Annotated in this window: 55 protein-coding genes and 1 riboswitch (2 of these 56 only partly in view); of the genes, 38 read left to right on the forward strand and 17 right to left on the reverse strand. The window is 42.4% G+C overall.

The genetic code is table 11. The features are described 5' to 3' along the window. Positions 1 to 456: the 5' end (the start) of a MocR-like transcriptional regulator GabR gene (gabR, locus tag ACN6NB_RS02045; RefSeq protein WP_126682209.1), read on the reverse strand. It extends 969 nt beyond the left edge of the window; the window shows 456 of its 1425 coding nt (coding positions 1-456); its start codon is at positions 454 to 456; its stop codon lies beyond the left edge, outside the window. 109 nt (positions 457 to 565) lie between these two features. Here gabR and gabT point away from each other — a divergent pair, with 109 nt between their 5' ends. Genes gabT through ACN6NB_RS02060 form a run of 3 tightly spaced genes read left to right on the forward strand, consistent with a single transcriptional unit; the run spans position 566 to position 4661 of the window. Beyond that, entirely contained in the window at positions 566 to 1882 is a 1317-nt protein-coding gene (gene gabT, locus ACN6NB_RS02050; protein WP_144490731.1) for a 4-aminobutyrate--2-oxoglutarate transaminase, read from the forward strand. A 21-nt stretch (positions 1883 to 1903) separates the two neighbouring features. Then, on the forward strand, positions 1904 to 3292 hold the full coding sequence (locus ACN6NB_RS02055) for an APC family permease (RefSeq protein WP_144490732.1): 1389 nt from the start codon (positions 1904 to 1906) through the stop codon (positions 3290 to 3292). Beyond that, the gene (locus ACN6NB_RS02060; protein ID WP_106025693.1) at positions 3267 to 4661 is read left to right on the forward strand and encodes an NAD-dependent succinate-semialdehyde dehydrogenase; all 1395 of its coding nucleotides are present in this window, start codon (positions 3267 to 3269) and stop codon (positions 4659 to 4661) included. The genes ACN6NB_RS02055 and ACN6NB_RS02060 overlap by 26 nt, the downstream gene beginning before the upstream one ends. Before the next feature lie 44 nt (positions 4662 to 4705). Here ACN6NB_RS02060 and ACN6NB_RS02065 read toward each other — a convergent pair whose 3' ends face one another. From ACN6NB_RS02065 to ACN6NB_RS02075, 3 genes are all read right to left on the reverse strand, one after another. Further along, positions 4706 to 5302, reverse strand: coding sequence for an NAD(P)H-dependent oxidoreductase (locus ACN6NB_RS02065; protein WP_058837334.1), 597 nt, complete (start codon positions 5300 to 5302; stop codon positions 4706 to 4708). A gap of 166 nt (positions 5303 to 5468) precedes the next feature. Beyond that, positions 5469 to 6083, reverse strand: a complete 615-nt coding sequence (locus tag ACN6NB_RS02070; RefSeq protein ID WP_041089100.1) for a YcnI family copper-binding membrane protein — start codon at positions 6081 to 6083, stop codon at positions 5469 to 5471. A 16-nt stretch (positions 6084 to 6099) separates the two neighbouring features. After that, positions 6100 to 7734 (reverse strand): copper resistance CopC/CopD family protein, encoded by a 1635-nt coding sequence (locus ACN6NB_RS02075; protein WP_341083194.1) that lies wholly within the window; start codon positions 7732 to 7734, stop codon positions 6100 to 6102. A gap of 507 nt (positions 7735 to 8241) precedes the next feature. On the opposite strand from ACN6NB_RS02075, the gene ACN6NB_RS02080 reads away from it, so the two are divergent. From ACN6NB_RS02080 to ACN6NB_RS02100, 5 genes are all read left to right on the forward strand, one after another. Further along, complete coding sequence (locus tag ACN6NB_RS02080) at positions 8242 to 9684, forward strand: PTS mannitol transporter subunit IIBC (RefSeq protein WP_039176553.1); 1443 nt, start codon at positions 8242 to 8244, stop codon at positions 9682 to 9684. A gap of 94 nt (positions 9685 to 9778) precedes the next feature. Next, entirely contained in the window at positions 9779 to 10213 is a 435-nt protein-coding gene (locus tag ACN6NB_RS02085; RefSeq protein WP_012008933.1) for a PTS mannitol transporter subunit IIA, read from the forward strand. 1 nt (position 10214) lies between these two features. Then, positions 10215 to 11336, forward strand: a complete 1122-nt coding sequence (locus ACN6NB_RS02090; RefSeq protein ID WP_474253210.1) for a mannitol-1-phosphate 5-dehydrogenase — start codon at positions 10215 to 10217, stop codon at positions 11334 to 11336. Between the two features lie 101 nt (positions 11337 to 11437). After that, positions 11438 to 13186: a methyl-accepting chemotaxis protein gene (locus ACN6NB_RS02095; protein ID WP_047203813.1), complete on the forward strand. Its 1749-nt coding sequence runs from the start codon at positions 11438 to 11440 to the stop codon at positions 13184 to 13186. 215 nt (positions 13187 to 13401) lie between these two features. Next, the gene (locus tag ACN6NB_RS02100) at positions 13402 to 13794 is read left to right on the forward strand and encodes a RidA family protein (RefSeq protein ID WP_039176565.1); all 393 of its coding nucleotides are present in this window, start codon (positions 13402 to 13404) and stop codon (positions 13792 to 13794) included. 31 nt (positions 13795 to 13825) lie between these two features. Here the strand turns inward: ACN6NB_RS02100 and ACN6NB_RS02105 are convergent, their stop codons facing one another. Genes ACN6NB_RS02105 through ACN6NB_RS02115 form a run of 3 tightly spaced genes read right to left on the reverse strand, consistent with a single transcriptional unit; the run spans position 13826 to position 14781 of the window. Further along, complete coding sequence (locus ACN6NB_RS02105; protein ID WP_039176568.1) at positions 13826 to 14059, reverse strand: DUF2651 family protein; 234 nt, start codon at positions 14057 to 14059, stop codon at positions 13826 to 13828. Between the two features lie 25 nt (positions 14060 to 14084). Continuing rightward, on the reverse strand, positions 14085 to 14378 hold the full coding sequence (locus ACN6NB_RS02110) for a DUF5316 family protein (RefSeq protein ID WP_474253211.1): 294 nt from the start codon (positions 14376 to 14378) through the stop codon (positions 14085 to 14087). Between the two features lie 25 nt (positions 14379 to 14403). Continuing rightward, a complete protein-coding gene (locus ACN6NB_RS02115) occupies positions 14404 to 14781 on the reverse strand; it encodes a VOC family protein (RefSeq protein WP_041089114.1) in 378 nt (125 codons plus the stop codon). Between the two features lie 184 nt (positions 14782 to 14965). Here ACN6NB_RS02115 and ACN6NB_RS02120 point away from each other — a divergent pair, with 184 nt between their 5' ends. The 8 genes from ACN6NB_RS02120 to ACN6NB_RS02155 all read left to right on the forward strand — a co-directional run bounded on the left by ACN6NB_RS02120 (position 14966) and on the right by ACN6NB_RS02155 (position 21661). Next, complete coding sequence (locus ACN6NB_RS02120) at positions 14966 to 15232, forward strand: excalibur calcium-binding domain-containing protein (protein ID WP_144490736.1); 267 nt, start codon at positions 14966 to 14968, stop codon at positions 15230 to 15232. Between the two features lie 127 nt (positions 15233 to 15359). Beyond that, positions 15360 to 16115, forward strand: coding sequence for a Cof-type HAD-IIB family hydrolase (locus ACN6NB_RS02125; protein WP_024425552.1), 756 nt, complete (start codon positions 15360 to 15362; stop codon positions 16113 to 16115). A gap of 181 nt (positions 16116 to 16296) precedes the next feature. Continuing rightward, entirely contained in the window at positions 16297 to 17055 is a 759-nt protein-coding gene (locus tag ACN6NB_RS02130; protein WP_106025685.1) for a LamB/YcsF family protein, read from the forward strand. Positions 17056 to 17081: 26 nt separating this feature from the next. After that, entirely contained in the window at positions 17082 to 18299 is a 1218-nt protein-coding gene (locus ACN6NB_RS02135; RefSeq protein WP_341039922.1) for an NRAMP family divalent metal transporter, read from the forward strand. Between the two features lie 5 nt (positions 18300 to 18304). Continuing rightward, positions 18305 to 19096, forward strand: coding sequence for a putative hydro-lyase (locus tag ACN6NB_RS02140; protein ID WP_039176581.1), 792 nt, complete (start codon positions 18305 to 18307; stop codon positions 19094 to 19096). Positions 19097 to 19114: 18 nt separating this feature from the next. Beyond that, on the forward strand, positions 19115 to 19861 hold the full coding sequence (gene pxpB, locus ACN6NB_RS02145) for a 5-oxoprolinase subunit PxpB (protein ID WP_474253212.1): 747 nt from the start codon (positions 19115 to 19117) through the stop codon (positions 19859 to 19861). Continuing rightward, on the forward strand, positions 19858 to 20904 hold the full coding sequence (locus ACN6NB_RS02150) for a 5-oxoprolinase subunit C family protein (protein ID WP_144490738.1): 1047 nt from the start codon (positions 19858 to 19860) through the stop codon (positions 20902 to 20904). Before pxpB ends, ACN6NB_RS02150 begins: the two co-directional genes overlap by 4 nt. Then, positions 20888 to 21661, forward strand: coding sequence for an IclR family transcriptional regulator (locus ACN6NB_RS02155; protein WP_144490739.1), 774 nt, complete (start codon positions 20888 to 20890; stop codon positions 21659 to 21661). Before ACN6NB_RS02150 ends, ACN6NB_RS02155 begins: the two co-directional genes overlap by 17 nt. 34 nt (positions 21662 to 21695) lie before the next feature. Here the strand turns inward: ACN6NB_RS02155 and ACN6NB_RS02160 are convergent, their stop codons facing one another. After that, positions 21696 to 22331, reverse strand: a complete 636-nt coding sequence (locus ACN6NB_RS02160; protein WP_024720223.1) for an FMN-dependent NADH-azoreductase — start codon at positions 22329 to 22331, stop codon at positions 21696 to 21698. Positions 22332 to 22737: 406 nt separating this feature from the next. Between ACN6NB_RS02160 and ACN6NB_RS02165 the strand changes: the two genes are divergently transcribed. From ACN6NB_RS02165 to ACN6NB_RS02175, 3 genes are all read left to right on the forward strand, one after another. Continuing rightward, the gene (locus ACN6NB_RS02165; protein WP_474253213.1) at positions 22738 to 23370 is read left to right on the forward strand and encodes a GDSL-type esterase/lipase family protein; all 633 of its coding nucleotides are present in this window, start codon (positions 22738 to 22740) and stop codon (positions 23368 to 23370) included. A gap of 89 nt (positions 23371 to 23459) precedes the next feature. Continuing rightward, on the forward strand, positions 23460 to 24542 hold the full coding sequence (locus ACN6NB_RS02170; RefSeq protein WP_064498689.1) for a C45 family autoproteolytic acyltransferase/hydolase: 1083 nt from the start codon (positions 23460 to 23462) through the stop codon (positions 24540 to 24542). A 129-nt stretch (positions 24543 to 24671) separates the two neighbouring features. After that, a complete protein-coding gene (locus ACN6NB_RS02175) occupies positions 24672 to 26759 on the forward strand; it encodes a BglG family transcription antiterminator (protein WP_064498690.1) in 2088 nt (695 codons plus the stop codon). A 16-nt stretch (positions 26760 to 26775) separates the two neighbouring features. Here the strand turns inward: ACN6NB_RS02175 and ACN6NB_RS02180 are convergent, their stop codons facing one another. After that, a complete protein-coding gene (locus ACN6NB_RS02180; RefSeq protein ID WP_039182983.1) occupies positions 26776 to 27387 on the reverse strand; it encodes a class I SAM-dependent methyltransferase in 612 nt (203 codons plus the stop codon). Positions 27388 to 27543: 156 nt separating this feature from the next. Between ACN6NB_RS02180 and ACN6NB_RS02185 the strand changes: the two genes are divergently transcribed. Next, complete coding sequence (locus ACN6NB_RS02185) at positions 27544 to 28413, forward strand: SDR family oxidoreductase (RefSeq protein WP_024425561.1); 870 nt, start codon at positions 27544 to 27546, stop codon at positions 28411 to 28413. Positions 28414 to 28706: 293 nt separating this feature from the next. Next, complete coding sequence (locus ACN6NB_RS02190; RefSeq protein WP_039176603.1) at positions 28707 to 29129, forward strand: pyridoxamine 5'-phosphate oxidase family protein; 423 nt, start codon at positions 28707 to 28709, stop codon at positions 29127 to 29129. 620 nt (positions 29130 to 29749) lie between these two features. Here the strand turns inward: ACN6NB_RS02190 and ACN6NB_RS02195 are convergent. Next, positions 29750 to 29932 (reverse strand): hypothetical protein, encoded by a 183-nt coding sequence (locus ACN6NB_RS02195; protein ID WP_041089145.1) that lies wholly within the window; start codon positions 29930 to 29932, stop codon positions 29750 to 29752. Positions 29933 to 30322: 390 nt separating this feature from the next. On the opposite strand from ACN6NB_RS02195, the gene ACN6NB_RS02200 reads away from it, so the two are divergent. Further along, complete coding sequence (locus ACN6NB_RS02200) at positions 30323 to 32572, forward strand: hypothetical protein (RefSeq protein ID WP_260984036.1); 2250 nt, start codon at positions 30323 to 30325, stop codon at positions 32570 to 32572. Positions 32573 to 32603: 31 nt separating this feature from the next. On the opposite strand, the gene ACN6NB_RS02205 is transcribed toward ACN6NB_RS02200, so the two are convergent. Continuing rightward, on the reverse strand, positions 32604 to 32900 hold the full coding sequence (locus ACN6NB_RS02205) for a DUF3817 domain-containing protein (RefSeq protein WP_008347156.1): 297 nt from the start codon (positions 32898 to 32900) through the stop codon (positions 32604 to 32606). A gap of 129 nt (positions 32901 to 33029) precedes the next feature. Further along, complete coding sequence (locus tag ACN6NB_RS02210; RefSeq protein ID WP_474253214.1) at positions 33030 to 33704, reverse strand: GntR family transcriptional regulator; 675 nt, start codon at positions 33702 to 33704, stop codon at positions 33030 to 33032. Between the two features lie 154 nt (positions 33705 to 33858). Here ACN6NB_RS02210 and ACN6NB_RS02215 point away from each other — a divergent pair, with 154 nt between their 5' ends. From ACN6NB_RS02215 to ACN6NB_RS02285, 15 genes are all read left to right on the forward strand, one after another. Beyond that, on the forward strand, positions 33859 to 34686 hold the full coding sequence (locus ACN6NB_RS02215) for an AraC family ligand binding domain-containing protein (protein WP_041089152.1): 828 nt from the start codon (positions 33859 to 33861) through the stop codon (positions 34684 to 34686). Continuing rightward, positions 34683 to 35615, forward strand: coding sequence for a DMT family transporter (locus ACN6NB_RS02220; protein WP_341083206.1), 933 nt, complete (start codon positions 34683 to 34685; stop codon positions 35613 to 35615). The genes ACN6NB_RS02215 and ACN6NB_RS02220 overlap by 4 nt, the downstream gene beginning before the upstream one ends. A gap of 97 nt (positions 35616 to 35712) precedes the next feature. After that, positions 35713 to 36768 carry a tartrate dehydrogenase gene (locus tag ACN6NB_RS02225; RefSeq protein WP_058837357.1) on the forward strand — a complete coding sequence of 352 codons (1056 nt, stop codon included), beginning with the start codon at positions 35713 to 35715 and terminating at the stop codon, positions 36766 to 36768. A gap of 72 nt (positions 36769 to 36840) precedes the next feature. Beyond that, positions 36841 to 39027: a DNA topoisomerase III gene (locus ACN6NB_RS02230; protein ID WP_039176652.1), complete on the forward strand. Its 2187-nt coding sequence runs from the start codon at positions 36841 to 36843 to the stop codon at positions 39025 to 39027. A gap of 196 nt (positions 39028 to 39223) precedes the next feature. Then, positions 39224 to 40306, forward strand: a complete 1083-nt coding sequence (locus ACN6NB_RS02235; RefSeq protein WP_058837358.1) for a glycosyl hydrolase family 8 — start codon at positions 39224 to 39226, stop codon at positions 40304 to 40306. After that, the gene (locus ACN6NB_RS02240) at positions 40287 to 41138 is read left to right on the forward strand and encodes a GGDEF domain-containing protein (RefSeq protein ID WP_126682227.1); all 852 of its coding nucleotides are present in this window, start codon (positions 40287 to 40289) and stop codon (positions 41136 to 41138) included. The genes ACN6NB_RS02235 and ACN6NB_RS02240 overlap by 20 nt, the downstream gene beginning before the upstream one ends. After that, on the forward strand, positions 41128 to 42840 hold the full coding sequence (locus ACN6NB_RS02245) for a DUF2334 domain-containing protein (protein ID WP_474253215.1): 1713 nt from the start codon (positions 41128 to 41130) through the stop codon (positions 42838 to 42840). The genes ACN6NB_RS02240 and ACN6NB_RS02245 overlap by 11 nt, the downstream gene beginning before the upstream one ends. Before the next feature lie 37 nt (positions 42841 to 42877). Then, positions 42878 to 44101 carry a glycosyltransferase family 2 protein gene (locus ACN6NB_RS02250; RefSeq protein ID WP_253293333.1) on the forward strand — a complete coding sequence of 408 codons (1224 nt, stop codon included), beginning with the start codon at positions 42878 to 42880 and terminating at the stop codon, positions 44099 to 44101. A 4-nt stretch (positions 44102 to 44105) separates the two neighbouring features. Further along, positions 44106 to 46196 carry a cellulose biosynthesis cyclic di-GMP-binding regulatory protein BcsB gene (locus tag ACN6NB_RS02255; RefSeq protein WP_411210574.1) on the forward strand — a complete coding sequence of 697 codons (2091 nt, stop codon included), beginning with the start codon at positions 44106 to 44108 and terminating at the stop codon, positions 46194 to 46196. 66 nt (positions 46197 to 46262) lie between these two features. Next, a riboswitch (cyclic di-AMP (ydaO/yuaA leader) is annotated at positions 46263 to 46407 on the forward strand. Positions 46408 to 46519: 112 nt separating this feature from the next. Then, positions 46520 to 48346 (forward strand): APC family permease, encoded by a 1827-nt coding sequence (locus ACN6NB_RS02260; protein WP_039176669.1) that lies wholly within the window; start codon positions 46520 to 46522, stop codon positions 48344 to 48346. Positions 48347 to 48413: 67 nt separating this feature from the next. Continuing rightward, positions 48414 to 50135: a pyruvate oxidase gene (locus ACN6NB_RS02265; RefSeq protein WP_144491742.1), complete on the forward strand. Its 1722-nt coding sequence runs from the start codon at positions 48414 to 48416 to the stop codon at positions 50133 to 50135. Positions 50136 to 50351: 216 nt separating this feature from the next. Continuing rightward, positions 50352 to 52058, forward strand: a complete 1707-nt coding sequence (locus tag ACN6NB_RS02270) for a T7SS effector LXG polymorphic toxin (protein WP_247544591.1) — start codon at positions 50352 to 50354, stop codon at positions 52056 to 52058. Further along, entirely contained in the window at positions 52048 to 52494 is a 447-nt protein-coding gene (locus tag ACN6NB_RS02275) for a toxin-antitoxin system YwqK family antitoxin (protein ID WP_041089172.1), read from the forward strand. Before ACN6NB_RS02270 ends, ACN6NB_RS02275 begins: the two co-directional genes overlap by 11 nt. Positions 52495 to 52507: 13 nt before the next feature. Continuing rightward, positions 52508 to 53209 (forward strand): endonuclease V, encoded by a 702-nt coding sequence (locus ACN6NB_RS02280; protein WP_144490931.1) that lies wholly within the window; start codon positions 52508 to 52510, stop codon positions 53207 to 53209. A gap of 82 nt (positions 53210 to 53291) precedes the next feature. Next, complete coding sequence (locus ACN6NB_RS02285) at positions 53292 to 53516, forward strand: hypothetical protein (protein ID WP_059376056.1); 225 nt, start codon at positions 53292 to 53294, stop codon at positions 53514 to 53516. Between the two features lie 40 nt (positions 53517 to 53556). Here ACN6NB_RS02285 and ACN6NB_RS02290 read toward each other — a convergent pair whose 3' ends face one another. From ACN6NB_RS02290 to ACN6NB_RS02305, 4 genes are all read right to left on the reverse strand, one after another. Next, a complete protein-coding gene (locus ACN6NB_RS02290; protein ID WP_058837367.1) occupies positions 53557 to 53820 on the reverse strand; it encodes a hypothetical protein in 264 nt (87 codons plus the stop codon). A 98-nt stretch (positions 53821 to 53918) separates the two neighbouring features. After that, on the reverse strand, positions 53919 to 54488 hold the full coding sequence (locus ACN6NB_RS02295) for a GNAT family N-acetyltransferase (RefSeq protein WP_064498177.1): 570 nt from the start codon (positions 54486 to 54488) through the stop codon (positions 53919 to 53921). 71 nt (positions 54489 to 54559) lie between these two features. Then, positions 54560 to 55837, reverse strand: a complete 1278-nt coding sequence (locus tag ACN6NB_RS02300) for an Nramp family divalent metal transporter (RefSeq protein ID WP_144516568.1) — start codon at positions 55835 to 55837, stop codon at positions 54560 to 54562. A gap of 222 nt (positions 55838 to 56059) precedes the next feature. Further along, positions 56060 to 56320, reverse strand: a complete 261-nt coding sequence (locus ACN6NB_RS02305) for a GlsB/YeaQ/YmgE family stress response membrane protein (protein ID WP_039176683.1) — start codon at positions 56318 to 56320, stop codon at positions 56060 to 56062. Between the two features lie 156 nt (positions 56321 to 56476). Here ACN6NB_RS02305 and ACN6NB_RS02310 point away from each other — a divergent pair, with 156 nt between their 5' ends. Further along, a complete protein-coding gene (locus tag ACN6NB_RS02310) occupies positions 56477 to 57307 on the forward strand; it encodes an EcsC family protein (RefSeq protein WP_041089179.1) in 831 nt (276 codons plus the stop codon). A 26-nt stretch (positions 57308 to 57333) separates the two neighbouring features. Here ACN6NB_RS02310 and ACN6NB_RS02315 read toward each other — a convergent pair whose 3' ends face one another. Beyond that, positions 57334 to 57671, reverse strand: partial view of a TRAP transporter substrate-binding protein gene (locus tag ACN6NB_RS02315; RefSeq protein WP_260775319.1) — the end only. 760 nt of this gene lie beyond the right edge of the window; the window shows 338 of its 1098 coding nt (coding positions 761-1098); the start codon falls outside the window, past its right edge; the stop codon is at positions 57334 to 57336.

Here is a 57671-nt window from a genome sequence, read left to right on the forward strand (position 1 = left end):
ATACACACCTTGTGGATGCGGAAGCTCACCGAAGGCATCTTGGTGGAGATGGATCGCCTTTTGTTCGCTTTTCAGCCAGCTTTTAAATGGGAAGTTCGCTGTATCGACGGAGATATGTGAAAAGGAATACCAGTCGTCTCGTGCAATCGGTTCTTCCTTTAAATCTACAGGAAGAGAAGAGGGTTTTAGCTGACCAGATTCATGAAACGTTTCTAGTGACTCCACGAAAAAACCTTTGCGCTCAACCGAGTATAAATACCCCTCGGCAAGCAGCTGCTGATAGGCGCCATTCACTGAATTAACGCTGACGTTTAATGTATCGGCTAACTCTCGTTTGGACGGTAATTGATCGTGTGGCTGCAAGTTGCGATTTAAGATTTCTTCTTTGATTTTCATATAAATTTGATGATAAATATATCCGTTTTGCCCTGTTTGATCTAGTTGAATTGTCAGCATCTCACCATTCCATCCTCTCTGGTACCATGAAAAAAATGATATTGGTACTTTCTATCATACCAAAAAATATTCAGAATAATAAAAAAGGATATAAAGGGGATGGATGACAATGAGTCAAACGACAACAAACCGTTTTTCAACTGAAGAATGGCAGGGGAAAAGAGATCAATACGTCGCAAGAGGCGTGAGTAATGGCAACCGTCATCTTGCAGCGAAGGGGAAAGGAGCCGAGCTGTTCGATATTGATGGGAAGCGATTTATCGATTTTGCAGGCGCCATTGGCACATTAAACGTAGGACATTCACATCCAAAGGTGGTGGAAGCGGTCAAAGCACAGGCAGAGAGCCTGATTCATCCAGGTTTTAACGTGATGATGTACGAATCGTATATCGAATTGGCAGAGAAGCTGTGCCGCCTCACACCAGGAGACCATGATAAGAAAGCCATTTTCCTTAATTCAGGTGCAGAAGCTGTTGAAAATGCCGTGAAAATTGCCCGTAAATATACGAAAAGACAGGGCGTTGTGTCGTTTACAAGAGGTTTTCACGGCAGAACGAATATGACAATGAGCATGACGAGCAAGGTCAAGCCATATAAATTTGGCTTCGGACCATTCGCATCTGAGGTGTACCAAGCACCGTACCCTTATTACTATCAAAAGCCTGAAGGATTAAGTGATGCCGCATACGACGAGTACATCATTGATCAATTCAATCAATTCTTCGTCGCAGCCGTTGCACCAGAAACCGTTGCTTGTGTGGTCATGGAACCAGTCCAAGGGGAGGGCGGATTCATTGTACCATCGAAGCGTTTCGTTCAGCATGTTGCATCATTCTGTCAGCAGCACGGGATTGTCTTTGTTGCAGATGAAATCCAAACCGGTTTTGCGAGAACAGGGAAATACTTTGCGATTGAGCACTTTGATGTGGTGCCGGACTTAATTACTGTGTCAAAATCTCTTGCAGCTGGCTTACCGCTGAGTGGTGTCGTTGGCAGAAAAGAACTGCTTGATGCGGCAGATCCAGGGGAGCTCGGGGGAACATATGCAGGAAGTCCGTTAGGCTGTGTAGCAGCAATGGCTGTTCTTGATATCATTGAAACTGAACAATTGAATCAACGATCTGAACACATTGGACAAGTCATTGAGGACAAAGCCAATGAATGGAGAACAGCGTATCCATTCATTGGGGAAGTACGTCGATTAGGGGCAATGGCGGCGATTGAAATTGTGGAAGATCAAACAACACGTACACCGGATAAGAAAACAGCCGCAGCGATTGCAGCATATGCAAACGATCACGGGCTGCTTCTATTAACGGCAGGGATTAATGGGAATATTATTCGCTTTTTAACACCACTTGTCATCACAGATGAGCTGCTTCACGAGGGACTAGGGATCATTGAGGACGCCTTCAAAGCACGCTAAACAACAAAGGGGGATGGTTGTATGCAAAAACAACAAATGGCAAAAACGATGTCGCAGTCAGACGTGCTGTTTTTATCCATTGGTGCAATGCTTGGCTGGGGCTGGGTTGTACTTTCGGGAGATTGGATTTTAACAGCTGGCTTTTTAGGCAGTGTGATTGCCTTTGTGATAGGAGGCATTCTCGTGATCTTTATTGGACTCACGTATGCCGAGCTTTCATCTGCAATTCCAGAGACAGGAGGAGGGCTCGTTTTTGTCCATCGGGCATTTGGGATGAAAGCAGCGTTCGTCTCAGCATGGGGCGTATTGTTTGGTTATGTGTCCGTGATTACGTTTGAAGCTGTTGCCTTGCCGACCGTCATTGATTATGTGATTCCAACAAAGCATGCTGGCTTTCTATGGAATATTGGTGGATGGGACGTGTATTTCACGTGGGTATTGATTGGATCTGGCGGTGCATTGTTTTTAACAGCACTGAATTACATTGGGGCTAAGCCTGCCGCCATTTTCCAGTCCGTGTTCACTGTGGCAATTATTCTGACAGGTTTTCTCCTTTTAGGCGGCGCAACATTTAATGGAGATTTTGCAAACCTTGAGCCGATGTTTCAAGGCGGGGTTGGCGGTCTCATGGCGGTATTAGTCATGATTCCCTTTTTATTCGTTGGGTTTGATGTCATTCCACAAGTAGCAGCGGAAATTCATGCACCAAAGAAAATCATTGGGAGAATCTTGATTATTTCTATCGTAAGCGCGGTCGTTTTTTATCTGCTTATTGTCTTTGGGGTAGCTGCTGGAATGTCAAAAGGACAGCTTGAAGCCTCTTCCTTAGCGACAGCAGATGCCATGGTTCAGCTTCTCGGTCATCAAGCATTTGGAACAGTGCTGGTTATTGGCGGTGTAGCAGGGATTGTGACAAGCTGGAACGCTTTTATCATCGGGGCAAGCCGTATCCTATATGCCATGGCGGAAAGAGGCATGATTTCCAAATGGTTTGCGTATATTCATCCAAAGTATAAAACACCGACAAATGCGATTTTGTTTCTTGGGGCATTGGCCTTTTTTGCTCCATTATTAGGCCGTCCTGCCCTCCTGTGGATTGTCAATGCGGGCGGTGTCGGAATTATCGTCGGGTACTTAATTGTGTCCATCGCCTTTATGAGACTTCGCAAAATAGAACCCGAGCTTGAGCGTCCATACCGCATTAAATATTGGCGGACGACAGGCGTTCTAGCCATCGGATTGAGTCTTCTTTTCCTTTCATTTTACTTTCCAGGAATGCCGGCCTCCTTATCTTGGCCAGCTGAATGGATATTGCTTTTAGGTTGGGTACTCATTGGGTATATACTATATGTAATGAATCCAAGAACGAAGGAGACGGTAGAGCATGACAAACGAACTCAAAGTGTATAATCCTGCAACAGGAGAAGAAATTGCTTCAGTTGCTCAGCATACAAAAGAACAGATCGAAGACGCAATTTCCCGCTCACACAAAGCATTTAAATCATGGGCGAAAACGTCAGCGCATGAGCGTGCCAATATCATTCGCAAGTGGTTTGATCTGATGATTGAACATAAAGAAAGGCTTGCGAAAATCATTACAGAAGAAAACGGGAAGCCGTATCAAGAAGCATTAGGGGAAATCGTCTATGCGGCTGGTTATATTGAATGGTACGCGGAGGAAGCAAAGCGAATCTACGGAAGAACCATCCCATCACATACGACAAGCAAACGCCTTTTCGTCACAAAACAGCCAGTTGGTCCTGTTGCTGCCATTACTCCGTGGAATTTCCCTGCGGCGATGATTACGAGAAAGGCAGCCCCAGCGCTTGCAGCAGGCTGTACGTTTATTGTAAAACCTGCCGAAGATACGCCTTTGACAGCTATTGAACTAGTAAAATTGGGTCATGAAGCTGGCATTCCAGAGGATGCACTGCAATGGGTTGTCGGAGATGGCAAAGAAGTGGGTGAAATCTTCACAGATAGTCCATTGATTCGAAAAATCACGTTTACAGGCTCAACGCCCGTCGGAAAGCATTTGATCAAAAACAGTGCCAGCACAGTCAAACATGTATCAATGGAGCTTGGCGGTCATGCCCCGCTCATCGTAGACAAGGACGCAAATCTTGAACTAGCTGTCAAACAAGCAGTGGCGTCTAAGTTCCGGAATGCAGGACAAACCTGTGTCTGTGCCAACCGCTTAATTGTGCATGAAGACATTCATGAAGCATTTGCGCAAAGGTTCAGCAAAGAAGTAGAAAAGCTGAAAGTGGGAAATGGCTTTGAAGAAGGCACATCTATCGGTCCAATTATCAACAAGCGCGGCTTTGATAAAATTGTCGGCCAAATTCAAGATGCAGTGGATAAAGGGGCGAAAGTTCTTGTTGGCGGCGATACGCATTTCGACGATGACAAATCATATTATTTTGTCCAGCCAACGGTTCTTACACATGTGGACACTTCAATGAACATTATGCATGAAGAGACCTTTGGTCCAGTGGCGCCGATTACAACATTCAAAACGTTAGACGAGGCAATTGAATTAGCCAACGATACACCTTTTGGCCTTGCAGCTTATTTCTTTACAGAAAATTATCGGAACGGGCTCTACATTTCCGAACATCTCGATTATGGAATTATTGGCTGGAATGATGGCGGTCCATCAGCTGTCCAAGCACCGTTCGGCGGTATGAAAGAGAGCGGGATAGGGCGAGAAGGCGGAATCGAAGGAATCGAACCATATTTAGAAACAAAATATGTATCTATTGGTTTAGACGAATAAACGTGAAAAAGACTGTCTGAGGAATCTCAGCAGTCTTTTTTATGTTATACAGCCGGCGGGAAAAGCTGGTCCACCGTTTCTTTCGTTTCTTTCAGAATTTCATGTATGTAATCTGCAGATGCCTGTTCCATACTGCTGAACAAAAGCCGTTCGACAGGCTGAACCCCAATAAGATTAAAGACTTCTGTATCCGTTGTCATGTGATGAGAGGAGGAGAAGCTCATATTGGAATCAAGAAAATTCCTCGGGGCATCGTGCGTGTTGATAATGACCCCTTTTTTGTGCCGAAGTAAATTTTCAATTACTCCATGCTCATTCTTCTGATAAGCAAAGCCCTCAGAAAAGACGCGCTCTACATAGCCCTTTAGCATAGCCGGCAAGCCTGTCCACCATATTGGAAAAATAAACGTCAGCACATCGGCTTGCTGAATCAGCTTCTGCTCTCTTTGAATGTCGATCGGAACATCACCGCATTTGATCGCAGCCTTTTCTGCAATGGTGAGCTCTGGCGGAAAACCTAGCGCATAGACATCACGAACAGTCACTTTATGACCATTGTTCAATAGAGTGCTCACAACAAGATCTAATAAGGTTTGATTTAAGCTTTGCTGGGGATGAGCAAAAATGATTACATGGTTCATCTCATAGCCTCCTATGTGGTCATCTGTCTCATTATGGCATGTGGATTTATCCTATTCAATCCTATATTGGTAATAACAAGTTGGGAAAATGGAAAATAATTGATTTTTAAATGTGTAAAGGAAGAAAAAGCGATCGTTTCTAAGAAAACGATCGCTCATACAGCTTTTATTTTTTTCTAAAAGCAAGTCCCAGTGCAATCAGTGCCACGACTAGAGCAGCAATGGACAGACCAAGGACAAGTGGTGAGGAAGAAGCAGAGGCTGTTTCAGAGGCCTTCTCTTCTTTGGGTTTTTCTTGACCATGTGAATCCGTTACGGTATTAGATGCCACAATGTTTGTGATGGAATGAGGTTTATCAGCATCTTTATCGCCAGTCCATTCAACGACTGTTCCATCCTTATAATATTGATACGCATCCCATGCAGCTTCACCAGCTTTTTCAGGGTTTTTCGCTACAAAAACGAATTGCTGAAATTGTCCAGCAAGCACACCTTTACCAGTTGCCTCCCAAGTCACTCTTGTCACCTTGCCATCTTTCTCTTCAGTTGACGTTTTCCAGCCAGGTACAGGCTCATATTGCTGGAATTCTACGCCTTTAGGAATTGTCACGACAACCTTAGTCGTTGGACTGTCACTTTCAGAAGGAACCTTTAATGTATAGGTCTCCCAAGCATTTGTCGCAGACGTATCAGGCTTGACTGTTACGTGCGCACTCACAGGAATCGCCAATAAAAATGAAGCGAGAAGCATTGGTAATAAAGCTTTAACGTATTTTTTCATATGTGATGAACTCCTTTTAGTTTCTTCTAATAAAGGTGGTATCGATATTCTCAAAAGAACCAGTTAACGCATGGATTTCAATTTTCCATGTGCCTTTTTCATTTAATAAGAGATTTTCAGCAGAGAAATGACCATTTTTTAATCGTTTCAGCTGAAATTCACTTGGTGTCTCATCACCGAATAAAGCCACCTTATGAATCTTGGCTGTCACAGATTGAATATCAGTCATCGTTTCACCATTCTTCTTTGTAAATGCCACTTCGAATGAGTTTTTCCCCGGGGCATTCGGGGTAATGCTCAAGGACACAATGTCACGATGCTCGACCTGATTTGCGCCAAAGAAAGGCTCAGGTGCAGGCGGAGGAGGGCTCGGAATATTAGTAAAGACAGCCGTTAATAACAAAATGGCGATCCCGATCATCCATTCAGCTCGTAACGAAACGCTGCGTTTCTGCTTTTTTTCCCATCTCAGCATCAAGTAATGCATAAGTCCAAGCAGGCCCATGATGATAAATAAACCAAGCTTGATTAAAAAGGTGCGTCCGTATGCTGATTGGAAAAGAGCATCAAACGATTGCAAAATAAAGATGGCATTCACAAATCCTGAAAACACAATAAGTCCAACAGAGAGCAGTGCCCAAGGATGAAATGCTGCTAGCGTATTCCGTATGAGCGGCTCATCTTCATTTGGCAGTTTCTTCATCAAAAGAAGGACAATGGCTGTTAAACCACCGACCCAAATCGAAGCAGAGACGAGATGGATGAAATCAAGTGATGTTGTGAGTATTTTATTGTCTGTTGCGGCTGGATGTCCGATTTGTGCTTTCAGCCAAAGCAGCACTGTGAAGAGAAGCAGTGGAAACAGCCAAACACGAAAAGAAGAGAAGTCCCCTTTTCTCATCGCCACAATTGTCCAGATGGTGAGAAGTACAAATGACGCCATAAGCATCATCCACAGACTACCGCCAGAAGTGGACGCAATCGTTTCTTGTAAAAGCGAAGGCTGAAATGCCCCAAAAAAGGACACGTCTGCCGCTGATTTTGTCTGAATCGGCAGCTGGAACACAAGTGCTCCGCCCATCATGATCAATGACAATGTCAAAAGCCGCTTCATTCGTTTCGCCAATACAGGTGAAATCGCTGCCCTGAACCAAAGCAGTCCAAACAAAATGGTGCCAAGGAATAAGCTGAATGACGTATAAAGAAAGGCTTTATCAATAGTTGAAGCCACATCAATGGATTCATCCGTCTGACCTTGCTCTAATTGGTCAAAACCGCCAGCCGCTTTTCCAATACTAAACGGAATCATGCCAGAGACAGAGTGTCCATCCGCTGATACCGCATTCCACTGAATGGTGTAAATCCCTTTAGGTAAATTCTTTTTTAAAGCCGCTCCCATGATCTTTTGATCTTTAATGACCGTATCTCCTTTATCCACACGATCACCTTTTGCATTTAGCACCTTAATGGCATGAAACCCGCTTTCAATACCTTCACTAAATGTGATCGAGACTGAAGGAGGCTGCTGATCCAGCTCTTCATTTGCCGCTGGGTTCGAGCTCACGACGTATGCGTGAGCAAATGCTTCCTTTGGAATGAAAAAAGCGAACATGACCATAAGAAGCAGAAGCCACTGACTATTTTTAAACAAGGTGAATAACCGCCTTTCTACCTATGAAAATGTCTCATGTATCAGAAAGAAAGCGGCAGTAAACTGTGAGTCACAGAAAAAACCGCTCCTTCTATTGTACCGCCCTCTCTAAAAGGTAAACGAAACAAATAGCAAGATGGTTCACTTTTTCTGTGTCATGTCTGCGCAGACATTTCTTAATTGAATAGGTTTGATCAATTATAAGCCTATTCGATTTAAGAAGAGGAAACAAGAAGTGACCATTTGAAAGTTGTGAAATTCCCATGAATTTTGCGTGAAAACAACGGCATATCAAGCTTTCCACCCATTATATGTTGAGATCTGACAGAGGATTCACATCATTTTTCAATTTTGTCACACACGATGTGACAAAGTGACATTTAGTTTCAATTGATGAGAAAGTGAAAGCGTTTTACGATAGGCATAAGGGCTTCACTGAATCTTGTTCTTATATCTTTTGACCTATAAAGCCCTAAATAAAGGGAGAGAAGAAAGGAGTTTTCATAGATGCAGGAAAAAAGCGGATTTCGCGTAAAAGTACAGCGCTTTGGAAGCTATTTAAGCGGTATGATCATGCCGAATATTGGAGCGTTTATCGCTTGGGGACTCATCACTGCATTGTTCATTCCAAGTGGTTATTTTCCAAATGAACAATTAAATACACTTGTTGGTCCAATGATCAACTACTTGCTGCCGCTCTTAATCGGTTACACAGGCGGGAAGCTCGTATATGACCATCGAGGCGGGGTACTCGGTGCAACCGCTACGATCGGGGTTATTGTCGGTTCGGACATCCCAATGTTTTTAGGTGCGATGATCATGGGACCGCTTGGCGGGTATCTCATTAAGAAAATCGACCAGCTGTTTAAAGACCGAATCAGATCAGGTTTTGAAATGCTGATTAATAATTTTAGTGCAGGTATTCTAGGTGCCATTTTAGTCGCCATTGCTTTCTACGCCATTGGCCCAGTGGTTCTAGGTTTAAATAAAGCCCTTGCGGCAGGTGTAGATATCATTGTCAATGCACATTTACTTCCGCTGGCAAGTATCTTCATTGAACCAGCAAAAGTATTGTTCTTAAACAATGCGATTAACCAAGGGATTTTAGGTCCATTAGGGGTGGAGCAAGCGGCGAAGACAGGGCAATCCGTTCTGTTCTTGCTTGAAACAAACCCAGGACCAGGTCTCGGTGTTCTTCTGGCCTACATGTTCTTTGGAAGAGGGACAGCAAAGCAGTCTGCACCGGGTGCGATTGTCATTCAATTCTTAGGGGGAATCCATGAGATTTACTTCCCATACATCTTAATGAAGCCAAAGCTCATTTTAGCGGTAATTGCTGGGGGAGCAAGCGGCGTTCTAACTTTTACACTGTTAAATGCAGGCTTAAAGGCTGTGCCGTCACCAGGAAGCATCATCGCTCTTATGCTCATGTCACCAAAAGGCGGCCACCTTGCCGTTCTAGCAGGTGTTGTCGTGGCAGCGGTCGTATCATTCCTTGTCGCTTCTGTCATTTTGAAAGCGTCTAAAGCAGTGGATGAAGACTTAACAGCAGCAACAGAAAAAATGCAAGACATGAAAGGCAAGAAAAGTGCAGCAGCAGCTGCTCTTACAGCACAAAAAGAAGGTGCTGAAGCAAGCGAGCAAGCAGCATCTCCAGATGAGATCAATCCAGATGACGTGAACAAAATCATCTTTGCCTGTGATGCAGGAATGGGATCAAGTGCGATGGGCGCATCCGTTTTAAAGAATAAAGTCAAAAAGGCAGAGCTTGATATTGATGTGACAAATACATCCATCAGCAACATTCCAGATGATGCCGATGTAGTCTTTACTCATAAAGATTTAACAGATAGAGCGAAGGCAAAACTGCCAGGAGCTGTGCATATTTCAGTTGATAATTTCTTAAACAGTCCGAAATACGATGAGCTGATTGAGAAATTGAAAAAATAACATGACGAAACGGGTTGAGTCCAATTTTTCTAATTGAACTCCCCGTTTTGGTTGTTTTCTGATTTTCTATTCTAAAAAAGGTGTGTGATCTTTCATGAAACAAGTACTTTCAAAAGACAATATTTTTCTAAACGAACAAGCGGGCTCTAAAGAAGAAGCCATTAAAAAAGCAGGCGAAGTCTTAGTGGCGAACGGTTATGTCACAAGTGATTATGTTGACAAAATGTTTGAAAGAGAAAATATTTCTTCTACATTTATGGGCAACGGAATTGCCATTCCTCATGGAACAGAGGATGCGAAAGCGGCTGTCCTTCATTCAGGGATTTCCATTATCCAAATTCCAGACGGCGTTGAATACGGCGAGGGGAATATTGCTAAAGTTGTATTTGGCATCGCTGGTAAAAACAATGAGCATCTCGATATTCTTTCTCAAATTGCGATTGTCTGTTCAGAAGAAGAAAACGTAGAGCGTATCATTCATGCAAAGGATCAGGATGAACTGATCGCCATCTTTAACGAGGTGAACTAACATGAAGGCACTTCATTTTGGAGCAGGAAATATTGGCAGAGGGTTTATCGGGTCTTTGTTAAAAGCATCAGGATTTGAGCTCGTTTTTACCGATGTAAATGAAGCGGTCATCAACGAGCTGAATGAAAAAGGAGAATACACGGTTGAACTCGCAGCACCAGGGCAGCAGCAAGAAGTAGTCGGTCCTGTGTCAGCCATCAATTCCGCAAAAGATCCAGCTGCTTTAATAGAGGCGATTGCAACAGCTGATCTCATTACAACAGCTGTTGGACCAGCCATTTTGAACATCATTGCTTCGTCGATTGCTGAAGGTTTAAAACAGAAAAAGCCTGATCATATCATCAACATTGTGGCATGTGAAAATATGATTGGCGGCAGCTCTCATTTAAAGAAAGCCGTTGTCTCTCATTTAACAGCTGATGAACAAGAAGCGCTGTCACAAACAGTAGGTTTTCCAAACGCTGCGGTTGATCGCATTGTCCCAATTCAGCACCATGAGGACATATTGAAAGTATCAGTCGAGCCATTTTTCGAGTGGGTGATTGATGAGACAGGCTTTATTGGAGACGTTCCTCAAATTGACGGAGCGACCTTTGTACAAGATTTGACGCCATTTATTGAACGTAAACTCTTTACTGTCAACACAGGACATGCACTAGCTGCTTATGTCGGGTACGAGAAAGGTGTGCAAACGATTAAAGAAGCTGTCGATACACAAGAGATTCGTCAAGTGGTCGAAGGTGCACTTCACGAAACAGGCAGTTATTTAATCGACACATATGGCTTTCAAAAAGAAGAACATGATGCGTATATTCAAAAAATCATTAAACGATTTGAAAATGCCTTTATCTCTGATGAAGTCACGCGTGTCGCACGCTCTCCACTCAGAAAGCTCGGAGCAGATGACCGTTTAATCGGTCCAGCGAAAAAGATCAAACAGCCACAGTATTTAGTTAAAGGCATCGTGGCAGCTTTGGCTTACGACTTTACTGAAGATGAAGAAGCTGTTCGTCTGCAGGCATTACGAAAAGAAAAAGGCATTGAAGTTGTGCTGGAAGAGGTATGTGGACTCTCGCCAACAGACGATCTTTATCAAGCCATTATTAAAGAAGCAACTCGATAATTTGAACATCCCTTTCCAACGTGCGAAAGGGATTTTTTTCTATGGCTTTTTTTAATACTTTCCCCAGCTTGACGATATATAAAGTAAGGGGGAATTTGTTTATGAAAAAGAAAGCGCTTGCTTCAAAAAGTGTATTTTTTCAATTAATGTCTGCCATTATCGTGATCACGATTTTAACAGGCGGACTTGTTGGAACAACGGGATATTTGTTAGCGAAACATGTATTAATTGATGCAGGGAAAGCAGATTTAAAGCACATCGTCAGCGGAGCAATGGCCACACTTGAACAGTTGAATGACCGTGTGGAGAAAAAAGAACTGACGCTTGAGCAGGCGCAAGAACAGGCCCGCCTTTACTTGAGCGGACCCAAAAATGACAACGGGAAGGGATACCAATCTCAAAAATCAGATTTTATCTATAAAAATAAAGGCTATCTGATCGCATACGGCACTGACTACTCAACCCAGGTGCATCCGGTCAACGACATCGGCGTCATTCCAGATAACACGACCAATCGTCAAAAAATGGTCGCCGGTGCCAATGCAAAAGATGAGGATGCACACTATGTGACCTATATGGATAAGGACGATGCAACCGGCGAAGAAAAGGAAAAGCTTGCCTATATGAGCCAGTTTACACCGTGGAATTGGAGTGTAGGCATCGCTGTCTTCCAGGACGAATTTTATAAAGAATTAGAGCAGATGAAGCTCTATATTATTCTCATTACAGCGGGTGTCGCCCTTCTGAGTTTAGGCGTCTTTTATTTAGCTGCCAGAGGAAAAGTCAGACTGCTCAAGCAAGTCACTGCTGCTTCAAAGGAGATTGCAGCGGGGAATATTGAGCGCACGAGCTTAAAGGAAACAACGGATGAAATCGGACAGCTGGCAAAAGGCTTTAACCATATGTCAGGCGAGCTCAGAACACTGGTGAGCGGTTTACAGGAAACAAGCAGTCAGCTTGTGGAATCAGCGACAGATTTATCGGCGATATCAGAAGAAACCTCAGCCAGCAGTGAAGAAATTGGACGAGCCATCGGAGACATTTCGACTGGAACACTTCATCAAGCATCTGATCTTGAAGTAGCCAATCAACAAATGACTCAGTTTAATCAATCTATTGAGAATGTGAAAGAACAGAGTGATCAAATTAAACGGATTTCCGATCAATCGAGTCAATCATCACAGCAGGGCCAGCAAATCGTACAGCAATTAAAACAATCGAATGAACAATCAATTCAGGCGTCTCAAGGCATTAGAGCAGGAATCGAGCAGTTAAGTACAAAAGTACAAGATATCTCTCAAATCACAGATACGATTGAAAGCATTTCAAATGAGACCAATTTACTGGCACTGAATGCCAGCATTGAAGCAGCACGTGCAGGAGAGCACGGCAAAGGCTTCTCAGTTGTGGCGAGTGAAGTGCGGAATTTAGCTGAGCAGACAAAACAATCAGCCGTTCAAATTCAGCAAATGATTCAAGGCATTAAAGAAGAAACGACAACAACAGCTGGTATCATGTCTAACACAATGGATCGTTTTGCCGAGCTGGATGAAGCGGTGCATGCAACAGAACACGAATTCAATGCCATCTCTACATTGATTTCACAAACCATCGTTGAAACAAACGCGATGGCAAAAGAGCTGAATACACTGCTGGAGCAAAACGACCTTATCACAAAAGCCATGCACGGCGCAGCACATGTTTCTCAAGAAAACGCAGCGGCGATCGAAGAAATCACTGCATCCACAGACGAACAAGTGACAGCCATCTCTAATGTGGCAAAAGCAGCAGAAAGACTCAATGAACTTAGCATGCGATTGAATCAGGACATTGCGCGTTATCGTCTATAATTCATTTTGACTATGTGGTACTATGAAGTTAATCAAAACCTTGCTCACGCAAACAAAAGGAGTGTTTCAGTCATGAAAAAGAAGATATTGATGTTCTTACCTTGTGGCTATGGATACTCCACTGCTGTTTTCTTTGAAGGTAGATAGAAATTGGTGAAGTCTGTCTACAAAACGAAGAAACTAGCAGAAAAATAAACGTGAGTGAGGGACATAACATGGAAAAAATCACGAGAAAAAACCCAGAAAGTATGCCGAAACCTGTTGGTAACTACAGTCATATTACAAGGGTGCCAAAGGGTGCGGGATTATTTGTTACATCGGGTCAGGTAGGGACAGATATAGATGGGCAGATCCCATCAAGCTTAAACGACCAAGTAACGAATACGTTTGAAAATATCAAAAAAATCCTTGAATCAGAAGGATTGAATGAAGAACATGTGATCAAGGTCAATATATGGGCAACAGAAGAAATCGACTGGGATCATCTATATCCTCAGTGGGATACGATCTTCAAAACAGCTTACCCATCAATGACGGTTGCTTATGTATCAGCTTTAGGATGGCCTGAGCTAAAAATTGAAATTGAACTATGGTGTGCGGATATATGATTTAAAAAAAGAACAGCGATGCTGTTCTTTTTTACTTGAGCCGCTTTGTAATCCATCCAGCAAAGAATGTAAAGACGGTATAGACAATCACCCAAATGAGAAAAGATTCATTCCCGCCAATATAGGTGAACATGAAGATCATGCTCGCTAACAGCACAATCAAAGTAGGCATCCAAACATTCTTCAAAAGGAGCGTACCGAAAATACCAATCAGCACAGAGATAATGGGAAAGCCAAATACAATGAATAAAATAAAAACAGCCATACGACTAACTCCTTTTAGCAAGTGTTTACATCAAAACATAAAAGACCGACGCAGCCATGTGCGGAAGTGCAAAAATGATCACAAGAAAAGCTATATCAAGGCGCCACAAGCGGTGTTCTTTTGTTTCCGAATGATAGGCTGCTCGTGTCTCTTCTCCACTTGTCCAAGCACCCATTAGCACCCCAGACATCACGACCCCAATAATTGAGATTCCGCCGCTGACAAACCCAATCCATTCAAGGTGTTGCAACAGGATAGCGGCACTGCAAATCACAATCATTGAGCAAACACCGACGAAAAAAGCATGTTTTTTTCTCATTTTGGTTCACTTCCTTCAAAAACAATTAGGAGATCGCATCACATATTTCAATGAAATGACCATCAGGATCAGACACATAAGCGACTGTTTGACCCCATGGTTTTTTTGCAGGTTCCTTGATGATCGGAACCCCTTTATCTTTCATTGAAGCAATTGTTTGATCCACATCATCCACAACAAAGCCAATCTCAAACGTTTGAGACGCTTGATTTGCTTCTGGGACAGGCAATCCGAGTGCCTCTTTGACATCCTGGCGTGAATTAATCGATAACGTCACGTCTCCAGTGTCAAACTCAACATAAGATTCAACCCTCAATTTTATAGGGAAACCAAGAACATGTTGATAGAAATGAATACTTGCCTCAACATCGTTTACATATAGAATGGTATATTTCATTTTCATGTGAAAAACTCCTCTCTTCATATACGTGTCAAAAACGGAAAGGTTTCCCACTCATTGTACCATATAGGATATAAGGTGTATTTCATACCAAAAAAATCAAAATAATTAGCTCAATAGTCTTGAAAAACAAAAAGTGGTGACATATGATAAAAATGTAAAATTAGAAAAAATAGGGGGATTTTACATGTTGAAAAAAATCATGGTAGCTGTCTTGTCTTTAGGTCTTTTAATAAGCTTTACACAAGTCGACACCCACACAGCAGATGCAAAAACAGTGAAGTACAAAAACTGCAAAGCGCTGAACAAGGTATATAAAGGCGGCGTAGCAAAAAGCAAAAACACGAAAAACAAAGGCGGAAAAACAAAGTACAAGCCTTATGTATCAAAAGCACTTTATCAAAAAAATATGCGGCTTGACCGCGATAAAGACGGCATTGCGTGTGAACGCTAAGCACCTGTGAAAAGACCTGTCACAAGGTCTTTTTTCTATGGGATCAAACTCGTCCCTTTGTGCCAGCTTCATCTTTATATTAAAATAAAGATAGTTTCAAAAATCGATACAAAGTGGGGTACTCAATTTGTCAACACAAGCTCATAAGAAAGACATCCGATTGATTGCCATTGATATGGATGGTACGCTGTTAAACAGTGAGCACATCATTCCAGAGGAAAATAAACAAGCGATTAAAGAAGCTGAAGCAAAAGGGGTCCATGTAGTCATTAGCACAGGACGGACACTGATGACATGCCGAGAGCTGGTTGAGCCGCTCAAGTTATCTTCTTACCTTGTGACAGCAAACGGAAGTGAGATCTGGGATTCAAACTTCCAGCTGATCGAACGAGATCTGCTGCATCCTGATCACGTCCAAATGATGTGGGATTTAAAAAATAGGTACGAAACCGATTACTGGGCTTCGACTGTGGATAAGGTGTGGAGAGGTGAATTCCCAGAACGAATTCATGACCATGAATGGCTGAAATTTGGCTTTGATATTCATGATGATGACGTTCGTGAGGAAGTCCTCAATACATTGAAAACAAATAAGCATCTAGAAATCACAAACTCAAGTCCAACGAATATCGAAGTCAATGCAGCCGGCATTAACAAAGCGGCAGCTCTTGCAAAAGTAGCAGAACGCATTGGCTGTACGATGGATAACGTCATGTCACTTGGCGACAGTCTCAATGATATGGCGATGATTCAAGAGGCCGGATTAGGCATTGCCATGGGAAATGCGCAGGAAGTAGTGAAAGAGGCCGCTGATTGGATTACAGCTCCTAATACAGAACATGGCGTTGCAAAAGCTATCCAACATTGGGTGCTGTCTAAATAGAATGCATTTCATACAAGAAAAAGTGAGAGGACTTTGCCTCTCGCTTTTTTTATTTTCTCTAGTTCTATTGTTATGTTTTCTGCCAATTTCATGTGCAGTCTATGCAAAGTTGGTATAATCAGTATAAATTCGAATATTCGGACTTTATATTCCGTATTTCGGAACAACAAGGAGGGTTTCTATGTATCAAGTGGATATCAACTGTGATTTGGGAGAAAGCTTTGGTCAATACACAATCGGTGCAGACGAACAAATCTTAGAATATGTCACCTCAGCCAACATTGCTTGCGGTTTTCATGCAGGAGATCCAACGGTTATGAGAAAGACAGTCAGAATGGCACTGGGTAAAGGGGTCAAAATTGGTGCACATCCTGGTTTGCAAGATTTGGCCGGCTTTGGCAGACGTCCAATGGCTATCTCCGCAGAGGAAGCCTATGATCTTGTCATCTATCAAATTGGTGCTCTATCAGCCTTTCTCAAGGCCGAGGGCGGCACAATGCAGCATGTCAAACCACACGGAGCCCTCTACAACATGGCGGCTAAAAATACTGAATTATCTGAATCAATTGCGAAGGCTGTGTATGATGTGGATCCAAACCTTGTGTTATTTGGTCTGTCAGGGAGTGAACTAGCATTAGCAGGTGAACGGATAGGTCTGCAAGTGGCACATGAAGTTTTTTCTGATCGGACGTATCAAACAGACGGGACGCTGACATCGCGCCGCGAACCACATGCACTCATTGAAGAGGATGAACGGGCCGTCCAGCAGGTTGTTCGTATGGCGCGAGAAGGCAAGGTTCGTACAGTTCAAGGGGAAGATATCGAGCTCAAAGCAGATACGGTCTGCATTCACGGAGACGGCAGCCATGCGCTTCAATTTGCAAAAACCATTACAGCAAAGCTAAAAGAAGCCGGCATCCATCTCAAGGCCTTTCAATAAAAATCGTCATCAAAGGGGGAAACAGCATGAAAACAGAGAAAGTCAAACACATGAAGGCACCAAAGGGGAATCGGTCTATGCTGATGGGCGCTGCCTTTTTAATGGCGACGTCCGCGATTGGACCGGGATTTTTAACACAAACGACCGTCTTCACACAGCAGCTTGCGGCTAGCTTTGGATTTGTCATTTTGATCTCAATTTTATTAGATATTTTTGCACAAACAAATGTATGGCGCATCATTGCCGTGTCAGAAAAACGAGGTCAGGATATTGCAAATATGGTGCTCCCGGGTCTCGGGTATGTGCTCGCCTTTTTGATTGTCATTGGAGGACTTGCCTTTAACATCGGAAATATCGCTGGGGCTGGTCTTGGTTTTCAGGTGATCTTCGGTGTCGATCCGCGAATTGGCGCAGGGATCAGTGCTGTGATTGCCATTCTCATCTTTGTAATTAAAGAGGCTGGGAAAGCGATGGATCGTTTCACACAGGCAGCAGGCTTTGTCATGATTGGCCTGATGCTGTATGTGGCGATTTCAACAGCGCCGCCAGTTGGAGAAGCGGCGGTGAGAACATTTGTCCCAGAGAAGATTGATATTTTATCCATTGTGACACTTGTGGGCGGAACAGTAGGTGGCTATATCGTCTTTGCTGGCGGGCATCGCTTGCTGGATGCAGGTATTAAGGGGAAGGAAGCACTGCCGCAAGTGACGAAAAGCTCTATTTTCGGTGTCTTAATTACTTCTGTCATGCGTGTAGCACTCTTTCTTGCCACATTAGGAGTTGTTTCAAAAGGCTTGCAGATAGATCCATCCAACCCGCCTGCATCTGTTTTTCAATTAGCTTCAGGAAATATCGGATATAAAATGTTCGGGATTATTATGTGGGCTGCGGCGATTACATCCGTCATTGGAGCAGCATACACATCTGTTTCTTTCTTCAAAACCTTCTCACCAAAAATTGAGCAAAACCAGCGTGGCATTATCATTGGTTTTATTGCTCTTTCAACCCTTTGTTTTATCACGATCGGAAGACCTGTGAACATCTTGATATTAGTTGGAGCGATCAATGCATTGATTTTGCCGCTCGCCCTTGGCACATTGCTTGTTGCGGCTTATAAGAAAGACATTGTCGGAGATTATCGCCATCCTTTCTTTTTGACAGTGTCTGGTGCATTTGTTGTGGTCATCATGGCGATAATGGGCGGTTATACCATCATCAATGAAATCCCGAAACTATGGAGCTGATTCAGATGAATACTTACCAAACATATGAACCTTCACAAATTCGAGAATTGATTCGCGAAAAAAAGATCACAGGACCAACGGCTGGCTTTGCTGAGGGATTTGCTCAGGCTAATTTGATGATTGTCAAAAAGGAACTAGCCTTTGATTTTCTCCTATTTTGTCAACGGAATCCAGCTGCATGTCCCTTGCTTGATGTACTGGACCCAGGTGATCCAGTGCCAAGACGGTCGGCGCCTCAAGCGGATATTCGTACGGACTTTCCTAAGTACCGTATTTACCGAAAAGGGATTCTTGAAGAAGAGGTTACAGATATCTCTGCTTATTGGGAGGATGATATGGTTGCCTTTCTCATTGGATGCAGTTTTACGTTTGAGCACGCGCTTATGCTGAATGATATCCCTGTCCGCCATATTGAAGACAGTCATAACGTACCCATGTATCAAACGAATATAGCTTGTGAAAAAGCAGGAGTCTTTCATGGCCCAATGGTGGTCAGCATGAGACCCATTCCGGCGCATCAGGTCACAAGAAGCGTTCAAGTGACGTCTCGATTTCCGTCAGTCCATGGCGGTCCAATTCATATAGGGGACCCAGCGGTGATTGGTATTTCCGATGTGAACCAGCCTGACTTTGGAGAACCATCTGTGATCAAAGAAGGAGAAGTCCCGGTGTTTTGGGCATGTGGTGTGACGCCGCAAGCCATTGTCATGCATACAAAACCCGACATTGCGATCACTCATGCACCCGGGCATATGTTCATCACAGATCGAAGAGATCAAAAGCTCGGTGTACTGTAGAAAGAGAGGTGTCCTCAAGTGGCTTTTTCAACGATAAAAGATTCCATCACCTACCACCCGCTGGGAGATGCAGCGATCGTCATCCAAGCTGGAGCTGACATACATGAGGAGATTCATGCACGTGTTGAGCAGCTGTTTGCATGTATTGAACAGCACCCATTTGAAGGGTATGTAGAAGCGGTTCAAGCCTTTACAAACGTGACTGTTTTTTACGAGCCTTATACCGTTCATCAATCGGCCCAGCTTCAAAAACATGACCTGTCTCCGTACGAATGGGTCAAAGGCTATATTGAACAACTTCTTGAAGACAAATGGCAGGAGGGAGTTCAGGTAAAGCGCCGCATTGTGGATATTCCAGTCTGTTACGGGGGAGCGCTGGGCCCTGATTTAGAAGAGGTTGCCCGTATCAATGGTTTAACGCCAGAGGAAGTTGTACGTATTCACACTTCCGGGACGTATCTTGTCTATATGATTGGATTTGCCCCAGGGTTTCCGTTTTTAGGCGGGCTTTCTGAAAAAATTGCAGCACCACGCAGACAAACACCAAGGATGTCCATTCCAAAAGGCTCTGTTGGTATTGCGGGAAAGCAGACAGGCGTTTATCCAATTTCTACACCAGGGGGCTGGCAGCTCATTGGACAAACCCCGCTGCCGCTTTTTCGCCCAGACGAGGAAATTCCGAGTCTATTGAAAGCAGGGGACGAGGTCAGATTTGTCCAAATGTCTGAAAAGGAATTTTTCAGCATGAAGGAGGCAGAACGTTGAGTATTCATGTCATCAAACCAGGGATGTACACAACCATTCAAGATAAAGGGCGGCAAGGTTATCAAAAGTATGGCGTCTTAACGAGCGGCGGCATGGACCCGCTTTCACTTAGAATCGCCAACATTCTCACTGGCAACCAAGAAAACGAAGCCGTACTGGAAGTCACGTTGATGGGGCCGGGCCCTGTGCTCACATGTGAGAAGGATCAGCTCATTGCAGTCACTGGTGCTGATGTAGAGATTGATATTGACGGAGAGCGGGCACCTTTATGGAAGCCGCTCTTTGTCCGATCAGGAAGCACGATCACCTTTGGTCTTTGTAAGAGAGGCTGCCGCGTTTATCTTGCTGTGGCAGGTGGATTTGATGTGGAGCCACTCATGCAGAGCAAAAGCACTTATGTAAGAGCAGGGATCGGTGGACTGAAAGGACGACCGCTTGAAAAAGGCGACGTTCTGCCCATTGGAGAGCCGTCTATCGTAGCGGATCATTTGTTTGATAGGCTAAAAAATAAAGTGAATCAGTCGGGATACGGCGCTCCAGATTGGACAGTGAGTCACGCTTATTTTTTGCCGCTGCGGAAATCGCCAGTGATTCGTGTGCTGGCAGGCAGGCATTTTTCTCATTTTCAAGAAACATCTCAAACCGCATTTTTTGAGCAGCCTTATCAGGTCACACCCCAATCAGATCGTATGGGCTGTCGGCTGAAGGGGGAGCCGGTTCATTTAAAAGAAAAGCTGGAATTGATCTCAGAAGCTGTCGCCTTTGGATCCATTCAAATTCCTCCCGATGGCCAGCCGATTATTCTGCTGGCAGATCGGCAAACGACAGGCGGATACCCGCGTATTGGAGAAGTAGCGACTGTAGATTTGCCGCTTATTGCACAGGCGATGCCTGGAGCAAAGCTGTATTTTGAACAAATAGATCATCGGGATGCAGAGCTGGCGTTATTTAAGCAAGAAGCAGAACTGAAGGAGCTGGCCGCAAGAATCAAGCTGGAAGCATTCTCGTTTAGAAAAGGTGAAGAAGATGCAAAATACAAATAAAACGGTTGTGAAATCTATGGAGATTTTGCGGCTGTTTATCGCTCACGATCAATTAACATTAAATGAAATGATCGAGCTTTCCGGTATGCCGAAAACATCTGTCCATCGCATGGCGAGCTCATTAGCCGATATGGGACTGTTAGAAAAGCAAGAAACAGGTGCTTATCGATTAGGCTTAATGTTCCTTGAATACGGTCAGCTTGTGGCGGACCGCCTTGATATTCGAAGAATTGCAAGACCATTTATGGAAAGCTTACGGGATGAAGTGGGAGAAGCTGTACAGCTTATTGTTCGCGAGGGTGACGAAGCCATTTACGTCGAAAAGATAGAAGGTACGCAGCCTGTTCGTCTCTACACCGCCGTCGGTAGACGTTCCCCCCTATATGCGGGTGCCTGTGCGAGAAGTATTCTTTCCTTTTTGCCAGAGAGCGAAAGACTTGCCTATATTGACTCAATTGAGCTGGATAAGATCGGAATTGGGACTATTACAGATAAAGAGGTGCTAAGAAACATGCTGGAAGAATCAAATGCGCGGGGATATACGTTAAGCTATTCTGAGCTTGAAAACTATACAGCGGCCATTGGAGCCCCTATTTTCAATCATCTGGGGGAAGTGGCAGCAGGTATTAGCATTGCAGGATTTGAAGCGGGCTATCAAAAAGAACGCCTGCCTTACTTAATTCAACAGGTGAAAAAAGCCGCCAGTGATATTTCGAGAGAATTAGGCTTTTCGTCCGAACAAATAAAAAGCCAATGACCGTCAAGATCATTGGCTTTTTTGTGTGCAGTTATTAGAAAGTTTTTCCTAAAGCTTTTGCACGTTCGATTGCATCTGCTTTAATTTGCTCTGCTTTCGCAGGCTCAGCATTGTGACCTTCAACGATAAGACCTTCGAAAGAAGGAATTCCGAAGAAGTTCGCAATTGTACCAAGGTAACGGTGACCTGCTTCAAGTTCAGCAGCAGGACCTTCAGTGTAGTATCCACCACGTGCTTGGATGTGAAGAGCTTTTTTGTCTGTTAATAAACCAACAGGACCTTGCTCAGTGTATTTGAATGTTTTACCAGCTACAGCAACAGAGTCGATGTATGCTTTAAGAACTGGTGGGAATGAGAAGTTCCAAAGTGGTGAAACAAATACATATTTGTCAGCAGAAACGAATTGATCACTTAATTCGTTTAGGCGAGCAACTTTTGCTTGCTCTTCAGCTGAAAGTGTATCGAAGCCAGCACCAGATTGAAGTTTGCCCCAGCCAGCAAATACATCTGCATCAATGTGAGGAATGTTTTCTTTGTACAAATCGATATGTACAACCTCGTCACTTGGGTTTGCTTCCTTATAAGATTCAATAAATGCCTTAGCAGTAGCCATACTGTAAGAAACTGTTTCATCATGCGGATGTGCAGTGATGTATAAAACTTTTGCCATGTTCATTCAATCCTTTCTGTTTCGGTTATTTTTTTAGCGTATCCCAAAGGTACGCTGAATATGTGGCATCTTTAATCATATTGGAATGCTATGAAAAAGATGTAACAAGCACAGTTACATAAAAACTGATATTTTCATTGTAATCACATTGTAGTTTGAAGTCAAGATATAAAGTCTCGAAATCAAGATAAAAAGTTTGTAAATTTTTCTGAAACGCATAAACACGCAGATTTCAGCGCAAAAAACCTACTCTTATTGAACAAAAAATCGTTCAATACCGCAAGTAAAGAGTTTGTAAAGGCGCTCCAGCTCAAAAAAAGATGGATGCCCCTAAGTCATCTGCTACAAGCATCTGTTCTCCAAATTCGTATATATAAGAGAAGGCAGGAGAGAGTGAGGGATAAGAGTGGGACGATCCTATGTTGCGATTGGAGATTCCTTAACAGTTGGGGTGGGGGCACGTTTATTTGGCGGAGGATTTACTCAGCGGTTTCGATGGCTGCTTGAAAAAAAGACGTATGCACCGGTCGAGCTGTCTGTATTTGCAAAGTCAGGGTTAACGACCGATGAGATTTTACAGCTCTTCAAACGGTCTGAGGTGAGACGTGCCATTGCAGCTGCTGACATCATCACCATCACAGGCTGTGGAAATGACCTTGTTCAAGCTGTTCAGCAGTATGAAGAAGGTGAAGATGAAAAGAAATTGCTGCAAGCGGTCATGCATTGCCAGGCGAATTTCAGCAAGATGATTCAAGAAATTGCTCAGATCAAAAGAGGGCAGCATGAGGCCTATTGCGTATATCTCATGAATTTATATAATCCTTTTCCACAAATACCAATAGCCGGGCGGTGGCTTCAGCAATATAATCAACAACTTCGTTTGCTTGCTGCGAATCCGCATGTAGAAGTTGTGGATGTGTATCGCGCGTTTGAAGGACATGAAAGAGCTTACTTATCGATTGATCAATTTCACCCGAATCCTAAGGGGTATGATGCAATGGCAGAAGCATTGTATCAACAATATTGTAAACAGCTGTAATCCGGTGGGATTGCAGTTTTTTTCATCCTTTTCAATAAATGACGGTTTCGATATGATAAAAGAAACGAAGGCGAAAGAGGTGTGCAGGCATGGAGGAGATCAATGCGTTTTTTCAAAAGATGACAGGAACGGCTTATGAAGTAGGAAAACAGCAGGCTCTCTGGCTGAAGGAGAACCCGCTGCTGCAGACACAATATATTCGAACAGAACCGGTAACACAACAGGCTGTGAAGGAAACGAAGCAGCTGATCCGTCCTTTTCTTCCTCAATTAGATGAAGAGATTGCTGGGTTTTGTGATGAAATGCAATTAGATGAGCGTTATTTGCCCTTTTTCTATTCATCGCATCTTCAGCCAGGCTGTTCCCATTGTGTGAGGCAGGGGAATATGGCAGCCGGTCAACAAACGGTCATGCTTCGTAACTATGATTTCTCCCCGATTTTTGATGATATGCGTCTTGTGACGACACATGTAAAAGAATCGGCATGTCATACAGGTTCGTCGCTGCTGTTGTTTGGCAGATCTGATGGAATGAATGAGCATGGTCTTGCTGTGACTTTCTCCGCTTGCGGTCCGCCGGTTGGCAATGAACCCGGTTTAAAGCCTCCAGCAGTCGCCGGTTTGCAGGTGTATCATGTGATTCGCTCTGTTCTGGAATCCTGTCAAACGGTCGAGGAAGCCATTCGCTCAATCCAGGAAATGCCCGTTGCCTCAAATGTTCATATCATGCTTGCGGATCGAAAAGGAGAGGCGGCTGTGATTGAAATCATCGATGGTCAAAAAAGGGTGAGAAGACCGGAGACAGGTTATATTGCCGCAACGAATCATCCGGTAGCTGATCAAACAGCAAAAGGGATGACCAAACATCATTCTATTGTCAGATACGATATGTTAATGGAGGCTTTAAAAGAACAACGATCAAATGATTCTCTTGTGAAGCTGTTTCAGACAGAATATCCTGATGGTCTAACTGTGCACAATTATGAAGAGCTGTTTGGAACGATGCGAACCGTCATGTTCCGTCCGGAAGAAGGCACAATCGATTATTGCTTTGGCTCTCCAGTGTACAATCCGACTTATTCTTTAAAAGCTGGGGGTTCACTGCCTTTCCATGAACAAAAGGTTCAATTTCATCAAAAGGATTATGGACCGTCATTTTGGAGGAGTGTCTAATGATCCCTTGTTTATATTTTGTCACAGTCGCTGTGCCAAATTCAGATCAACTTAAGATTGCATCGCTCGTTGAAAGCGTTTTATATTAAGGTGTGACAATAGACCTATTTATACAGAAGGAGGCATTTCATGTACATAACGGCACGAGAACAGAAAGTCATTAAATACATCATTCAGCAAAATCGTTATGTCACCATTCGTGAGATAGCCGATTCTGTTCAGGTGAGTACAAGAACGATCCATAGAGAACTAAAATCTATTAAACCAATTTTGAAAGATTATCATCTTTCATTAGATAAACAGCCGGGAAAAGGCTTAAAGGCAGTTGGCGAACAGGAGGATAAACAGCGGCTTCTTGCTCATATGTCAAGTGAGGATCAAATTGAATACAGCTCGGACGAACGAAAGCTCTTAATCCTATGTGCGCTGCTTGAAGCGAAGGAACCGGTGAAATTGTACACCCTCGCAGCTGACTTGCAGGTAACAAATGCGACGATTAGCTATGATTTAGATGAACTGACGGAGTGGATTGCTCCATACGGTTTGCAGCTTATCCGCAAGCGCGGGTACGGCATTGAATTAAAAGGGCCGGAGGAAGCAAAACGGAAAATTGTCGGCAATCTCATTGTCGACCGGCTCGACATTCAATTGTTTTTAGAAACGATTGAAATGAATATCAAACATCGAACGAAAGCGACGGAAAAGGTGTTTGGCGTTGTCAGCAGAGGACAGCTGCTTAAGGTAGAAAGACTGCTCTTTCATTTGAAGGATCGGCTGTCACTTTCCTTATCTGATAGTGCCTATATTGCACTTGTTGTTCACTTAACCTATGCCATCGAACGTATTCAGCTTGGGGAAACCATTCGAATGGAAGAGGAAGAGCTGCTGGAATTAAAGCGGACGAAGGAATTTGAATCATCACTCCGAATGGCAAGAGCGCTTGAACGCATGTTTAATGTGGAGATCCCTGAAGCGGAGGTCGGATATATGACCATCCACCTTCGCAGTGCAAATCGCAGCTTTGGGGCAGAATACCGTATTGATGAAATCGAGCTGGATATCGCGCTGAGAACGAAAAAGCTCATTGATTTTATTTCAAATAAAACCGGCTATCATCTTAATGAAAATGATTCATTGTATGAGGGACTCGTATCTCATCTCGAACCTGCCATGAACCGTCTAAAGGAAAAGATGAGAATCTATAATCCGCTCACACAACAAATTAAAAAAGACTACTTTTTGCTGTTTATGGCGATAGAAGAGGGAGTCGATCGCTTCTTTCCTGAGATTGAATTTCCAGAGGATGAAATCGCCTTTCTTGTGCTTCACTTTGGTTCAGTGCTTGAAATCAAAAAAGAAGAAATAAAAATTCATGCGCTGGTTGTTTGCTCAAGCGGAATCGGTTCCTCAAAAATGCTCGCCTCCCGGTTGAAAAAAGAATTGCCGGAGATCGCCAAATTCGATCTATCCTCTTTGATGGAGCTAAAGGAAATCGATGCATCGAGCTATGACATGATTGTTTCGACCGTTCCGATACCATATGAGCATATCGATTACATTATGGTCAGCCCCCTCCTAAACGAGGATGATGCCATGCGTGTGAAGGCTCATATTAAACGGAAGATTCCTTATATCATCGAGAAAAAAAGAACAAAAGAATCTCCCAAAGAATTAGTGCAAGAAACCGTTAATATGATGACGGTTGCAGAGCAGGTGACGAATTATATGTTTGTGATTCGCAGCATCCTGTCCCGTTTTACCATTGAAAAAAGAAAGACGATGCCGAAGCATGATGAAACCATCAGTCAGCTGCTTCGTCAGCTTGAAGAGGAAGGGCTTATCATACATGCAGATGATGTGGCGAGCGGCCTTTTGGAACGTGAACAGCAAGGCGGCTTAGGCATACCTGGTACTGAATTTGCTCTTTATCATTTAAAGCATGCATTCATCAAGGAACCAATCTTTCATATTTATGATCTTGATCAAGCATACGAGGTTAAAAGCATGGATGGCGGGCAGCAACAGATGTCACGAATGCTCATAATGCTGGCGCCGCAAGAGCTTGGCAAGGAAGGGTCAGAAATGTTTAGTCTGATCAGTTCATCCATCATTGAAAGTGAAGAAAGCATGGCGCTTTATGGACAAGGGACAAAGGAACACATTGAACAGAAATTACATCAGCTTTTCTATCAATTTGTCAAAGAGGCAAAGTGGTAAGAAAAAGGCCGAGAGCTTAGTCGCTTCTCGGCTTTTTTGCTGTGACACAGACAGCAAGGGTAGGACGAATTTCTTCATACTCAATAGAAAATGGGTCAAACCCTGCAAACTGCATGTCATTTAATATGCTTTCACCCATCTCTTTTGTCCGGTTGGCGTCAGCTCCTTTTTCTCTTGGCTGCATGACAATAACGAGTGTTCCGCCTGGTTTCAAGGTGTGGTAAAGATTGAGTAAGCCCGTCTTTGGATCATCCCAAATTGTAAAATTGTTAACAGACAGCACTTTGTCATACTGCTCTCCGGGAAGGCGTGTTTTCTCGATTTTTCCGACATACAATCGGACCTGTTTGTCTTTTGCTCGTTTGCTGACGCGGGACTGTGCTTGCTCCTGCATGGTTGAAGAAGCATCCAGCCCATCAATGTGAAGATCTTGATAATGCTTGAGCATATGTTTGATGCTGTAGCCGGGTCCATAGCCAATCTCCAAAATGTTTTCACCATCTGTCAGATCTAAGTGGCGGATGGCCCACTGATTCAATGATTTATTTTCATTTGCCATAATGAATCCAGCGATGCTTCCGAGCCAGCCTTTTGGTCTGCTAAAAGTTTTTGAAATGGTAGACAGCATGTGAGAACGCTCCTTTTTGATGATCATGTAACCGATTTTTCTCCTATTCAAACATGTTGATTTTCGGGAACACATCTGTACAGCTTCATGATGTTTGAGTGGAAAAATGAGGTGGTAATGAAAGGATACATCAACAAATCAAGGAGGAGCTTACACATGGATTTACGTGAATATTTAACAAATGGCATTCCGCGCCAAACGCAGGATCAGCAGCCAGGCAGTGAAAGAGAAATGAATCCAGCGCCGATCTTTGAGGATGAATCATATCAAGGTTCTGGCAAGCTAAAAGGAAAAGTGGCACTGATTACAGGCGGAGATAGTGGAATCGGACGGGCAGTATCTGTTGCCTATGCAAAAGAAGGAGCACATGTCGCCATTGTGTATTTAAATGAACATGAGGATGCAGAAGATACGCAAAAACGTGTAGAACAGGAAGGCGTCAAATGCTTAACGATTGCAGGAGATGTCGGTGACGAAGCCTTTTGCGAGAAAGCAGTAGAAAAAACAGTTGAAGCCTTTGGACAATTAGATATTTTAGTAAATAATGCGGCTGAACAGCATCCGCAAGAACGTATTCAAGATATTTCAAGTGAACAGCTTCACCAAACCTTTAGAACCAACTTCTATTCCTATTTCTATTTTACGAAAAAGGCACTGGATTATTTAAAACCGGGAAGCTCCATTATTAACACAACATCAATTAACCCATATCGAGGTAACCCAGTGCTGATTGATTATACGGCGACAAAAGGAGCAATTAACGGCTTTACGCGTTCTATGGCACAATCACTTGTGAAAGATGGGATTCGGGTAAACGGTGTAGCGCCAGGTCCAATTTGGACACCGCTCATTCCATCTACATTTGATGAAGACAGTGTGGAAAGCTTCGGGGCAGAAACCCCGATGGGAAGACCAGGACAGCCTGTAGAGCATGTCGGCTGCTTTGTGCTGCTGGCTTCTGACGAATCGTCTTATATGACAGGACAGACACTTCACGTCAATGGCGGTTCCTTTATGAATACATGATCTACGCGGCACCGCCCAGCTTTGATTGGGCGGTGTTTTTAGTATTTCTTGCGATTCTTTTGCACAGATGTGACAGACCATACGATAATGCCCACAACAACTGCCGCAATGACAAGTGAACTCAAATGGAACATCGTTTCATGATGCATGTTCAACTTCTCCCTTCATTGAACCTGTTTTCTATAGCATCAGCCAGAAGGTCTCTTTTTATGAAAAACACATTTCTTTGTTTAATGAATGGGCCGTCGTGGAAACCTAAGAATACGGATGAAATTTTGAAGGAGTGAAATGATATGTCTCAAGAAGAATTAAAACAGAAGGTATTAAACCTATTAGATGAACAAAAGGTCGGAACATTGGCGACTGTTGAACAGGATAAGCCGCATACTCGCTACATGACGTTTTTCCATGAAGATCTGACGTTATATACACCAACGAGTAAAGAAACACATAAAGCAGATGAAATTGAAAAAAATCCAAATGTTCATATTCTCATTGGATATTCAGGCGAAGGATTTGGTGATACTTATGCAGAAATTGCAGGTACCGCAACATTAACCGATGATCCGGAACTGATCGACCGCCTTTGGTCTGATGAGATGGAGAAATGGTTTAAAGGAAAAGATGACCCGAATCTAGTGATTCTGAAAATTGATCCAACCTCCATTCGTTATATGAATGAAGGAAGCCGTACACCAGCAGAATTATCACTTTAACACTTGCGTAATCAGGGGGAATGTGTTATAGTTTGATATTAAGTGTTGAAATAAGCAAATAAATAAAGAAAGTAAACTTTCTTTTTTCTATGACACAATGAGAAGCAATAGAGCTTCTACTTGATAAGAACGAGACGCTGTCAAAGCGAACAAACTTATTCTTTTCCTTCTGCACCCGCCCCCCTATATAAGCGGAAGAATGGAAAAAAGACGTTTTGATTTACAATTCACACTGGCACGGCTTCGGAGCCGTAAGGACGAATGAGAGGTAGGGCTTTCGTTGTCTTGTTATCCAGAACTTCCATGGCGTTTACTTTCAAACGTAGGTTCACTCGGAACACATATGACACACTGATATGATCGAATCTTAATTCATACACTCCGTAACGGAGATTAAACATTGATTATTTATTTGCATGAAAAGAGTAAGCAACAGGCTGCCATCTATTTGGCAGCCTTTTTCATTTGGTCAAACAAGAGGACCCCAAAACCAACGAGCCCAAGAAAAGGGAAGATGAAGATACAAACCAATCGCATAGCGTCCGCTCCAAAAGGGTTCGATACTAGCAGCAGACCGATGAATGCACAGATGATCAGAGTGAATAAAGCGGGCTTCATGATCATTTTCTTTGCCCTTTCTTCTGATACCGCCAAATCCGTTCAATAAAAAAGAACATCACTGCAAACAAAATAGAAAACATGAACATATCCAGCAGTGTCACGCCTCTATTTGGGTGCACAAGACCAAACCAAACGAATTGCAGAACAAAAGAGATCGCAAAATATAGAATTAATTTTTTCATCTTTTTCCTCTTTTCACTTATTTTTTTGACCCTTAAGCCACATCAGCCAAATGATGAAGGAACCTATCACACATGAGAGCAAAGTGCTAGGCGGCAAGGTGTGCCAGCTAGTCAGCCCCTTTACAAAACACATATAAAAAAAGAAAATGGAAATGGATACGAGTACCCATTGCTTGAACCAGCGAGGGACACGCAGCCACGCCGCTAGAATGATTGATGATAGCTTATCCAATGAGAGAACTCCTTTTTTGAATCTGATTGGATTTTATCGTAAACAACAAAGTTTGTAAAATATGGATTTCAGAGGCTTTGATGGTATTCTTCTAGCGTGAAACATTTTCGCTGTACTGACGTATAAGTTAAAGGAACCTCATGAAAGGAAGCGATCAAGTGAAAAGAATACCAGTCATCTTCCTCAGATATATTGTCTTCTTTATTCCAGCAATCATTCTCAGTGTCTTGGTGTGGAATCATTATCAAGATGATTTGTCAGATGGGAAAGTAACAGAGAATAACGTCAAAGGAATGTTCACATTTGATGAAGGCAAACGAGTGGTGAGTGCTGTATCAAAAGACCAGCAGCTCCATTTTGCAATGGTTGATCCTCAATCAGGAAAAAGAATGAGTGAATGGACCACAGAAAGTGATTCGTTTAATGAAATGCTGCCATCCATTCAAGGAAACAATCTCTTGCTGGCTTTAAAAAATAAAGACGGGCAGCTGTTGATTGAGAAATTAACACCAAGCGGAGAAAAGAAAGAGCTCGTTCAAAATAACCTGCAGATTCCCTCATTTTTAAAAACGAATACATACCAATGGAATGGACGTCTTGTATTTACAGGAGAAATGGACGGTGCCGCTGCAGTCATCGGTGAGCTAAAGAACGGTCAGTTTCATGTGCACAATCTGAACGAGCTAAAGCTGCCAGCAAGACCCGTCTCCATGGATGTTGTCATGAATTCCTTTAGAGGACAGACGCCAATTCCTATATTTGAAGTAACTTTGAAAAATGACCAGAAGGCGTATGTCAGCGGAATCTCAAACGAGAAGCATCAGCTTGGGGTATATGTCTCCAAAAACGCTGAACCGTTCAGCCTTGTGGAAGATACAGTTGAGCAGAGGCTGCAAAAAACGATCGGATCATCACAAAACTTTGCTGTCGCCGTGGAATCGGAATATCCAAAAAGGGCAAGGAAAGTGAATGCAGAAGGAAGACTTGGAGAAGTCGTTCCAACACCAAAACCAATTTACCAAACGTATGTGTACCAGCTTAATGAGGAAGAAGTGTTGATTGCAGGCTCTACAGCAAAGGACGAAGCAAAAGGCAAACTGACGGGTTATATTTATAACCATCACACGAATAAGGCGGTGTCTGCCAGCAAGCTTTTGCAGTCGTTTTCATATGAATCTTTACAAAGAGAAGGGCTCTCTTTCAATAAAAATGTGAAGAGCGATTGGCTCTATTATTCATTTGACAATCAATTAACGGGTGCATTTGAGACGAAAAGCAAAGAGCTAAAGGAATTTCCTTTGCAAAAGGTCATCTCAATTGAAAACGCAAGCCCTGCTCACCAAACATCATTTGACACCTTTATGCAATATGTCATGAAAGGCGGACCGCTCATTCTCAACTGGGCGATATGGATCTTGATCCCGCTGTTATTATTTGTACTAGCCATCTTCCTGCCGCCGATTTTGAGACTGGTGAGAAGGAACAAGATAAAGGACAGTGTCACATTACAAGCCTATATTGTGTCTGTTAAAGAAACGGGCACTTACATCAACGAACAGCCAGTTGTCAGCATGCGGCTTCAATTTGAATATGAAGGGCAAAGTATAGAAAAGACGGTTAAAACGGTTGTATCCTACACCCAGATACCACAGCCAGGCCAGCCTATTGCCATTCACTATGATCCGAAGAAGCAAAAGGCAATGCTTTTAAAAGAGGGTGACTTCTCGCAGCCAAGTGAGCCAAAGTTCATCAAAGGCGCTGTTTTAAGAAATATAGAATCATATGGAACCGTAGGACGAGGCACCGTCTTATCACTCACATTTGAATTAGATCAGAAAACGTATATCATTCCAATGATTCAAGCCGCTGGTTTTGAATTTAGAACAGGAGAAAAAGCCGATCTCGTCGACATCAATGGCCAGCTGAAAATGGCTGCCTATGGCTATGAAGTTCGAAATCGATCGGGGAAAGATGTGACGTTAACAGGAACCATCCAGCGTGTGAAGCAATATTCAATTGCCATCCATGAACAAAAGCCTATTCAGCTGGATGTGACAGTGTCAAACGGAGATCAGTCCATCACCAAAACGGTCAGCCAGTTCATCCCTGATCATATGCAGGTCGCAGTGGGCACTCAAATCACGATCCAGACAAAGAAAGAAGAGCTGGATAGAGAAATGAGCCTCATGCAAGAGAAACAAGGAAGTGCAAAAGTGACCAATGTCGAATTTGCTGGCGTCATCGGCAATCTGCCGTTAGCGATCATTCAAGTTGAGAGAAATGGCATGATGTATGAAGTGAAACAGCCAATCGATCCAATCACCAGCGTCTTGCCTGGTGATGAATTATGGGTGGCATATCACGATATGACGCGTCAAGCAGCCATTGTGAAATATGCATCAATATAAAAAAGCGTTCCTTTTAGGAACGCTTTTTCTATTAAGCTTTTGTATCATATTGGCGGAGCACCTTATCGTAGGCGAAATTGCCGAAAGGAATGAATGCCGCAAAAAAACCGGCGATGGACCATTTCAAATGCCAGCGAACTTTAAATGTCACATATGCCAAAATGAGCATATAGATGACAAACAATGCGCCGTGAAGAGAGCCTACAATGGTGACTGCCATCGGAATATCCGCAAAATATTTTAGAGGCATGGCAATTAAAAGAAGGGTTAAAAGAGACATACCCTCAATAAAACCCGCCTGTCGCAGACGGCTAATACTTGTATGCATATACAAATCCTCCTGTATAAAAGCTAGTTTCTCATCTTCTAATATAAACGAAAGATCGTCTGGACATGCTGAAATCTACGAAAAATTCAAAATATGTTCATGGATTGCTTAAAAAATGGGAAAAGTCCTTTACTGTTTGTTTGTTTCAGAGAGTACTTGCTTTAAGTGCATCACATCATGTAATAAATGCTCCGTCATTGCTTGAACCGCTTCTGTGGAGCGGCGCTTTTTTATTTCAGAATAGATCGCTGCATGCTCTCTTTGAATGGTTTCAGCACGAGCCCCGCCGCTAAAATGGAAAATGCGGCAATAGTGAATGAGTTCATTCACGTGATTCAATTGTTTGGATAAACGGTCATTGTGACTCGCCAAAATGATTTTTTGGTGAAAGGATTCATGTAACTGGACGATCTCTTTAGATGGCAGCTCCTGCTTGATCGCTTCGTCCGCCTCCGTGAGAACCTGCTCAATTTCATCCATTTCTCTTTGCGTGGCTTCCTTACAGGCAAGCTCAACAGCAAGTGTTTCTAAGGCAACCCGAATTTGATAGAGCTCCTCGACATCTTTTTCTGTTAACGTATAGACGGAATAGCCTGATCGATGATCCGCAATTAAAAGCTCGTCTTTTTCTAACAGCCTCATCGCCTCTCTTACAGGTGAACGGCTTACGCCAAATTGCTTGGCAAGCTGCGTTTCATTGATGCGCTCTCCTGGCTGAAACTGGCCATCAAAAATCATTTGCTTCAGCTGTTCATAAAATTGCATGTGATACGGTGTTGGTCTTTCCATCTCGAATGAATTCATCCCATCATTCCCTCTTTTGTACATCATCTTTTGTCTCATGTTATCCAAGTTTTTCCCTCTAGGCAAGCCTGCATCGAAAAGTCAATATCGTACAATCCAAGAGAAAAAGGGTGTGCTACACTAATGATGAGTTCAGTGAAAAGAGGGGATCGACATGAGAACATTAGAGGAACGAACAGTCCATTTTGATCAGGACTTGCAAATAGAGGCGTATCGCTTTCATGCCATCATCAAAAAGTTCCCAAAACATTTTCATACATACTATGTGATTGGATTTATTGAAGGCGGTCAAAGACGTATGTTCTGCCAAAATCAAGAATACATCATTGGAAAAGGAGATATCCTTCTTTTCAATCCGTACGATAATCACGGATGTGAACAATTTGATCACAAGCCGCTAGATTATCGCAGCTTAAATATTGAACCAGAGTTGCTGGAGAAGATCTTTCAGCACAAGCCGCATTTTAAAGCCCCTGTGGTTTCACAAAGTGAACTAGCAAAGCAATTATATGATCTTCATCAAATGATCACAGAAGAAGCTCCTGCTTTGAATAAACAGGAAGCCTTTTACTTTTTGATGAAGCAGTTGATCGAAACCTATTCTGATACACCAGAGGAAAAAGCATCAGCAGCCAATGCCAATGCCAATGAACAAAAAGTCCAAGACGTACAGCAATATATTGAAACACATCTCACGGAAAATATATCGTTAGATGACTTAGGTGAGCTCGTGTCCATGAACAAATATTCATTGCTGCGTGCTTTTACAAAGTTCAGAGGAATTACGCCGTATCGTTATTTACAGACAATCAGGGTGAACTATGCGAAGGAGCTTCTCGCCCAAGGAATGAAGCCAATAGATGTAGCTGCTGCCGCTGGATTTTCTGATCAAAGTCATTTGACTCATTTCTTTTCGGAATTTATTGGGCTTACGCCAGGGCAGTATCAGCAAATTTTTGAAAAGCAGGTAACAGCAAAATGAAAAATAAACAGCTTCTTGGTCATATAGCAGCCATGTTCACCATTTTTTTATGGGGATCTACCTTTATATCAACCAAAATATTATTAACGGCTTTTTCTCCAACAGAGATTTTATTTTTTCGTTTTTTCCTTGGGTACCTTACCCTGATGATCATTTATCCAGTCACCATGAAGGTGCAGCGTAGAAAGCATGAAGGGATGTTTGCGCTCGCAGGGTTATGCGGTGTGGTCTTATACTATTTTTTAGAAAATGTTGCACTTACTTATACGTTCGCTTCGAATGCAGGTGTCATCAGCTCCGTTGTCCCATTTTTCTCTTTTCTATTGTCTTATTTTTTATTAAAAGATGAGCTGCTGCACAGCCGCTTTTTCATAGGCTTTTTCATCGCGATGATGGGAATTGTACTGATTAGCTTTAATGGGATGACGACGTTCCGATTGAATCCGCTCGGTGATGCTTTAGCATTTATGGCTACCATCGTCTGGGCATTTTATTCCATTTTATCGAAAATGATCAATCAATATGGCTACCATATTATTCAGGTGACAAGACGTGTCTTCTTTTACGGGCTGCTATGGATGATTCCGCTAATCTGGCATTTTAAGATTCGTTTAGACTGGGAGCGGTTCACGAATCCATCGTTTGCCTTCCACTTGCTGTTTTTAGGCGTCTTTGCATCTGCTATTTGTTTTCTGACATGGAGCTTTTCCGTGAAGACGATCGGTGTGGTGAAATCAAGTGTGTATATTTATGGAGTGCCCATTATCACGATGATCATTTCAATGATCGTTCTTCACGAAAGTCTGACCTTCATGTCGGCACTAGGAACGGTACTGACCTTAGGAGGTTTGCTGCTTTCAGATAAAAAACGTGCGGGAAGAAAGAAACAGAAGTCCCCGATACTGGTGCAGGATAAAAAGGCGCTTTGATCAAAAAGCGTCTTTTGTCCATTGTAAGAACAGGCACTCTTTAGTAAACTCAAATTAAACGGTCGACGGTCGACCGATGACAAAGGGGGAAAAATCAATGAAGCATGTTTCAATTGCAGCGATACCAGGAGACGGAGTTGGAAAGGAAGTTGTGCCTGAAGCCATCCGAGTTTTGAAAGCGATATCAGAGGTGCATGGCGGTCTGTCTTTCACCTTTCAGGATTTTCCGTGGAGCTGTGAATATTATTTAGAGCATGGCGAAATGATGCCAAAGGATGGATTGGAACAACTAAAAGCCTTTGACAGCATTTTCTTAGGGGCCGTCGGAGATGCCAATTTAGTGCCGGATCATGTATCACTTTGGGGATTGCTCATTAAAATTAGACGTGAATTTGAGCAGGTGATCAACGTTAGACCTGCAAAACAGCTGAGCGGAATTCGCTCACCGCTTGCTCAGCCAAAGGATTTCGATCTTCTTGTTGTAAGAGAAAACGGTGAAGGTGAATATAGTGAAATTGGGGGCCGTATCTATCAAGGAGAAGATCAGCTTGCCATTCAAAATGCTGTTTTCTCCAGAAAAGGGACAGAGCGAGCCATGCGTTTTGCCTTTCAATTAGCAAAAAAGAGAAGAAAGCATGTGACAAGTGCAACCAAATCGAATGGAATCGTTCATACAATGCCATTTTGGGATGAAGTGTTTCAAGACGTAGCAAAGAATTATCCAGAGGTGACAGCAGACTCGCAGCACATTGATGCACTCTCAGCCTTCTTTGTGACAAGACCTGAGAAATTCGATGTGATTGTCGCCAGTAATTTATTTGGTGATATTTTAACTGATCTTGGAGCTGCCATTATGGGAAGTATTGGCGTGGCGCCTGCCGCCAACATCAATGTGAATGGCAAATATCCGTCTATGTTTGAGCCTGTACACGGATCAGCCCCAGACATTGCAGGAAAAGGGATTGCCAACCCAATCGGTCAAATTTGGACGGCTAAACTCATGCTTGATCATTTCGGAGAAGAAGAACTGGGCACACACCTCCTCGAAATCATCGAGTCAGTCACAGCAGACGGCTTTTTAACAGCAGACATCGGCGGAGCCTATCAAACACAAGAAATCACCAACGAAATCATCAAGCGCTTGAAGAAATAATCCGTCATTAGAACCGCATCTCCACGTCTGCTATAATAAAAGGATGGATAGAAGAAAGAGATGTGAAATCTAGTGTCAAAAACAGTTGTATTAGCAGAGAAACCTTCAGTAGGACGTGACTTAGCACGTGTACTGAAGTGTCATAAAAAAGGAAATGGTTTTTTAGAAGGAGATCAATACATTGTGACGTGGGCGCTTGGCCATTTGGTCACACTGGCTGATCCAGAAGGCTACGGAAAAGAATTTCAATCCTGGCGTTTAGAGGATTTGCCGATCATTCCAGAGCCGCTCAAGCTTGTCGTCATGAAAAAGACAGGCAAACAATTTCAAGCAGTGAAAGCGCAGCTTGCAAGAAAAGATGTAAAAGACATTGTCATCGCAACAGATGCTGGACGTGAAGGGGAGCTAGTCGCAAGATGGATTCTTGAAAAAGCGCATGTGAAAAAGCCACTGAAACGACTATGGATCTCATCTGTTACGGACAAAGCCATCCAAGAAGGCTTCAAACGATTAAAAGATGGCAGAGAATATGATAATCTGTATCGCTCGGCTGTTGCACGTGCAGAGGCAGACTGGATTGTAGGGATCAACGCAACAAGAGCGCTGACGACCAAGTTCAATGCACAGCTTTCCTGCGGACGGGTACAAACACCAACGATTGCCATGATCGCCAAACGAGAAGAAGACATTCAGCAATTTCAGCCGAAGCCGTTCTATGGAATGACTGCACAAGTAGATGGGCTTACGTTGACATGGCAGGATGCCAAAACAAAGCAAAACCGCACATTCCAAGAGAATGTCATAAAAGAGCGTTTGGCAGGCTGCAAAGGAAAACCAGCAGTGATCGATGCATTGAAAAAAACAGCGAAAAAAGCTTTTGCTCCAGGGCTGTATGACCTGACTGAATTGCAGCGTGATGCACATAAACGCTACGGCTTCTCAGCAAAAGAAACCTTGTCTACGCTTCAGCGATTGTATGAGCAGCATAAGCTTGTGACATATCCGCGTACAGATTCAAGATTTATTTCAGCGGATATCGTTCCTACATTAAAAGATCGTTTAAAAGGAATGAACGTCAGACCGTACGCACAGCATGTGAACCGCATTTTACAATCAGGCGTGAAAGCGCACAAAGGCTTCGTCAACGATGCAAAAGTGTCAGATCACCATGCGATCATTCCAACCGAGGAAGAGCTGTATCCTGGTGCACTAAGTGATAAAGAGCGTAAATTATATGATCTTATTGCCAAACGATTCCTTGCTGTACTGATGAATCCTTTTGAATACGAGGAAACAACGGTGATTGCCAAGATAGGCAGTGAAACGTTCACGGCAAAAGGAAAAACCGTACAATCAGCCGGCTGGAAAGCCGTGTATGATGATTCCTATGAAGACGAGGAATCAGCCGAAGCAGATCAGCATCTGCCGCTGCTCTCAGAAGGGCAGTCACTTGAAGTACGCCAGCTGAAAGAAACAAATGGAGAAACGAAACCTCCTGCCCGTTTTAATGAAGCAACTCTGCTATCTGCTATGGAGAACCCAGCGGCATTTATGCAAAATCAGGAAAAGGACTTAGTGAAAACCCTCGGTGAAACAGGCGGACTAGGAACAGTGGCCACAAGAGCCGATATCATTGAAAAACTGTTCAACAGCTTCTTAATCGAGAAAAAGGGCAAAGACATTTTCATCACATCGAAAGGGAAACAGCTGCTTTCCTTAGTGCCTGAAGACTTAAAGTCACCTGCGTTAACAGCGGAATGGGAACAAAAGCTTTCTAAAATCGCAAAAGGACAGCTGAAGGCTTCTCAATTCATGAGTGAAATGAAGTCCTATGCAAAACAAGCCGTATCTGAAATCAAACAAACGAATCAAACCTTTAAGCATGACAATGTCACTGGCACCCATTGTCCTGACTGCGGAAAACTTATGCTGAAAGTGAACGGAAAACATGGCACAATGCTCGTGTGCCAAGACCGAGAATGCGGCCACCGTAAAAATGTAGCGAAGAAAACAAACGCACGCTGCCCGAACTGTCATAAAAAGCTCGAGCTGCGCGGAGAAGGTGATGGCAAAATCTTTGCTTGTGTGTGCGGCCATAGAGAAAAACTGTCTGTTTTCGAAAAACGCAAATCACAATCCAATCAAAAGAAAGCCAGTAAGCACGATGTGTCAAAATATATGAAGAAACAAAAGAAAGTGGAAGAACCAATCAATAACGCACTGGCTGAGCAATTAAAGAAATTAAAATTAGATCAATAGTAGTATATAAACCCATGCTGAAATGCATGGGTTTTTCTGTGCAATCAAGTATATCGGCATATGGTTTTTCTGAAAATGGGAATATGTATGCAAAAAGACTCGTAATTTGGTATAAAATATTTATTTAAATTTTAACAAAAACACTCTATAATAAATCGTTGGATGCTAAGAGAACGGGAGTTGAAAGGGGACACGAATGGTTACAGCCATACATCGCACGGCTATTGTTTTACTCATTGTTTTTTTATTAGGCGGATGTACCTGGGAACAGCAGAAGGAATCAGCTGATCCAGTATCTCCACAGCCTGTATTGCCTGGAGAATATTTTATCACTCATCACCTCATGACAGATCAAGGCATGATTCGCACTTCATTAGCAGAGCAGCACATCTACTTATCTGAGTCGCTTGGACTTTGGATGGATTATCTTGTTCGAAAAAAAGATCAAAATTCTTTTGACCAACAATTTGGTGTCCTGCAAGATGAATTTTTACTAGATGATCACCTTCTCAGCTGGCAAATCGAATCTGATCAAAAAAGTAAAGCCAATGCTCTAGTTGATGACTTACGGGTAGTGGCGGCACTTCAAAAGGCAGATCGTTTATGGAAGAATGCAGCGTATCAAACCACAGCAAAAGAAATCGCACAAGCGTTAAAAGACAAGAATATGTATAGAGGCATCTTGTCCGATTATTATGATGCGTCAACAAACCGAACTTCACACACAATCACACTCTCATATTTAGACCCAAAAGCAATCAAAGAATTGGAATCCCTCAAAATATTCACGAAACAAATGACGAGTAACCAATTGACCATTCTAAAACAAGCACCGAGAAAAAAAGGATTCTTTCCTAAATCCTATGATATAAAGAAAAAAGCCTATTCATTTGATCGAGAAATCAATATGATTGATCAACTCTATACGGCTCTACATGCCGATCGTGCAAAGGTGAGTACGTCTGCGATCATGAAATGGCTGAAAACGACTTTTAAAAAAGAAGGAAAGCTGTACGGTAGATATAAACTGAGCACATTGCAGCCATCGGTGACGTATGAATCGCCTTCTGTATATGCACTGGTCATCTTGTATGCTCTTAAACGAAACGAACCGGAATTCGCAAAAGAGGTTTATGACCGCATGAAAGAATTACAAATTCAAGATCCTCTCAAGGATTATTATGGAGGATACATGAACGAAAAAGACACACACTCATTTGACAACTTATTGCCTCTCATTGCAGAAAGGGAGCTTTTTAATGAATCGGTTATTCAGTAATACGTATCGTTTATATTATTCTCTGCTCCTCACGTTTGCAGGTCTTATTTTGTTTATGAGCTACCTTGGCTTGCATGATGCAGAGAGCTTTTTGATGATCACACTGACTTTTGTCGTGTTAGGATGCGGGATTTTATTTGGCATCTTACCAGCATTAATTTTTACCTTGCTGATGTTGTTCTTTATAGGAAGTGCTATGTTCTTTACAGAGCTTGGCCACACAAATCCTTTCTTTTCCAATCGAACATTGCAGGATGTGGTGGTTTGGGGCGTAGCCCTTCTCTTTTTCGCGATTTCAGCAGGAAGCTTGCATGAGCGGATCAAGACGATGCGTCACACCATTGAACAACAAAAGCAGGCGATGAAACAATTTGTGGCGATTGACTCGACAACTGGATTTGACAATGCAGATCGGATGAAGCTGGAATTATCCGAGGAAATGAAACGGGCAGAACGTTACAAACAGCCATTCGTTTTTATCCTTCTTCATATCCATTATGCAGCGGAATTCAAATCGTTATATGGAGAAAAAGAAATGCAGCACCTATTTCAGCAATTAAGTATCAAGATTCGCGAAAGTGTCAGAGAAACGGATAAGAAATTTCGATTATCCGAAGAACGAATAGGCTTGCTGCTTACTCACACACCAGAAGAGAATGTCTCTGTCGTCCTTGAGAAGCTAAAAGATAAATTGCAAAAGCATGTGCTGTTAAACGGTCGTGAAGTCACCCTGACTTTTCATGTCTGTCATTTAACAAGCAGTTCGGATTATCGTACGCCAGAGCAATTTTTACAAGAACTAGAAAAAGAGATGATGATGAATGAACTTTAATTCTTTGATGAAATGCTGTTTGCTGCTTGCTCTTTTTTTGATTCTTTCTTTTAAATACATGGCTTCAGCCGACGCACTTGCCAAGCCAGATACCCTGATCGTTTATTCGACAGAATCGGGGGAAGCGACACCAGCAGTGCATATGCTGGATCTACTCGCCGGACATTTTTCAACAAAGACGACGATTGTATCTGATGAACATTTGGCTGAAAAGAAGATCAGTGAATTTCAGCAAGTCATCTACCTAGGAGAAATAAAGAGAACCTTACCGAAACAGACCATTCGTATGATGAATGAAGCACAGAAGGTAATAGCCATTGGATACAATGCGGAACAGCTTCGCCCATTCTCCAATCTTACTTTTCACAAACAAGATCACACGAGTCAAATCAAATATACAGATGATCAAACTTACCGTCAGCTAGAGAAAAGTATCAGTGCGTTAACGGTTCAAGGGGCCGACTTGCAAAGTGAATTTTTATTGAAGAAGCATGAAGCTGACCTTCCATTTGTGATTCAAACAAAGGAAGGGGCCGACTATATTGGTATCTTAAATGTCGTGCAGCAGAACGAGCTGCTTGCAGAAGTGCTGGAAAAACGCCTGTCTTCTTCTCATCAGCTGACCACAAAGTACTTAAGGTTTGGGAACATCAGTCCTGTCTCTGACGAGAAGAAGCTGCTTGAGCTTGGACAATACGTATCCACTCGGCATATTCCGTTTCTGATAGCGGTAACTCCTGTATGGGTGGATCGAACAACAGGTGATGAAGTGACACTGAGTGACCGCCCGCAGCTCGTAAAAGTGTTAAAACAATTGCAAAGCAATGGAGCCAGCATCATTCTTCATGGATTTAGCCGTACGTACCGAACGGAGGATTCTGGTCAGGACTTTGAGTTCTGGGATGCAAAGAATGATCAGTCCATTACGTCAAATGACCCAAAAAAAGCCGAGAAGAAGCAAAGTGAAAGCCATTTTTCGAATGAAAAAGATTTCCATGCTTATACGAGATCGAATCAGCAGCAAGAAATCATCTATACAGAAGAAAAAATCACAAAGGGCATTGAGCTTCTTGCGCAGCAAGGTCTATATCCACTGGCATTCGAGGTGCCGCATGATGCCATATCCCAACAAGGCTACGATGTGATATCAAGGCATATGTCCAGTCTGTTTGGACAGGTACAGTTGTCGGATCATACGTGGAAAACAGCCGGTGCTCCGCCGCTGGTGACGAAGCCCGCTATGCTTCACGGCATGACCTTATATCCTCAGCAATCAGTAGAGCCAGCATCTGACCAAGAAGGTTCAAATATTTTAACAGAGCAAAAGATTCAATCCATCCAGCATCTTCAATCAGCCGCAATCGGGCTGTCCTATGATGTGGAATCAGGAATAGATGGACTGCAAAATCTGATGACGCAGATGGATGCAATTCCTTCTAGTGAATGGCTGGATTTAAAGAAAACAAAACAGACGGTCCAAACATCACATGTGCAGATCAAAACATCAGGGAATGGACATATTCAAGTAGAACAATCCAATAGAGCAGAAACCAAAACAGTCAAACGAAGCGGCATGGAAAATATGCTGCGAATTCTCACAGTCGTGGTGATGCTGTTTATTGCGGCATTTGCTTTTTACACATTGTATTTAAGACTGACAATGAAAAAACGAATTTTTAAGGAGAGAAAATTAGGTGGCTGATGTCTTATTTTATCTTTCATTAATATTGATTTGGATCATGCTCCTATACCACATGTTTCTCATGCAGGGCGGCTTTCAGCACTACCTGACATACGAAAAAGTGCTGCCTGAATGGACGAAACAGGGGAAAGAGCTGCCGACCGTCAGCATTCTAATTCCTGCTCATAATGAAGAAGTTGTCATCCGACAAACGCTAAAAGCAATGGTCCAGCTATCCTACCCTAAACATCTCCTTGAAATCATTGTGATTAATGACAATTCCTCTGATGGCACAGGGGACATCGTGAGGTCATTCAGTGAGCAATATGATCATGTCCATATGATTGAAACAAAGCCGCCATTTGCCGGAAAGGGAAAATCCACTGCATTGAATGAAGGCTTAAAGGCTTCAACAGGAGAAGTCATCTGCGTATACGATGCAGATAACATGCCTGAACAAAAGGCTGTCTATCACTTGGTTCTTGGTTTATTGAACGACCCAAAGGCAGGCGCTGTTGTCGGGAAATTCAGGGTCATCAATGCAGCCAAAAATCTCCTGACCAAATTTATTAATATTGAGACCATCTGCTTCCAATGGATGGCGCAGGGCGGAAGATGGAAGTGGTTTGGCATTGCGACAATACCAGGCACCAACTTCGCCATCCGCCGGCACATTTTAGAAGAACTTGGCGGCTGGGATGTTCATGCGCTGGCTGAGGACACCGAATTAACGATTCGTGTCTATAACCTTGGCTATGTCATTCGATTTTTCCCGGCAGCGATCACTTGGGAACAAGAGCCTGAGACGTGGAAAGTCTGGTGGCGGCAAAGAACACGCTGGGCACGAGGCAATCAATATGTTGTACTCAAATTTTTAAAGCAGTTTATGAAGCTGAAACGAAAACGAATGATTTTCGATTTGTTTTATTTCTTCTTTACGTATTTCTTATTTTTCTTCGGTGTCCTGCTCTCAAATGGGATCTTTATCGTGAACCTATTTGTTGACCTTCACTTATCTGTAGGAGCTGTTGCACTGATCCTGTGGGGATTGGCCTTCTTCCTCTTTCTAACAGAAGTGATGATTACATTAAGCATTGAGAAAACAGAGCTCACCAAACAAAATATACTCATTGTGGCGCTCATGTACTTCACTTATTCTCAAGTATGGATTGCGCTAGTCGTGTACTCTTTATTTGTAGAGACAAAGAGCCGTTTATTCAAACAAGAAGTAAAATGGTACAAAACCGAGCGTTACGATCAACAACAAAAGAAAAGCGGGTGACAAATTGAAATCGGTAAAATGGATGATTTTTATATTGGTGATATCCCTTGCCATTCAGCCTTTTTTCATGGCGGGGCAAGCACTGGCGCAATCAAATCGAGTACAAGTGAAAGATGACTGGATTCGCTCATCAAAAGGAAGTCAAACAGAAACGCAAGCATTATCAGAAGATGTAGTGACCTTGTATGGACAAGAAGACCGCACTGAATTTTCCTATCAAATAGAGAAAGAAAAAGTAGAGTCTAGCACCCTTACATTGAATATAGAGGCATCACCATTACTCATTTCGCCATCATCGTTCACAGTCATGATTGATGGAGAGATTGAAAAGACCATTCCCGTATCAGGGAAAAACCAAAAGAAATCGATTCAAATCAAATTGAACAAATCGCAATTGAAAAAAGGTTCTCATCGGATTCAGCTCGCATTTTATGGCGTGTTAAAAGAAGGTGTGTGTATCAACCAAGAGACACCTGCCAATTGGCTGAAAGTATATCCTGAAAGTGAGCTGGATTTCAAAGGAACTCAAACGACAGACGTGACGTTAGACAGCTTCCCTTCACCTTTCATTCAAACAGGTGATCAGAAAGAACAAACAGATATTGTGATTCCAAATTCACCGGAAGCAGCTGAATTAGAAGCGGCTGTGAAAGTATACCGTACGTTGAAAAACAAAGACCGCCAAGCAGACCTCAAAATCGTCCAAGAAAAGGACCTCAAGCAAATCGCGCATCCAACGATTGCTGTTGGAGCGAAAGGAAATTGGGAGGGACGAGTGAAATCGATCGAGCAAGCTGCGAAAATGAAAACAGCAAGCAACCAGCTTACGTTAGCAGTGAGAACACTGACTGGGAAGAAAAAAGAACAGCCCATTTTATTTGTCACTGCTGAACAGCCAAAGACAATTGCTGAAAAAATCAATGTCCTGACTCAACCAGAACTGACCGATCAGCTCACTGGGACAGATTTGCTGCTTCAAAAGGTTACTGCTAAAGCATCAAAACCATCTCATCAAATTCGTTTAAAAGATTTTGGTGGTGATGATGTAACGGTTGGAACCAAAAAGACGGCATCGGATCATTACTATTATCCGAAAGCATTGATCGCTAATCAAAAATCTGGTGCAAAGTTAAATCTATCATTTAAAAAAACTGATACAGCGAACAAAGCGGAACGCTTAACAGTCATGATTAATAATGAACCACACGATGTACCGTTAACAAAACTAGGAAACAAAGATGAGAATGGATTCTATCATGTGTCAATTCCAGTAGATTCACAAGTGCTCCAAAAGAATGAATATATTGATTTGCAATTTGTCACTACAGGCTTTAAAAACATGGAGTCCTGCAGACATACGGATGAAGAAAGCTGGATTTACATTGATAAGAATAGCTCTCTTCAAATACCAGAAGGGACAGCTAGTGATACACCGGATTTAGCTGCATGGCCGCTTCCTTTCACATCAAAAACACAGCAAGGAAAAACATTGATCATCATGCCAAATCAAATCAAGCAAGAAACGATCAATCAAATGGCGATGCTGACAGAATCATTTAGTCAGCCGGAAGCTGCTCAATATCAATTGATCAAAGCTTCAAATGTGACAAATGATCAATTGAAAAATCACTCTCTTATTTTCATCGGGGGCATTCAAACGTTCTCTCTTTTAAAAGAAAAAGCAGACAATCTCATCGTTCCAGTGACAAAGGATCAGTATGATGTATCCTCCTTTGATATGATCAACGAAACGACTGCTCGTATTGTATGGACGCAGCCATCTGTATGGAATAAAGAACAAACAATGACCGTCTTTTCAGGAATGAAAGCAGCTGACGCTGATCTTTCACATGAAGTGCTTCATTTCCTGCAAACAAATACGGAAACGGCAACAGTTGCCATCGAGAGCAAAAACAAAGACATGTTCTCTAATCATCAAACGGTCAGCAGCACAACAAATGATCTCAAAAAAGGTGAAAAGCAAGGCGTCGGTGATTCTTGGATTTATTTTGCATGTATCGCTGTGCTAATTATTTTTGTGGTCGGAATGATTATTTATTTCGTACGAAAAAACCGCAAAAAGACTGATAGATAAACGATCAAAAGACCTTGAAAAAATGTCTTTACTTTGGTGTCAAACGGGAGTATGATCTCTTTTATAAAAGACCAATCGCTGAATCATTTCGATGAGCGGGGGAACCATTAGTGGTGCAGGACACCACGTGGGGTGAATCCTTTTTAGGTAGGGCAAAGTCTCATGCGCCCGAATCCGTCAGCTAACCTCGTAAGCGTTAAAGAGAGCAAAGACCAACCTGTGATCTAAACAATAGACGCAGGGGCATTCTATTGCCTCTGTGTCTTTTTGGCGATCCATCTTTTGTAACTTAAATCGTTTGACACTAAAGGAGCGGGCATCACATGTACAGTTTGATGAAGCGTATTTTAATTGGGAAACCATTAAAATCACAGGCAGCAGGAGAACAAAAACTATCAAAAATCAAAGCGTTGGCATTATTGTCATCAGACGCATTGTCATCTGTTGCATACGGTACAGAACAAATCTTGATTGTTCTTTCAGTCGTTAGTGCAGCAGCATTTTGGTACTCACTCCCGATTGCAGGTTGTGTATTAATTCTTTTAATGGCGTTAATTCTATCTTACCGCCAGATTATTTATGCTTATCCAGAAGGCGGGGGGGCCTATGTCGTCTCTAGCCGAAACTTAGGTGAAAAGCCAGGACTGATCGCTGGCGGATCATTGCTTGTAGATTATATTTTGACTGTAGCAGTGAGCATATCAGCGGGTACCGATGCCATCACATCAGCTTTTCCGGCACTATATCCATATCATGTGCTGATTTCAATTGTATTGGTCATCTTGATTATGGTGCTCAACCTTCGTGGATTGACAGAATCAGCATCTATTTTGGCTTATCCCGTATACTTGTTTGTCATATCACTCCTTATATTAATTGGAGTCGGGGGCTTTAAATTATTAACAGGAGGCGTTCCTCCAGCACCTGAGCATACTGCAATAGGTACACACGTACCTGGCATTACATTATTTCTTTTATTAAAAGCATTTTCGTCTGGCTGTTCTGCACTGACTGGAGTAGAAGCCATTTCAAATACCATTCCATCCTTTAAAAAACCAGCTGCACAAAATGCAGCGAGAACATTATTGATGATGGGTGGCTTACTAGCTGTATTATTTGTTGGCGTGACATTGCTTGCGTTTGGTTTTGGCATCTCACCAAAGCCAGAAGAAACAGTTGTATCACAAATTGCATCAGATACATTTGGACGTACATTTTTCTATTATGTCATTCAGGCTGTCACAGCTTTAATCTTGATATTAGCGGCAAACACCGGCTTCTCCGCCTTTCCTTTATTGGCGGTCAACTTAGCAAAGGATAAATATATGCCGCGCATGTTTACAGTAAGAGGGGATCGTCTCGGTTACTCTAATGGCATTATCTTTTTAGGTGTAGCTTCCATGCTGCTCATTTGGTTGTTTGATGGGAAAACGGAACACCTTATCCCGCTATATGCTGTCGGTGTATTTATTCCATTTACCTTGTCACAGACAGGTATGTGTGTGAAATGGATTCGTGAAAAACCGCAGGGCTGGAAAACGAAAATGCCTATTAATATAGTCGGAGCACTGATTTCCTTCACGGTTCTCATGATTCTTATTTTGACCAAGTTTCATCTTGTATGGCCAGTATTTGTTTTCATGCCAATTGTGCTATTCATCTTTCATTCCATTAAAAAGCATTACTTGTCTGTCGGAGAACAACTGCGTTTAATGAATGAAGCAGAGCCTGTTGAGATTAAAGGGAATGTGGTCATTGTGCCAATTGCCGGTGTAACACGTGTCGTTGAGCAATCTGTTCAATATGCAAAATCCTTATCAGAGCAAGTCATAGCAGTTCATGTATCCTTTGATAAAGAAAAAGATAAGAAAATTGAAGCAGATTGGGAAAAACTGAACAGCGGTGTGCGGCTTGTGATGCTGCATTCGTCTTATCGAAGCCTTATTCATCCGCTCGATAAATTCCTTGAAACGGTTGAGGCAAAAGCAAATGCGCATCAATATAAAGTGATGGTGCTCGTACCTCAATTTATCCCGAAAAAAAGATGGCACACGATCTTGCATAACCAATCTGCCTTTTTATTAAGATTCCGTCTGTTATGGAAGCGGGATATTGTGGTCGCCACCCTTCCATATCATTTTAAAAAGTAGCAGCAAGTTGAAACGTTTGATCAAAAGGGTGCGGTGGTATGGAGTAAGAAAAAAGGAGTTTTCTCACATGCCGCAAAGAACCGCAGGAAAAGAAGTAACAGCGCTACTGGAAGAGTGGGGCGTAAAACATATCTATGGAATGCCCGGCGACAGCATAAACGAATTAATTGAAGAGCTTAGGCATGAATCAAGCCAAATACAATTTATACAAACGAGACATGAAGAAGTGGCGGCACTTTCAGCGGCGGCTGATGCCAAACTAACAGGTAAGCTCGGTGTCTGCTTATCCATCGCTGGCCCGGGTGCTGTTCACTTATTAAATGGACTATACGATGCAAAAGCAGATGGCGCACCCGTTTTAGCAATTGCAGGGCAGGTTGCGTCAACGGAAGTAGGGAGAGACGCCTTTCAAGAAATCAAATTAGAGCGGATGTTTGACGACGTCGCTGTCTTTAATCAGCAGGTACAAACAGCAGAAGCTCTGCCAGATTTATTGAATCAAGCCATTAAAGCAGCTTATACTCACAAAGGTGTGGCAGTTCTCACCGTATCGGATGACTTATTTTCTCAAAAAATTAAGCGCAAGCCTGTTTATACATCTCCTCTTTATGTTGAGGGAGAAGTTCGGCCAAAGAAAGATCAACTGCTAAAGGCAGCACAGCTAATTAACAATGCGAAGAAGCCAGTCATATTAGCAGGTAAAGGATTACGAAATGCAAAAGAAGAGCTTCTTTCATTTGCAGAAAAGGCTGCTGCGCCTATTGTCATCACACTTCCTGCAAAAGGTGTTGTGCCAGACAGGCACCCATATTTTTTAGGAAACCTAGGTCAAATCGGAACGAAGCCAGCATATGAAGCGATGGAAGAGTGTGATCTCTTAATTATGCTTGGAACTTCCTTTCCATATAGAGACTACTTACCAGAGGACACACCTGCCATTCAACTGGATATTAAACCAGATCAAATCGGTAAAAGATATCCGGTAGACGTAGGAATCGTGAGTGACAGCAAGAGTGGTTTGCATGAACTGACCTCCTACATTGAATATAAAGAGCAGCGTGGTTTCCTTGAAGCTTGTACTGAGCATATGATGAAATGGCGAGAAGAAATGGATAAGGAAAAATCCGTTGCCACATCACCGCTTAAACCTCAGCAAGTCATTGCTAGATTAGAAGAAGCAGTAGAAGACGACGCCATTCTTTCTGTTGATGTAGGGAATGTGACCGTATGGATGGCACGCCATTTTGAAATGAAACAGCAGGATTTCATCATCTCCAGCTGGCTTGCCACAATGGGCTGTGGTTTGCCTGGTGCTATCTCTGCTAAGTTAAATGAACCGAATCGCCAAGCGATTGCTGTCTGTGGCGATGGTGGCTTCACAATGGTTATGCAAGACTTTGTGACAGCGGTCAAATATAAACTGCCAATCGTTGTGGTGATTTTAAACAACAACAATCTTGGAATGATTGAATATGAACAACAAGTAAAAGGAAACATCAATTATGGTATAGAGCTAGAAGATATTGATTTTGCTAAGTTTGCAGAAGCATGTGGCGGCAAAGGAATCTCCGTGTCATCACATGAAGAACTAGCTCCAGCCTTTGATACAGCTCTTCAATCAGATAAACCTGTCATTATTGATGTTGCTGTCACCAATGAACCGCCGTTACCTGGAAAAATTACGTACACACAAGCAGCCGGTTTTAGTAAGTACTTACTGAAAAAATTCTTTGAAAAAGGCGAGCTGGATATCCCTCCACTCAAGAAAAGTTTAAAACGCTTTTTCTAAACAAAATGTAGTCGGTCCTCTCAAAAGAGGACTGACTTTTTTGTGATGAAAGGAAAAACATTTCAATTATCACTTGTTTTATTTCCTAATTATTTTTGTAACTTAAAGCCTATTTTTCCAATTCGCTGAGAAAGGTAAAATAGACTTTATGATCAATAATGGAGGGGGTGACTTCTTCTGGGGAAGATACTTGATGCAAAAGCACTAACAAGTGCCATGGACACAAGAGCAAAACACTATCAGGAACTCCGTGAACAAATGGTAGATTTAAAAAAGGCATTACAAGGTGTTGCCAATCTTGGTGACGACTTCACTGGGAAAGGTGCCGATAACATTAAAAGCTTTTATAAAGAGCTCTCCGGAAATGTAGACATGTTTATCAGCTTCATTGATAAGCAAAAAGCCTTTCATGACGGTGTTTCTGGGACACTTGATGATACGAGCTTTGGCGGCGATACCTTTGTAGAAGAACACTTTTTAGACAACGCAGTACATATGGGCATCAAGAATGCCAAAAGCATTGTAAAGGATCAAAAAAAGGCACTCAAAACGATTTTTCAAGACATTGATGATCTCATTTCTCTAGAAGTATTTGATAGTCAAACCTTTGATGAAAAAATAGAAGATGCGGAAGATGAACGAAAAAAGACAGTCAAAGATTTAAGAGAGCTTGATCAAAATTTAAAAGATGAATATGCTTTGTCAGAGACAGAGCAGCAAGCTACAATGGCATTGTACGCTGAAATGATGAATGCGACAAATGATGGAAAAGCGATTTCGCCTATGAATTTTGATAAGAAAGCGTATCAAAATAGCGAAATCTACAAGGCAAAAAGCGATATTGAAAAGCAAACTTCTGAATATCTGAAAATCAAAAAAGAACAAGAAGAAGCCCGCGAGATTGCAAAAGAACAAGAAGCCCTCGCCAACCGTCCTTGGTATGAAAAAGCGCTCGATTACGGTGGAAATATCGTCAATGAACTGACCGGCGTGAACGATGCAAAACGTGCCGCAACAGGCGTTGATCCAATCACGGGCGAGGAACTCACCGCAGGCCAGCGAGTCGCCGCAGGCGGCATGGCAGCAGCAGGCTACATCCCAATCGTCGGCTGGGCAGGCCGCATTTTCAAAGGCGGAAAGGCTGTCTATAAAACCACCCAAGCCACATCAGCCGCAGTAAGAGCAGTCGACATTTACAAGACATCACAAAAATCCTTTGACGCCCTGAAAACATCTCAAAAAGGTTTATATGGCCTCACCGCCACCAACGGCTTCAGCGAAGCAATCACAGGCCGCGATATGTTTGGAAATAAGATCTCGAAAGAACAGCAGGAAGCAAGTATGAATGCGGCGCTAGGAATGCTTTTGCCGTTTGGGGCGAAAGGGTTTCATGGGAAGATGGGGGTTAAAGAGAACACGAAAAGTCGAATTGATTATTTGAGAAATAAATATGGAAAGATCGATTCAAAAGAATTAAATGAAAGAATTAATTTACGCGGAGAAACGGTGAAAGAACTAAATAAATTAAAAGAAACTGGCATTAGCAAGAAGAAAATGGGTCCTGCCTTTGCTGGAGTTTATGATAAGCAGACTGGAAAATATTCGTATGCAATAAATGATTATGATGGAAAGTTACCAGATTTCCATCCCTTAATAAATGCCAAATATGATAGAATGCCAAAAGAGGTTATAGATTCATACACATATACAAAAGGTGCGGGGTCACATGCAGAAGTGATCGCCTTGAATAAGGCCTTAAAGGCTAATCCAGGTGCTAGTTTGGATAATTTTATTTTGAATGTTGTTAGGACAGGTCAGAGTAGAGTGAAACCGGCTGGAATGATGTTTCCAAGGTGTCCTCATTGTGCTTATCTTACAGATGGATCTAAAATTATCACGGAGGTTCCTAAAAATGTTAAATGATATATTGCAAAAAGATTTTATTTTAGAGAATGGCACTGAGTTTGAAGAATGTTTAGAATATGGAGGCCCTTACGAACTAGCAATAGTGGAAATTACCGAGGATGGTAAAGAAGAGCTGTTTACGGGATTAGCATATGATATATATGAAAATGGGAATATTGAGAGTTATTTCTATGTTGAACAAGGAGTTAAACAAGGAAAGTATGTTGAATTCTATTCAAATGGAAATGTTAAGAAAATAGGTCATATGAGTAAAAATGCAGCCGACGGCTATCAAGTTGAGTTTTTTGAAAATGGAAATAAAAAGTATGAATCTGAATGTGTTGCTGGTCGAGAGATGACTTATATAAAGTATGATGAAAGTGGAAATATTGTAGAGAAAAAGGCAGAACCTAATGAATCCGATTTGAAATATGCCGAAAAATTCAACAGCTAATCGTGTGGATCTTATGCATAATGATGAAATAAATGATTTATTAGAAAAATTTAAAAGTGAACAAAAAGCGCTCTTGCCTAAAGTGCAATTGAAAAATAATTTTCAACTTGAGAACATAAGGTTTATTGCAGGTGTAGATGTAGCTTATTTTGATATGCATGGAAAAACGAGCGGTGTTTGTTGTATCGTCGTCTATGATTTGATAGAAAAAAAAATCATAGAAAAAGTGCATAGCCATGGAGAAATAAGGATTCCTTATATAGCAGGTTTTCTTGCTTTTCGTGAAATGCCATTAATTAAAGATGCAGTAAAAAAACTGACGAAACAAGTAGACGTCTATATGTTTGATGGAAATGGTTATTTACATTATAGACACATGGGCATTGCTACACAGGCGTCTTTCTTCTTAAATAAACCTACCATTGGAGTCGCAAAAAGTTATTTGAAAATTAATGGTATAGATTTTACCATGCCCCAAAATAAAACAAATGCATACACAGATATTATTATAAATAACGAAATATATGGAAGAGCGCTCAGAACCAGAGTGAATGTTAAGCCTATTTTTATTTCATGTGGGAATTGGATTGATTTAGATACAACTACAAAAATTATTATGAAACTTGTTGATAAAAACAGTAGATTACCAATACCCGTAAGGTTTGCAGATATTGAGACACATGCTATTCGAAAAGAGTTATTAACAAAAGAATAGGGGAAGTGTAACATAGCACATTTTTTAGCTGTATTGAAAAGGGCTAACGACATTCAATCAAAAAATAAAAGGAGTTATAACCATGCTATGGATTTTCGCACAAAACCAGCAAAGTTTCGTTCATGTCCACGAAGTCTCAGTAACCGGCAAAAAGATTGAAGGAATGATCGCAGGAGGCGATACTTGGGTAAAGACTCTCGGCAAGTATGACTCAAATGATCGAGCGTCAGAGATCCTACAAGACATTGTGAAAACAATTGAAGCCAATCAAGATGCCACCGTGACTTACAGAATGCCAAATCAATAAAAAAGAAACCACCTTTCCATTGCAAAAAGGTGGTTTTTGTTTATGATGGTGTTTTTGTAAAGGCTAAAAATAAAGGGATGCTTGTGCCGACAAGGGTTGTGGCAAATAGGAACATACCACAAATGAATAGAAAATGGCTGGCTGAAAAGACAAGTGCCAGAATGAGAAAAACAATGCTGAGTCCTGCCATGCTATATGATGGGACAAAGCGGCGTTTGTAGGTGGCTTTCTTTGTTAAGAATGAGAAGAAAATACCAAATAATAAAGGGACGATCCATAAGTAAAATAAAATAATAAGAGACATACTTCATACCTCGATTTTTCCTTCTATTTTATCAGATGCTGATCGCAACGGATACCACAAAGCTTCACTTTGTAAAATAATTCATGCAATCGACACAATTAAGTGGATTGATTCATATAATGCGTTTTTTCTTTCATATATTCAGGCTGCAAGAGCGCGTATACACAATGATCCGTAAAGCGATCGCCCAGCCATTCACATTGTCTCAAAATGCCTTCAAGCGAAAAGGATAATCGTTCTGCGATGCGTCTGCTCTTCTGGTTATCAACAGCAGCCCTGATTTCAATGCGGTGCAGTCCACATTCTTCAAATAAATATTGAATGACTGCTTTGCATGCTTTTGTCATGATGCCTTTTCCTTGATAGCCTTCTCCGAGCCAATAGCCAATTGAAACAGTCCTGTTGATCCAATGAATTTGGTGGGTGCCAATAATCCCGACAAGCTCTCCATGTGACCAGATGCCCGCTTGAAAACCGTTGTTCTGCAAGGCTTGCTGCATTGCGCCTTGAATGAACGCCATGCTGTCTTCCTCTGTCTGTGTTGAATCCACCCAAAGCATCCATTCACGTAAATGCTCTCTTGACCGCTGGATGAGCAAATATAGACTTCTTGCGTCTCTTGGCTCAAGCAGCCGCATGGATATCTCTTGATCTTGATAAAAAAACATGTGCCCACATCCTCTCAGGGGAATTTTACCATAACCATATGAAAAGAAAAAGACAGCATCACGACTGTCTTTTACATAAACGTATCTACAATTAAAAAGAGATTGAGTGCGACAACAAGAGCTGCTATCACCCAAGATATTCCTGTCACCCAGCGGGCATTCGTCAATTCGCCCATAATTCGTTTTTTACTTGTAAATAAAATGAGCGGAATTAAAGCAAAGGCAATACCAAATGATAAGACCACCTGACTCATCACAAGTGCTGATGTCGGATTCACCCCAGATGCAATGATCACAATAGGGGGAATCATGGTAATCAGCCGGCGGACATACAGTGGAATGCGGTATTGAATAAAACCCTGCATAATGATATCGCCTGACAATGTACCGACAGAAGAGCTGGATAGTCCGGCTACAAGCAGGCCTACACCAAATAAGATAGCTGATACAGGACCTGCAAGTGTGCTAAAATGCTGGAACGCAACATCCAGATCTTCAACAAAGAGACCATTTTTATAAAATAGAGCGGCTGCCACAATCAACATACTGGCATTGATGGCTCCAGCAACTAACATCGCAATGAGGATATCGAAAAACTCAAAGCGAAAAATCTGTTTTTTCTCCTTTTCTGTTCTGCCGACGACTCTTCTTTGGGTTAATGCTGAATGTAAATAGATCGCGTGCGGCATCACAGTGGCACCTAAAATTCCAGCTGCAAGCAGTACACTATCTGTGCCATCAAATTTTGGAATGAAAAGCCCGCCTACGACACTTGCCATATCTGGCTTGGCGACAAAGGTTTGCACGGCGAAAGCGATCACGACAACGAAGAGCATGCCTGTAATGCCAGCTTCTAATGCGCGATATCCCCGTCTTTGCAATTCTAAAATCGCAAATGATCCAATGGCTGCAATAATAGATGCTTCAAGCAAAGGAATCCGAAAGAGCAAGTATAAACCAAGTGCCGCTCCAATAAACTCAGCTAAATCTGTGGCAATAATGACGAGTTCGCCCTGAATCCATAAACCGATGGATACAGGTTTTGGAAACTCTTCACGTGCGATTTCAGGTAAGTTTTTACCTGTCGCTATTCCAAGCTTTGCAGACAAGGATTGGATGAGCAAAGCCATAAGATTTGATATGAGAATGACCCATAAGAGGAGATATCCATATTTGGAGCCAGCGGCAATGTTGGTGGCAAAATTCCCTGGATCAATATATGCAATGGCAGCGATAAAAGCAGGGCCTAGAAAAGGAAGAAGCCTTCTAAATCCTTTGACCTTTCCTTCAAGTGCACGCTCAGCTGCCGCTGACATGTGTGCTTGTGCCTCGATGTATTTGTTTGTCATATGTCATCACCTAGATTCTACAAAGTTTTGCTTGGGCACAAAAAGTTTCCTTCATGCAATTTTTAATCATCATATGCCCATCTTCATGAAAAGTCAACTATCTGAACTAATAGGTTTGTTTATCATATGTAAGTGAAAAAAATAGATACCTTGTCAACGCGCAACATAAAAAACACCGCCCCTTAGACGGTGTCCCTACTGCTTCCTCTGTTATTCGTTTTTTTAAGATACCCTTGATCCTACGCTGCGGAAGATCAGGCTTAAAATAATGACAAAGATTGCTGCTCCTAAGATCGCTGGAATGATCGCAAAGCCTGCCAAACTAGGACCCCACGTTCCAAGTAATCCATGACCAATCCAAGCGCCTACAAGTCCGGCAATCATTGAACCGATCCATCCTCCTGGTACACTGCCTCCAGCGAGTGCACTCCCAATGAGACCGATGACAATCGCCACAACCAATGAAATTAGAAATCCTAACATGTTGATCACTCCTCTTTTGTTTGTTTATTAAGCAATAACCGTTTTGAAAAAGATTAAAACCTTTCGGAACCGCTTCAATGTTCTATACGTATGATGGACAAGGATTGTGTATAATAACAGACAAATACTTCAGCGGCATCTAAGGAGGCATATGACATGGAGGAAAGAGAATGGCTAAAAGCACAATTAAAGGAGATTGAAAAGTGGGAGAAAGACCAGCAAAAGGTATGGTTTTGGGAGAAACTCAGCCGTCTTCCATTTCAAATGCTGGACAAGCTGACGCCTGCTTTTATTCAGAAAAAAATCGGTGTACTGCTAGACGAAATGGGCCATTACATTCAATCCGGCGGTGCCTATTTGACATCGGAAAAAGGCATCATTCATCAATTTCAAAAGAAGTGTGCCGATGAATCCATTCAGCGCATAGAGGATATTGGAAAGGCCCCAATCGAAATGATGGATGCCATTAGTGAGCATATGGGGAAAAACAGAACAAATCTCGCGACAGTACAAGGAGCGACAACTGGTGTTGGCGGAATGTTTACACTAGCCGCTGATATTCCTGCGGTACTCGGTCTCTCTCTGAAAACATTACAGGATATTGCCGTCACCTATGGCTATGATCCTAAAAACAAAGAGGAGCGGGTCTTCATCATTAAATGCTTGCAGTTGAACTCTGCGGATGTCGTTGGAAAGAAATCGATTCTAAAAGAGCTGAAAAGCTATCATGCATCTGAAGGGAAGCATGAAAACATGATTTCCCAAATCCAAGGGTGGCGTGAGGTTGTCTATAATTACCGAGATTCGTTTGGCTGGAAGAAACTGTTTCAGCTTGTGCCCATCGCTGGGATTTTGTTTGGTGCCGTTTCGAACCGCTCACAATTAAAAGGAATTGCCGAAACAGGCATGATGCAATACCGAAAGCGAAGAATTTTAACAAGATTAGAAGAGCTCACCGAGCAAGAACAGAGTGAGTCCGGCGCATAAAAAAATCCCTTATCAAAGGGATTTTTTTATTTGCTCTCATCCTCTTCCTGATAAGCATGAATAGGTGAGTGTTCATAACGTGCACGAAGTTCGCGGATCTGTTTGATGAGGGTGGAGCCAATCGTTTTTTCGGCTTCGTCATACAAAGGATCAAGGGCTTTCATCCATTTTTGTCTTTCAGCTGGCGTCAATTCATGAATGGCAATCGGCGATTCACGTTTAATGTCCTCCAGCTGATCTTTGTTCATCTGTTCTGCATGCTTTTCATTCCAAGCTGTTGTTTCTTCCATGGCTTCAAGTAAAATTCGTTTCGTTTCGGGTGTCTGTCGGTCAAAGAAGGATTGATCTGTTAAGACCACATAGC

It is taken from the genome of Bacillus sp. 11B20 (assembly GCF_056098985.1).

Coding starts and splice junctions, on each gene's coding strand:
- gabT (WP_144490731.1), top strand. CDS start 566: ATGAGTCAAACGACAACAAACCGTTTTTCAACTGAAGAATGGCAGGGG.
- ACN6NB_RS02055 (WP_144490732.1), top strand. CDS start 1,904: ATGCAAAAACAACAAATGGCAAAAACGATGTCGCAGTCAGACGTGCTG.
- ACN6NB_RS02060 (WP_106025693.1), top strand. CDS start 3,267: ATGACAAACGAACTCAAAGTGTATAATCCTGCAACAGGAGAAGAAATT.
- ACN6NB_RS02065 (WP_058837334.1), bottom strand. CDS start 5,302: ATGAACCATGTAATCATTTTTGCTCATCCCCAGCAAAGCTTAAATCAA.
- ACN6NB_RS02070 (WP_041089100.1), bottom strand. CDS start 6,083: ATGAAAAAATACGTTAAAGCTTTATTACCAATGCTTCTCGCTTCATTT.
- ACN6NB_RS02080 (WP_039176553.1), top strand. CDS start 8,242: ATGCAGGAAAAAAGCGGATTTCGCGTAAAAGTACAGCGCTTTGGAAGC.
- ACN6NB_RS02085 (WP_012008933.1), top strand. CDS start 9,779: ATGAAACAAGTACTTTCAAAAGACAATATTTTTCTAAACGAACAAGCG.
- ACN6NB_RS02090 (WP_474253210.1), top strand. CDS start 10,215: ATGAAGGCACTTCATTTTGGAGCAGGAAATATTGGCAGAGGGTTTATC.
- ACN6NB_RS02095 (WP_047203813.1), top strand. CDS start 11,438: ATGAAAAAGAAAGCGCTTGCTTCAAAAAGTGTATTTTTTCAATTAATG.
- ACN6NB_RS02100 (WP_039176565.1), top strand. CDS start 13,402: ATGGAAAAAATCACGAGAAAAAACCCAGAAAGTATGCCGAAACCTGTT.
- ACN6NB_RS02105 (WP_039176568.1), bottom strand. CDS start 14,059: ATGGCTGTTTTTATTTTATTCATTGTATTTGGCTTTCCCATTATCTCT.
- ACN6NB_RS02110 (WP_474253211.1), bottom strand. CDS start 14,378: ATGAGAAAAAAACATGCTTTTTTCGTCGGTGTTTGCTCAATGATTGTG.
- ACN6NB_RS02115 (WP_041089114.1), bottom strand. CDS start 14,781: ATGAAAATGAAATATACCATTCTATATGTAAACGATGTTGAGGCAAGT.
- ACN6NB_RS02120 (WP_144490736.1), top strand. CDS start 14,966: ATGTTGAAAAAAATCATGGTAGCTGTCTTGTCTTTAGGTCTTTTAATA.
- ACN6NB_RS02130 (WP_106025685.1), top strand. CDS start 16,297: ATGTATCAAGTGGATATCAACTGTGATTTGGGAGAAAGCTTTGGTCAA.
- ACN6NB_RS02135 (WP_341039922.1), top strand. CDS start 17,082: ATGAAAACAGAGAAAGTCAAACACATGAAGGCACCAAAGGGGAATCGG.
- ACN6NB_RS02140 (WP_039176581.1), top strand. CDS start 18,305: ATGAATACTTACCAAACATATGAACCTTCACAAATTCGAGAATTGATT.
- ACN6NB_RS02155 (WP_144490739.1), top strand. CDS start 20,888: ATGCAAAATACAAATAAAACGGTTGTGAAATCTATGGAGATTTTGCGG.
- ACN6NB_RS02160 (WP_024720223.1), bottom strand. CDS start 22,331: ATGGCAAAAGTTTTATACATCACTGCACATCCGCATGATGAAACAGTT.
- ACN6NB_RS02170 (WP_064498689.1), top strand. CDS start 23,460: ATGGAGGAGATCAATGCGTTTTTTCAAAAGATGACAGGAACGGCTTAT.
- ACN6NB_RS02175 (WP_064498690.1), top strand. CDS start 24,672: ATGTACATAACGGCACGAGAACAGAAAGTCATTAAATACATCATTCAG.
- ACN6NB_RS02180 (WP_039182983.1), bottom strand. CDS start 27,387: ATGCTGTCTACCATTTCAAAAACTTTTAGCAGACCAAAAGGCTGGCTC.
- ACN6NB_RS02185 (WP_024425561.1), top strand. CDS start 27,544: ATGGATTTACGTGAATATTTAACAAATGGCATTCCGCGCCAAACGCAG.
- ACN6NB_RS02190 (WP_039176603.1), top strand. CDS start 28,707: ATGTCTCAAGAAGAATTAAAACAGAAGGTATTAAACCTATTAGATGAA.
- ACN6NB_RS02195 (WP_041089145.1), bottom strand. CDS start 29,932: ATGAAAAAATTAATTCTATATTTTGCGATCTCTTTTGTTCTGCAATTC.
- ACN6NB_RS02205 (WP_008347156.1), bottom strand. CDS start 32,900: ATGCATACAAGTATTAGCCGTCTGCGACAGGCGGGTTTTATTGAGGGT.
- ACN6NB_RS02210 (WP_474253214.1), bottom strand. CDS start 33,704: ATGAATTCATTCGAGATGGAAAGACCAACACCGTATCACATGCAATTT.
- ACN6NB_RS02215 (WP_041089152.1), top strand. CDS start 33,859: ATGAGAACATTAGAGGAACGAACAGTCCATTTTGATCAGGACTTGCAA.
- ACN6NB_RS02220 (WP_341083206.1), top strand. CDS start 34,683: ATGAAAAATAAACAGCTTCTTGGTCATATAGCAGCCATGTTCACCATT.
- ACN6NB_RS02225 (WP_058837357.1), top strand. CDS start 35,713: ATGAAGCATGTTTCAATTGCAGCGATACCAGGAGACGGAGTTGGAAAG.
- ACN6NB_RS02235 (WP_058837358.1), top strand. CDS start 39,224: ATGGTTACAGCCATACATCGCACGGCTATTGTTTTACTCATTGTTTTT.
- ACN6NB_RS02240 (WP_126682227.1), top strand. CDS start 40,287: ATGAATCGGTTATTCAGTAATACGTATCGTTTATATTATTCTCTGCTC.
- ACN6NB_RS02245 (WP_474253215.1), top strand. CDS start 41,128: ATGAACTTTAATTCTTTGATGAAATGCTGTTTGCTGCTTGCTCTTTTT.
- ACN6NB_RS02250 (WP_253293333.1), top strand. CDS start 42,878: ATGCTCCTATACCACATGTTTCTCATGCAGGGCGGCTTTCAGCACTAC.
- ACN6NB_RS02260 (WP_039176669.1), top strand. CDS start 46,520: ATGTACAGTTTGATGAAGCGTATTTTAATTGGGAAACCATTAAAATCA.
- ACN6NB_RS02265 (WP_144491742.1), top strand. CDS start 48,414: ATGCCGCAAAGAACCGCAGGAAAAGAAGTAACAGCGCTACTGGAAGAG.
- ACN6NB_RS02270 (WP_247544591.1), top strand. CDS start 50,352: ATGGACACAAGAGCAAAACACTATCAGGAACTCCGTGAACAAATGGTA.
- ACN6NB_RS02275 (WP_041089172.1), top strand. CDS start 52,048: ATGTTAAATGATATATTGCAAAAAGATTTTATTTTAGAGAATGGCACT.
- ACN6NB_RS02280 (WP_144490931.1), top strand. CDS start 52,508: ATGCATAATGATGAAATAAATGATTTATTAGAAAAATTTAAAAGTGAA.
- ACN6NB_RS02285 (WP_059376056.1), top strand. CDS start 53,292: ATGCTATGGATTTTCGCACAAAACCAGCAAAGTTTCGTTCATGTCCAC.
- ACN6NB_RS02290 (WP_058837367.1), bottom strand. CDS start 53,820: ATGTCTCTTATTATTTTATTTTACTTATGGATCGTCCCTTTATTATTT.
- ACN6NB_RS02295 (WP_064498177.1), bottom strand. CDS start 54,488: ATGTTTTTTTATCAAGATCAAGAGATATCCATGCGGCTGCTTGAGCCA.
- ACN6NB_RS02300 (WP_144516568.1), bottom strand. CDS start 55,837: ATGACAAACAAATACATCGAGGCACAAGCACACATGTCAGCGGCAGCT.
- ACN6NB_RS02305 (WP_039176683.1), bottom strand. CDS start 56,320: ATGTTAGGATTTCTAATTTCATTGGTTGTGGCGATTGTCATCGGTCTC.
- ACN6NB_RS02310 (WP_041089179.1), top strand. CDS start 56,477: ATGGAGGAAAGAGAATGGCTAAAAGCACAATTAAAGGAGATTGAAAAG.